At 45.1% G+C, this 52905-nt stretch carries 70 protein-coding genes and 3 pseudogenes; 43 read left to right on the forward strand and 30 right to left on the reverse strand.

Translation table 11 applies throughout. From position 1 onward, the window contains the following. From MBEAL2_RS17510 to spoVAC, 5 genes and pseudogenes are all read right to left on the reverse strand, one after another. A partial coding sequence (locus MBEAL2_RS17510) for a membrane protein (RefSeq protein WP_047153572.1) occupies positions 1-270 on the reverse strand: 270 nt, incomplete at its 3' end. Positions 271-333: 63 nt separating this feature from the next. Next, the gene (locus MBEAL2_RS17515; RefSeq protein ID WP_047153573.1) at positions 334-540 is read right to left on the reverse strand and encodes a DUF1657 domain-containing protein; all 207 of its coding nucleotides are present in this window, start codon (positions 538-540) and stop codon (positions 334-336) included. A 30-nt stretch (positions 541-570) separates the two neighbouring features. Then, positions 571-663, reverse strand: a pseudogene (locus tag MBEAL2_RS32435) (stage V sporulation protein AE); the annotation flags it as partial. A 20-nt stretch (positions 664-683) separates the two neighbouring features. After that, a complete protein-coding gene (spoVAD, locus tag MBEAL2_RS17520; RefSeq protein ID WP_047153574.1) occupies positions 684-1691 on the reverse strand; it encodes a stage V sporulation protein AD in 1008 nt (335 codons plus the stop codon). Between the two features lie 2 nt (positions 1692-1693). Then, positions 1694-2176, reverse strand: coding sequence for a stage V sporulation protein AC (spoVAC, locus tag MBEAL2_RS17525; RefSeq protein ID WP_047153644.1), 483 nt, complete (start codon positions 2174-2176; stop codon positions 1694-1696). Between the two features lie 258 nt (positions 2177-2434). Between spoVAC and MBEAL2_RS31840 the strand changes: the two genes are divergently transcribed. Beyond that, positions 2435-2578, forward strand: coding sequence for a hypothetical protein (locus tag MBEAL2_RS31840; protein ID WP_161798228.1), 144 nt, complete (start codon positions 2435-2437; stop codon positions 2576-2578). A gap of 65 nt (positions 2579-2643) precedes the next feature. On the opposite strand, the gene MBEAL2_RS17530 is transcribed toward MBEAL2_RS31840, so the two are convergent. Further along, entirely contained in the window at positions 2644-2919 is a 276-nt protein-coding gene (locus tag MBEAL2_RS17530) for a DUF2642 domain-containing protein (protein ID WP_047153575.1), read from the reverse strand. A gap of 162 nt (positions 2920-3081) precedes the next feature. Beyond that, positions 3082-3348, reverse strand: a complete 267-nt coding sequence (locus MBEAL2_RS17535; RefSeq protein WP_047153576.1) for a hypothetical protein — start codon at positions 3346-3348, stop codon at positions 3082-3084. A 495-nt stretch (positions 3349-3843) separates the two neighbouring features. Between MBEAL2_RS17535 and lysA the strand changes: the two genes are divergently transcribed. After that, positions 3844-5202, forward strand: coding sequence for a diaminopimelate decarboxylase (gene lysA, locus MBEAL2_RS17540; protein WP_047153577.1), 1359 nt, complete (start codon positions 3844-3846; stop codon positions 5200-5202). A gap of 155 nt (positions 5203-5357) precedes the next feature. On the opposite strand, the gene MBEAL2_RS17545 is transcribed toward lysA, so the two are convergent. Continuing rightward, on the reverse strand, positions 5358-6326 hold the full coding sequence (locus MBEAL2_RS17545) for a hypothetical protein (RefSeq protein ID WP_047153578.1): 969 nt from the start codon (positions 6324-6326) through the stop codon (positions 5358-5360). Between the two features lie 209 nt (positions 6327-6535). Continuing rightward, positions 6536-7276, reverse strand: a complete 741-nt coding sequence (locus MBEAL2_RS17550) for a polysaccharide deacetylase family protein (protein ID WP_047153579.1) — start codon at positions 7274-7276, stop codon at positions 6536-6538. A gap of 419 nt (positions 7277-7695) precedes the next feature. On the opposite strand from MBEAL2_RS17550, the gene MBEAL2_RS17555 reads away from it, so the two are divergent. The 3 genes from MBEAL2_RS17555 to MBEAL2_RS17565 all read left to right on the forward strand — a co-directional run bounded on the left by MBEAL2_RS17555 (position 7696) and on the right by MBEAL2_RS17565 (position 9349). Next, positions 7696-8328, forward strand: coding sequence for a YhcN/YlaJ family sporulation lipoprotein (locus MBEAL2_RS17555; RefSeq protein WP_082130004.1), 633 nt, complete (start codon positions 7696-7698; stop codon positions 8326-8328). Between the two features lie 167 nt (positions 8329-8495). After that, entirely contained in the window at positions 8496-9077 is a 582-nt protein-coding gene (locus tag MBEAL2_RS17560) for an LOG family protein (protein WP_047153581.1), read from the forward strand. Positions 9078-9151: 74 nt separating this feature from the next. After that, positions 9152-9349, forward strand: coding sequence for a beta-eliminating lyase-related protein (locus MBEAL2_RS17565; RefSeq protein ID WP_236692928.1), 198 nt, complete (start codon positions 9152-9154; stop codon positions 9347-9349). A 46-nt stretch (positions 9350-9395) separates the two neighbouring features. On the opposite strand, the gene MBEAL2_RS17570 is transcribed toward MBEAL2_RS17565, so the two are convergent. Then, entirely contained in the window at positions 9396-10007 is a 612-nt protein-coding gene (locus tag MBEAL2_RS17570; RefSeq protein ID WP_047153583.1) for a GNAT family N-acetyltransferase, read from the reverse strand. 141 nt (positions 10008-10148) lie between these two features. On the opposite strand from MBEAL2_RS17570, the pseudogene MBEAL2_RS17575 reads away from it, so the two are divergent. Further along, a pseudogene (locus MBEAL2_RS17575) lies at positions 10149-10349 on the forward strand (GntR family transcriptional regulator); the annotation flags it as partial. A 520-nt stretch (positions 10350-10869) separates the two neighbouring features. Continuing rightward, complete coding sequence (locus MBEAL2_RS34375; RefSeq protein WP_236692930.1) at positions 10870-11301, forward strand: methyl-accepting chemotaxis protein; 432 nt, start codon at positions 10870-10872, stop codon at positions 11299-11301. 79 nt (positions 11302-11380) lie between these two features. Here the strand turns inward: MBEAL2_RS34375 and MBEAL2_RS17585 are convergent. Continuing rightward, positions 11381-11770, reverse strand: a pseudogene (locus tag MBEAL2_RS17585) (aminotransferase class V-fold PLP-dependent enzyme); the annotation flags it as partial. Positions 11771-11906: 136 nt separating this feature from the next. Here MBEAL2_RS17585 and MBEAL2_RS17590 point away from each other — a divergent pair. Next, on the forward strand, positions 11907-13268 hold the full coding sequence (locus MBEAL2_RS17590; RefSeq protein ID WP_047153587.1) for an amino acid permease: 1362 nt from the start codon (positions 11907-11909) through the stop codon (positions 13266-13268). Here the strand turns inward: MBEAL2_RS17590 and MBEAL2_RS17595 are convergent. The 3 genes from MBEAL2_RS17595 to MBEAL2_RS17605 all read right to left on the reverse strand — a co-directional run bounded on the left by MBEAL2_RS17595 (position 13254) and on the right by MBEAL2_RS17605 (position 15068). Next, positions 13254-13880 (reverse strand): LysE family transporter, encoded by a 627-nt coding sequence (locus MBEAL2_RS17595; protein ID WP_047153588.1) that lies wholly within the window; start codon positions 13878-13880, stop codon positions 13254-13256. The two genes, MBEAL2_RS17590 and MBEAL2_RS17595, sit on opposite strands and share 15 nt — an antisense overlap. Positions 13881-14037: 157 nt before the next feature. After that, a complete protein-coding gene (locus MBEAL2_RS17600) occupies positions 14038-14235 on the reverse strand; it encodes a DUF378 domain-containing protein (RefSeq protein ID WP_047153589.1) in 198 nt (65 codons plus the stop codon). 44 nt (positions 14236-14279) lie between these two features. Continuing rightward, positions 14280-15068, reverse strand: a complete 789-nt coding sequence (locus MBEAL2_RS17605; protein ID WP_052947795.1) for an SDR family NAD(P)-dependent oxidoreductase — start codon at positions 15066-15068, stop codon at positions 14280-14282. A gap of 162 nt (positions 15069-15230) precedes the next feature. Between MBEAL2_RS17605 and fabG the strand changes: the two genes are divergently transcribed. The 4 genes from fabG to MBEAL2_RS17625 all read left to right on the forward strand — a co-directional run bounded on the left by fabG (position 15231) and on the right by MBEAL2_RS17625 (position 18059). After that, positions 15231-15971, forward strand: coding sequence for a 3-oxoacyl-ACP reductase FabG (gene fabG / locus MBEAL2_RS17610; RefSeq protein ID WP_047153591.1), 741 nt, complete (start codon positions 15231-15233; stop codon positions 15969-15971). 64 nt (positions 15972-16035) lie between these two features. Beyond that, complete coding sequence (locus tag MBEAL2_RS17615) at positions 16036-17247, forward strand: M20 metallopeptidase family protein (protein ID WP_047153592.1); 1212 nt, start codon at positions 16036-16038, stop codon at positions 17245-17247. A 125-nt stretch (positions 17248-17372) separates the two neighbouring features. Continuing rightward, positions 17373-17594: a DUF1540 domain-containing protein gene (locus MBEAL2_RS17620; RefSeq protein WP_047153593.1), complete on the forward strand. Its 222-nt coding sequence runs from the start codon at positions 17373-17375 to the stop codon at positions 17592-17594. A 126-nt stretch (positions 17595-17720) separates the two neighbouring features. Further along, positions 17721-18059, forward strand: a complete 339-nt coding sequence (locus MBEAL2_RS17625; protein WP_047153594.1) for a hypothetical protein — start codon at positions 17721-17723, stop codon at positions 18057-18059. Positions 18060-18097: 38 nt separating this feature from the next. Here the strand turns inward: MBEAL2_RS17625 and MBEAL2_RS17630 are convergent, their stop codons facing one another. Further along, positions 18098-18661 (reverse strand): helix-turn-helix domain-containing protein, encoded by a 564-nt coding sequence (locus tag MBEAL2_RS17630; protein ID WP_047153595.1) that lies wholly within the window; start codon positions 18659-18661, stop codon positions 18098-18100. An 81-nt stretch (positions 18662-18742) separates the two neighbouring features. Here MBEAL2_RS17630 and MBEAL2_RS17635 point away from each other — a divergent pair, with 81 nt between their 5' ends. The 3 genes from MBEAL2_RS17635 to MBEAL2_RS17645 all read left to right on the forward strand — a co-directional run bounded on the left by MBEAL2_RS17635 (position 18743) and on the right by MBEAL2_RS17645 (position 20982). After that, positions 18743-19495, forward strand: coding sequence for an AzlC family ABC transporter permease (locus MBEAL2_RS17635; protein ID WP_047153596.1), 753 nt, complete (start codon positions 18743-18745; stop codon positions 19493-19495). After that, positions 19492-19806 carry an AzlD domain-containing protein gene (locus tag MBEAL2_RS17640; RefSeq protein ID WP_047153597.1) on the forward strand — a complete coding sequence of 105 codons (315 nt, stop codon included), beginning with the start codon at positions 19492-19494 and terminating at the stop codon, positions 19804-19806. The genes MBEAL2_RS17635 and MBEAL2_RS17640 overlap by 4 nt, the downstream gene beginning before the upstream one ends. Before the next feature lie 66 nt (positions 19807-19872). Continuing rightward, the gene (locus MBEAL2_RS17645) at positions 19873-20982 is read left to right on the forward strand and encodes a site-2 protease family protein (protein WP_047153598.1); all 1110 of its coding nucleotides are present in this window, start codon (positions 19873-19875) and stop codon (positions 20980-20982) included. A 70-nt stretch (positions 20983-21052) separates the two neighbouring features. Here MBEAL2_RS17645 and MBEAL2_RS31845 read toward each other — a convergent pair whose 3' ends face one another. Continuing rightward, positions 21053-21205: a hypothetical protein gene (locus MBEAL2_RS31845; RefSeq protein WP_161798229.1), complete on the reverse strand. Its 153-nt coding sequence runs from the start codon at positions 21203-21205 to the stop codon at positions 21053-21055. Positions 21206-21558: 353 nt separating this feature from the next. Here MBEAL2_RS31845 and MBEAL2_RS17650 point away from each other — a divergent pair, with 353 nt between their 5' ends. Both MBEAL2_RS17650 and thiI read left to right on the forward strand, forming a co-directional pair. Further along, the gene (locus MBEAL2_RS17650) at positions 21559-22713 is read left to right on the forward strand and encodes a cysteine desulfurase family protein (protein ID WP_047153599.1); all 1155 of its coding nucleotides are present in this window, start codon (positions 21559-21561) and stop codon (positions 22711-22713) included. A gap of 4 nt (positions 22714-22717) precedes the next feature. Next, positions 22718-23920 carry a tRNA uracil 4-sulfurtransferase ThiI gene (gene thiI, locus MBEAL2_RS17655; protein WP_047153600.1) on the forward strand — a complete coding sequence of 401 codons (1203 nt, stop codon included), beginning with the start codon at positions 22718-22720 and terminating at the stop codon, positions 23918-23920. Positions 23921-24086: 166 nt separating this feature from the next. Here thiI and phaC read toward each other — a convergent pair whose 3' ends face one another. From phaC to phaR, 3 genes are all read right to left on the reverse strand, one after another. Continuing rightward, positions 24087-25139: a class III poly(R)-hydroxyalkanoic acid synthase subunit PhaC gene (gene phaC, locus MBEAL2_RS17660; protein ID WP_439644886.1), complete on the reverse strand. Its 1053-nt coding sequence runs from the start codon at positions 25137-25139 to the stop codon at positions 24087-24089. A gap of 111 nt (positions 25140-25250) precedes the next feature. Further along, on the reverse strand, positions 25251-25994 hold the full coding sequence (locus tag MBEAL2_RS17665; protein WP_047153602.1) for a 3-oxoacyl-ACP reductase: 744 nt from the start codon (positions 25992-25994) through the stop codon (positions 25251-25253). Positions 25995-26075: 81 nt separating this feature from the next. After that, the gene (gene phaR, locus MBEAL2_RS17670) at positions 26076-26564 is read right to left on the reverse strand and encodes a polyhydroxyalkanoic acid synthase subunit PhaR (protein ID WP_052947796.1); all 489 of its coding nucleotides are present in this window, start codon (positions 26562-26564) and stop codon (positions 26076-26078) included. A 350-nt stretch (positions 26565-26914) separates the two neighbouring features. On the opposite strand from phaR, the gene phaQ reads away from it, so the two are divergent. From phaQ to MBEAL2_RS17685, 3 genes are all read left to right on the forward strand, one after another. Beyond that, entirely contained in the window at positions 26915-27340 is a 426-nt protein-coding gene (gene phaQ, locus MBEAL2_RS17675) for a poly-beta-hydroxybutyrate-responsive repressor (protein WP_082130005.1), read from the forward strand. A gap of 72 nt (positions 27341-27412) precedes the next feature. Next, complete coding sequence (phaP, locus tag MBEAL2_RS17680) at positions 27413-27979, forward strand: polyhydroxyalkanoic acid inclusion protein PhaP (protein ID WP_047153604.1); 567 nt, start codon at positions 27413-27415, stop codon at positions 27977-27979. A gap of 99 nt (positions 27980-28078) precedes the next feature. After that, complete coding sequence (locus tag MBEAL2_RS17685; protein WP_047153605.1) at positions 28079-28522, forward strand: MaoC family dehydratase; 444 nt, start codon at positions 28079-28081, stop codon at positions 28520-28522. A 21-nt stretch (positions 28523-28543) separates the two neighbouring features. Here the strand turns inward: MBEAL2_RS17685 and MBEAL2_RS17690 are convergent, their stop codons facing one another. After that, on the reverse strand, positions 28544-29083 hold the full coding sequence (locus MBEAL2_RS17690; protein ID WP_047153606.1) for a YtxH domain-containing protein: 540 nt from the start codon (positions 29081-29083) through the stop codon (positions 28544-28546). A 228-nt stretch (positions 29084-29311) separates the two neighbouring features. Here MBEAL2_RS17690 and MBEAL2_RS32290 point away from each other — a divergent pair, with 228 nt between their 5' ends. The 3 genes from MBEAL2_RS32290 to mtnA all read left to right on the forward strand — a co-directional run bounded on the left by MBEAL2_RS32290 (position 29312) and on the right by mtnA (position 31047). Next, on the forward strand, positions 29312-29458 hold the full coding sequence (locus MBEAL2_RS32290; RefSeq protein WP_173427726.1) for a hypothetical protein: 147 nt from the start codon (positions 29312-29314) through the stop codon (positions 29456-29458). 300 nt (positions 29459-29758) lie between these two features. Next, a complete protein-coding gene (locus MBEAL2_RS17695; protein WP_047153607.1) occupies positions 29759-29965 on the forward strand; it encodes a class II aldolase/adducin family protein in 207 nt (68 codons plus the stop codon). A 20-nt stretch (positions 29966-29985) separates the two neighbouring features. Further along, complete coding sequence (gene mtnA, locus MBEAL2_RS17700; RefSeq protein ID WP_047153608.1) at positions 29986-31047, forward strand: S-methyl-5-thioribose-1-phosphate isomerase; 1062 nt, start codon at positions 29986-29988, stop codon at positions 31045-31047. A gap of 62 nt (positions 31048-31109) precedes the next feature. On the opposite strand, the gene MBEAL2_RS17705 is transcribed toward mtnA, so the two are convergent. Then, a complete protein-coding gene (locus MBEAL2_RS17705; protein WP_047153609.1) occupies positions 31110-32348 on the reverse strand; it encodes a hypothetical protein in 1239 nt (412 codons plus the stop codon). 163 nt (positions 32349-32511) lie between these two features. Here MBEAL2_RS17705 and MBEAL2_RS17710 point away from each other — a divergent pair, with 163 nt between their 5' ends. The 10 genes from MBEAL2_RS17710 to MBEAL2_RS31850 all read left to right on the forward strand — a co-directional run bounded on the left by MBEAL2_RS17710 (position 32512) and on the right by MBEAL2_RS31850 (position 40051). Continuing rightward, positions 32512-32880 (forward strand): group I truncated hemoglobin, encoded by a 369-nt coding sequence (locus tag MBEAL2_RS17710; RefSeq protein WP_047153610.1) that lies wholly within the window; start codon positions 32512-32514, stop codon positions 32878-32880. A gap of 189 nt (positions 32881-33069) precedes the next feature. After that, on the forward strand, positions 33070-33522 hold the full coding sequence (locus MBEAL2_RS17715) for a c-type cytochrome (protein WP_047153611.1): 453 nt from the start codon (positions 33070-33072) through the stop codon (positions 33520-33522). A gap of 28 nt (positions 33523-33550) precedes the next feature. Next, positions 33551-35419, forward strand: coding sequence for a Sec-dependent nitrous-oxide reductase (gene nosZ, locus MBEAL2_RS17720; protein ID WP_047153612.1), 1869 nt, complete (start codon positions 33551-33553; stop codon positions 35417-35419). Positions 35420-35488: 69 nt separating this feature from the next. Next, complete coding sequence (locus tag MBEAL2_RS17725) at positions 35489-36052, forward strand: hypothetical protein (protein WP_047153613.1); 564 nt, start codon at positions 35489-35491, stop codon at positions 36050-36052. Continuing rightward, a complete protein-coding gene (gene nosD, locus MBEAL2_RS17730; protein WP_052947797.1) occupies positions 36049-37359 on the forward strand; it encodes a nitrous oxide reductase family maturation protein NosD in 1311 nt (436 codons plus the stop codon). The genes MBEAL2_RS17725 and nosD overlap by 4 nt, the downstream gene beginning before the upstream one ends. Further along, entirely contained in the window at positions 37356-38153 is a 798-nt protein-coding gene (locus tag MBEAL2_RS17735) for an ABC transporter permease (RefSeq protein WP_047153614.1), read from the forward strand. Before nosD ends, MBEAL2_RS17735 begins: the two co-directional genes overlap by 4 nt. Then, positions 38150-38821: an ABC transporter ATP-binding protein gene (locus MBEAL2_RS17740; protein WP_047153615.1), complete on the forward strand. Its 672-nt coding sequence runs from the start codon at positions 38150-38152 to the stop codon at positions 38819-38821. Before MBEAL2_RS17735 ends, MBEAL2_RS17740 begins: the two co-directional genes overlap by 4 nt. Continuing rightward, a complete protein-coding gene (locus tag MBEAL2_RS17745; RefSeq protein WP_047153616.1) occupies positions 38818-39177 on the forward strand; it encodes a FixH family protein in 360 nt (119 codons plus the stop codon). Before MBEAL2_RS17740 ends, MBEAL2_RS17745 begins: the two co-directional genes overlap by 4 nt. An 11-nt stretch (positions 39178-39188) precedes the next feature. After that, positions 39189-39782 carry a hypothetical protein gene (locus tag MBEAL2_RS17750; RefSeq protein WP_052947798.1) on the forward strand — a complete coding sequence of 198 codons (594 nt, stop codon included), beginning with the start codon at positions 39189-39191 and terminating at the stop codon, positions 39780-39782. A 104-nt stretch (positions 39783-39886) separates the two neighbouring features. Beyond that, positions 39887-40051, forward strand: a complete 165-nt coding sequence (locus MBEAL2_RS31850) for a hypothetical protein (protein ID WP_161798230.1) — start codon at positions 39887-39889, stop codon at positions 40049-40051. A 60-nt stretch (positions 40052-40111) separates the two neighbouring features. Here the strand turns inward: MBEAL2_RS31850 and MBEAL2_RS17755 are convergent, their stop codons facing one another. Next, a complete protein-coding gene (locus MBEAL2_RS17755; RefSeq protein WP_047153617.1) occupies positions 40112-40417 on the reverse strand; it encodes a hypothetical protein in 306 nt (101 codons plus the stop codon). 266 nt (positions 40418-40683) lie between these two features. Between MBEAL2_RS17755 and MBEAL2_RS17760 the strand changes: the two genes are divergently transcribed. After that, complete coding sequence (locus MBEAL2_RS17760; RefSeq protein WP_047153618.1) at positions 40684-40884, forward strand: cold-shock protein; 201 nt, start codon at positions 40684-40686, stop codon at positions 40882-40884. Between the two features lie 213 nt (positions 40885-41097). On the opposite strand, the gene MBEAL2_RS33665 is transcribed toward MBEAL2_RS17760, so the two are convergent. Next, entirely contained in the window at positions 41098-41226 is a 129-nt protein-coding gene (locus MBEAL2_RS33665; protein WP_269082487.1) for a hypothetical protein, read from the reverse strand. 58 nt (positions 41227-41284) lie between these two features. After that, positions 41285-41779 carry a CarD family transcriptional regulator gene (locus MBEAL2_RS17765; RefSeq protein ID WP_047153619.1) on the reverse strand — a complete coding sequence of 165 codons (495 nt, stop codon included), beginning with the start codon at positions 41777-41779 and terminating at the stop codon, positions 41285-41287. Between the two features lie 527 nt (positions 41780-42306). Here MBEAL2_RS17765 and MBEAL2_RS17770 point away from each other — a divergent pair. Together MBEAL2_RS17770 and MBEAL2_RS17775 are read left to right on the forward strand one after the other, a co-directional pair. Further along, on the forward strand, positions 42307-43980 hold the full coding sequence (locus MBEAL2_RS17770) for an ABC1 kinase family protein (RefSeq protein ID WP_052947799.1): 1674 nt from the start codon (positions 42307-42309) through the stop codon (positions 43978-43980). Then, entirely contained in the window at positions 43977-44225 is a 249-nt protein-coding gene (locus MBEAL2_RS17775) for a hypothetical protein (RefSeq protein WP_047153620.1), read from the forward strand. Before MBEAL2_RS17770 ends, MBEAL2_RS17775 begins: the two co-directional genes overlap by 4 nt. Positions 44226-44281: 56 nt before the next feature. Here MBEAL2_RS17775 and MBEAL2_RS17780 read toward each other — a convergent pair whose 3' ends face one another. The 3 genes from MBEAL2_RS17780 to MBEAL2_RS17790 form a co-directional block, all read right to left on the reverse strand. Further along, complete coding sequence (locus MBEAL2_RS17780) at positions 44282-44527, reverse strand: YkuS family protein (RefSeq protein ID WP_047153621.1); 246 nt, start codon at positions 44525-44527, stop codon at positions 44282-44284. Positions 44528-44567: 40 nt separating this feature from the next. Continuing rightward, complete coding sequence (locus MBEAL2_RS17785; RefSeq protein WP_047153622.1) at positions 44568-46331, reverse strand: UbiD family decarboxylase; 1764 nt, start codon at positions 46329-46331, stop codon at positions 44568-44570. A gap of 80 nt (positions 46332-46411) precedes the next feature. Beyond that, positions 46412-47278: an aldo/keto reductase gene (locus MBEAL2_RS17790; protein WP_047153623.1), complete on the reverse strand. Its 867-nt coding sequence runs from the start codon at positions 47276-47278 to the stop codon at positions 46412-46414. Positions 47279-47418: 140 nt separating this feature from the next. Between MBEAL2_RS17790 and MBEAL2_RS17795 the strand changes: the two genes are divergently transcribed. Together MBEAL2_RS17795 and MBEAL2_RS17800 are read left to right on the forward strand one after the other, a co-directional pair. Further along, on the forward strand, positions 47419-48228 hold the full coding sequence (locus tag MBEAL2_RS17795; protein ID WP_047153624.1) for a Cof-type HAD-IIB family hydrolase: 810 nt from the start codon (positions 47419-47421) through the stop codon (positions 48226-48228). Positions 48229-48264: 36 nt separating this feature from the next. After that, complete coding sequence (locus tag MBEAL2_RS17800; protein WP_047153625.1) at positions 48265-48678, forward strand: FixH family protein; 414 nt, start codon at positions 48265-48267, stop codon at positions 48676-48678. Positions 48679-48755: 77 nt separating this feature from the next. Here the strand turns inward: MBEAL2_RS17800 and MBEAL2_RS17805 are convergent, their stop codons facing one another. Then, on the reverse strand, positions 48756-48974 hold the full coding sequence (locus MBEAL2_RS17805; RefSeq protein WP_047153626.1) for a hypothetical protein: 219 nt from the start codon (positions 48972-48974) through the stop codon (positions 48756-48758). Positions 48975-49280: 306 nt separating this feature from the next. On the opposite strand from MBEAL2_RS17805, the gene folE reads away from it, so the two are divergent. After that, positions 49281-49874, forward strand: coding sequence for a GTP cyclohydrolase I FolE (gene folE, locus MBEAL2_RS17815; protein WP_047153628.1), 594 nt, complete (start codon positions 49281-49283; stop codon positions 49872-49874). 100 nt (positions 49875-49974) lie between these two features. Here the strand turns inward: folE and MBEAL2_RS31855 are convergent, their stop codons facing one another. Both MBEAL2_RS31855 and thpR read right to left on the reverse strand, forming a co-directional pair. Then, positions 49975-50124 carry a hypothetical protein gene (locus tag MBEAL2_RS31855; protein ID WP_161798231.1) on the reverse strand — a complete coding sequence of 50 codons (150 nt, stop codon included), beginning with the start codon at positions 50122-50124 and terminating at the stop codon, positions 49975-49977. A 117-nt stretch (positions 50125-50241) separates the two neighbouring features. Next, a complete protein-coding gene (thpR, locus tag MBEAL2_RS17820) occupies positions 50242-50793 on the reverse strand; it encodes an RNA 2',3'-cyclic phosphodiesterase (protein ID WP_047153629.1) in 552 nt (183 codons plus the stop codon). Positions 50794-50917: 124 nt separating this feature from the next. Here thpR and MBEAL2_RS17825 point away from each other — a divergent pair, with 124 nt between their 5' ends. From MBEAL2_RS17825 to MBEAL2_RS30360, 4 genes are all read left to right on the forward strand, one after another. Next, the gene (locus MBEAL2_RS17825) at positions 50918-51577 is read left to right on the forward strand and encodes a Crp/Fnr family transcriptional regulator (protein ID WP_047153630.1); all 660 of its coding nucleotides are present in this window, start codon (positions 50918-50920) and stop codon (positions 51575-51577) included. Between the two features lie 136 nt (positions 51578-51713). Continuing rightward, on the forward strand, positions 51714-51932 hold the full coding sequence (locus tag MBEAL2_RS17830) for a hypothetical protein (RefSeq protein ID WP_047153631.1): 219 nt from the start codon (positions 51714-51716) through the stop codon (positions 51930-51932). A gap of 77 nt (positions 51933-52009) precedes the next feature. Then, entirely contained in the window at positions 52010-52684 is a 675-nt protein-coding gene (locus MBEAL2_RS17835) for a TerC family protein (RefSeq protein ID WP_047153632.1), read from the forward strand. 53 nt (positions 52685-52737) lie between these two features. Beyond that, positions 52738-52887: an alpha/beta-type small acid-soluble spore protein gene (locus MBEAL2_RS30360; RefSeq protein ID WP_082130007.1), complete on the forward strand. Its 150-nt coding sequence runs from the start codon at positions 52738-52740 to the stop codon at positions 52885-52887. Positions 52888-52905: the final 18 nt, after the last annotated feature.

Genomic DNA, 52905 nt, shown 5'->3' on the forward strand with positions numbered 1-52905 from the left:
GGAAATCCCGCGGGCGGTCCTGCTTTTTACGGATACATAATCAATCAAGAGAGGGATCACTGCCCAGACAAGCAGGCTGGCGTACCCGTGGACAAGGTTGCCCTCCAGGTCTGTTGAGATGAAAGCGACAATGCTTCCTACGGTAATCCCTGTTATGTATTCAAAAAACGTCAGCTGAGCCAGCTGTTTTTTTCCCATTAACCTGGTGATAACAAAGAGGGTTATAAGGGCAAAAAATGCACGCAGCATAATTACAAATGTATCGGCCATTTTATTCACCTCATCTCATAAGAAGTAAGGTGAGCACGACCACTCACCTTACAAATGGAAAACTTAGAAGCCTTTGTACTGTGGCTCTTCCTGCTCCAACTGTTGAACACGCGGCTCTAGGGCATCAATAATCGATTGTGTTTGTTGCGCCTGTTGCGTGAACAGTTGTTTTGCTTGTTTATCTTGCGTACCAAGCGCAAATGTCTCTAAACTCGCCTGTGCGCCTTTTAAGCTGGCAACCACTGTCTTTACCTGTGTAGACACTGTCATGAATCTCACCTCCACAAAGAGTAGTATGCGCTAGGATCGCGGTTTAAACACAAGGGAGCCCAAAAAACCAAAAATAATCGCAGCGGAAATACCGGCACTTGTTACCTCAAAAATACCGGTAATATACTCATTGTTTTTACCTCCTATAAGCTACTTTCGATGGCAACGGCATGAGCGATACAAGGAATGCTCTCTTTTTGCTGAAAGGTGAGCGGAGAAAGAAGAGCGCCGGTAGCAATCACAAGGATTCGTTTCCATTCACCCTTATGCAGCCGGTTGAGCAAATGTCCATATGTTACGGTTGCACAGCACGCACAGCCGCTTCCGCCCGCAAACAGCTTCTGCTCTTTGCTGTAAATAAGCAGGCCGCAATCGGTAAAGGATTTTTCCGCGATGGCGAAACCGTGCTTCTTTAATAGGTCAGCCGCAATCGGATGGCCGACCCTGCCAAGATCACCGGTCACAATCAGATCGTAATGGTCGGGCTGAATCTGTAAATCCCGGCAGTGCGCCTCAATGGTATCTACAGCGGCCGGTGCCATGGCCGATCCCATATTAAAGGGGTCAGAAATCCCCATATCAACAATCCGTCCAATTGTCGCTGCGGTTACCCGAGGGCCATTTCCACTTGCGCCTACAATTGCAGCGCCCGCACCGGTTACAGTCCAGTTGGCCGTAGGCGGCTTCTGAGCTCCGTATTCATTTGGATACCGGAACTGCTTTTCGGCAGTAAGATTGTGGCTGGAAGTTCCTGTAAGGACATACTTGGCTGCTTTGCAATCGACGAGCAGTGCGGCGAGGGCAAGCCCTTCCATGGAAGTTGAGCAGGCGCCGAAAATCCCGAGATAAGGAACCCCTACGGTACGCGCGGAAAAACTGCTGGGTGTAATCTGGTTAATTAAATCGCCGGCCAGCATAAAATTAATGCTGCCTTTTTGGATGTTCGCTTTTTCAATGGCTTTATCACAGGCTTCTTCGAGCATGACTTTCTCAGCCTTCTCCAAACTATCTTGTCCTAGCCAGAGATCTTCATGAAGAATATCAAAGTCTTCAGCTAAGGGTCCTTTCGCCTCATGTGATCCCCCGACTGCGGCGGAGGATAAAATAACAGGCTGGGTGGGGAATACCCACGTTTGATGTCCCTGAAGCAAGCCTATACACCTCCAAGGGCTGAAATCGCCCATTTTATAAGCGCGACAAAGAAGGCGGATACGACGCCGAAAACAATAACCGAGCCGGCAAGCTTGAACATATTCCCGCCTACGCCGAGCACATAGCCTTCCGTTTTGTGTTCAATGGCGGCTGAAGCAATGGAATTGGCAAACCCGGTAACAGGTACAGCCGTGCCGCCTCCCGCAAACTGGGCAATTTTATCGTATACGCCAAGTCCGGTAAGAAGAACGGAAGTGAAGATAAGGACCGCCACGGTTGGGTTTCCGGCTGCTTTCTGTGAGAAATGGAAAACATTCATAAAAAACATCTGAATAAACTGGCCCAATAAGCATATGAATCCGCCGACAAAAAAGGCGCGAATTGCGTTCTTAAAAATCGGTCTTGTAGGTTCACGCTGTTTGGCGAAACTTTGATATTCGATCTGGGTGGGGGTTAGTTTTTTTCTTTTTGCTTTACTTGGCATCGCTTTCTCCTTTACGTAAGTAGAATCATCTCTTATATTTTGCTGAAAAAAAGTCGTTTCATACGAAGGGAGAGGGGCACAAAAAAAGACAGCGGATTCGTTTTCCGCTGTCTCCAGGCTACCGATAAAGTTTTGACAGCTTGCAGCTCTGTTAATAGGAGCTTTTTTATTAACATCCGATATCATTCACTATGTAAACCCATGTAGCGAATCAAGTTCCGTATATGCTGACGGTCGGAAACATTTAGGGAAGGTTGAGTGAGTGAAATAATCATGGACGAACCGTACATCATCCTATGTCAGGGAGGGATAAACATTGTGGTTCCCCCTGGAATAAATCCAGAGGGAAAAGGAGCCTTTGATAATAATCAGGCAAATGTTGATTTATTTCCCATAAAATAAGGATAGAGGGAGGCTCATGATGAAGAACCTCTATTTGTGTTGTCTAACAATAGGCTAAACAGTTACTAATTAATATAGATGATCCCCTCAAGCCTAATTTGATAATGTTCTCCTTCATTGGAGACTAAAATATGATCGGGGTAAACCTCCTCTAATGTTCCTTTAATGATTTCAACCGACGTCGCAACGGATATTTGTCTTCCCCTCCGTTGTTGTAAACTATTCAGAAGTTGTTTCGTGAATGTCACAGTGTTCCTAGAAGTAGATTCTCTTTTCTCAGGTACGTATTCAATCTGCTCTGATACAGGATAAACATAACGGTGATAAAACGGATAATTCATGTTTACCTCCTTAATTTTTAGCCGTAATAGGAGTATATGCGGAATACAGGAAGATGACATGAGGCAAATACCCAAAGTGCTGATTGATCCTTTTATTTTCAACTACAAGACCCTGTAATTTGTTTTTCTTTGGCCCATAGTAAAGAAACCAGTAAGCGATGATCAGAAGGGAACCGCTCTTCCGAAAAAGGGAAGTAAAAACAAGGAAGCAAGCACAGATATGGGAAGCGTTAAATGTCTACTAAAGGGACCCAAGCCAAATTCATGGGAGTCGGCTCCCTCTATTTCATGCGTAGGAATGCCAAGGATAACATTTTCAAGATTAACGTCGACAATAAATCCATCGTAAATTTTACCTTCTGTCGTTGTTACCCGTACATAACGATGAAGGTGATGTCGACACAATGTATACGAGTGTTCAGTATCCAACTATTTATCTCCTCTCTTTGTAAATACTGATACATAAATAAGGGTGAGTAAAGCAGATGGTATAAAGTACACAAAGATAAGTGAACAAGTGTATGGGTGAATGCCCCTTTTAATGCAATGTCCGCTAATCTGGGTTACGTAAAACCAAAAAGGGGATTTAGACTTGGATTGCCTTTTTAAGCACTCTTTCTTTTCACAAGATGTAAAGTTGGATTGAGCGTCAATTATATTGATTATCGACGACCCGAAGCCAAAAAGAGAAACGTCTTTAGGCCAGGGATTGTTGGACTAATAACCTGGAAGTAAAAATAGTTGTTTGTGGAGGGACATTAGCCCAGGCAATTATTAGGTTGATGTCTTAGTATATTGGGTGGGAGTAATAAGAATTAAAGCCAGTGGGTTGGGCTAAACTTGTTATTTTTCAAGAAGATTCACCAATAATCATTTTACCCAATCCTTTTAATTAAAACCTTGAGTAGAAAGGGGGAATCGTGTTTGTTTTTACACGGAACATCTACGGTTAACAAGCAAGGCCATTTAGAAATAGGTGGTTGTGATACCCTTGATTTAGTTGAAAAGTTCGGCACTCCTTTATTTGTCTACGATGAGGAATTAATTCGGCAAAAGTGTCGAAATTACATTCAAGCTTTCAAAGAGACGGGGCACCGGTTTCGTGTAGCTTATGCCAGTAAAGCATTTTGTACTATGAAGTTATGTAAGGTTATTGAAGAGGAAAATTTGTGTTTGGATGTTGTTTCTGCAGGGGAATTATTTACAGCCTTAGCTGCAGGATTTCCTGCTGAGCGCATCCATTTTCATGGTAATAATAAAACGAGACAAGAAATTCAAATGGCACTAGAGGAAAATATAGGTTGTTTCGTCGTAGACAATTTCTATGAGTTAACTATGTTAGCCGATTTAGCCCGGAAATACGGAGAAACGGCCCATATTCTTTTACGGGTTACTCCAGGAGTAGAATGCCATACCCACCAATACATGGTCACAGGACAACAGGATTCTAAATTTGGATTTGATATAAAAAGCGGTCAAGCTTATAAGGCAGTGAGTGAAGCCTTACAGCTTTCCTCTCTTCATCTTCTTGGTTTGCATTCCCATATCGGTTCACAAATCTTTGAAACTAGAGGATTTGAAGCTGCAATCGAATGTCTTGCTGAATTTCTGGAGCAGCTCCAAGATAAATTGTCGTTCACAGCCCAAGTTTTAAATGTTGGTGGGGGATTTGGCATACGTTATCATGCTGAGGATATACCGCCAACAGAAGAAGCATATATAAAAGTGATTACTGATTCTGTCCATCGTTCATTTACGAAAAGAGCGTACCCATTTCCCGAAATTTGGATTGAGCCAGGACGTACTATTGTTGGAGAAGCTGGAATGACGCTTTATACCGTCGGCTCTATCAAAGAAGTAGAGGGTATCCGAAAATATGTGTCGGTAGATGGAGGAATGACAGATAATCTTCGTCCGGCATTATATCAAGCGAAGTACGAGGCTATACTAGCCAACCGAATAAATGAAAAGCCGGAGGAAATTGTCTCAATAGCAGGAAAGTGTTGTGAAAGTGGAGATATGCTCATCTGGAATATCGAGTTGCCTAAAGTAAACTATGGAGATATTTTAGCTGTTTCATGTACAGGTGCATACGGGTACGCCATGGCTAGTAATTATAATCGTATTCCAAGACCTGCTGTTGTATTTGTAAAGAATGGGGAAGCGGAAATCGTCGTGAAACGCGAAACCTACAAAGATCTAATAGCTAATGAGTATATTCCTGAAATAGTCAATACACTAAAAAATCATAGCTACATGATTGAAAGAATATCGGATATTTAAATCGGACGTAGTCAATTGAATTTTACAGGACCCATTTATTGCATTCATTAACTTTCGATTTAATGCATGTAAATATGCTCCTCTAATTTGGTAAAGGACCGCATAAATTTCCTCAAGGAAATGCATGTGGTCCTCATATGTAACGAGCTTCTTTATTATCTTTTGTAATTACACTGACAATTTATAAGTAATGGGATAGTAGATATGAGGAAATAAAGATTTAAGAGGTCACCACATGAGCAACCTCTATTCATTTTGTTGTTCTTTGGAATCTTTCGATTGTATGTTAGTTTTTCCTTCAGGTTCTTGATTATCTGATGAACTTTTTCGATTTTTCTTTTTTCCATTTGTTGTTGTTCCATTTGTTGTTTCATTTGTTGTTGCATCTGTACCTGCATTTTTTGTGTCGCTTGTGCAACCGCCATCTTAATCATTTTTTCCAATTCATCTGCAATTTTAGGGTCTTTTAGGAGGGGTATCATAGCATCTGCCATTTGAGAACGCAAGGAAGGTGTTGTACTAATGTCTTTGAACCCTTGAATATCTTGCGTGAGTTTTCTTGGCTTAAAATCTTTATCATTATGGATTGCATCAGTTGTCTTTAACGATAGTTCTTTTACACTTCGTGAAGTAGTGGGGTTATTCAGGGCTAAGAACCGTTCATTCACTCCTTGTTGTAGAATTTTGCTTTGTAAATGGATGTCCTTCAATGCTTTCTTTCGAGATTCATTTTGAATTTGAACTAAATGATGATGCTTCCTTCTATCATCATTTATCCCATTCATTACATTTAAGGTGGATACCATTAACTGTTCTTTTCCTGTTGGATCATTGGTCATTAATTGATTCATTTTGGCATTGAATCCAATAACTCTCTGTCGTAAGTCAGGGTCAGTCATCATCATCTCTTGTTCTTTTATTGTATTTTGGAGAATTGAACGCTTCGTTTGTTCATCTTGTTGCATGACTTGTATTCTGCCATCAGAAAAGGCTCTTTGAACGGATTGGTTCTTTGCCATACTTTGTGTTGCGTTTTGGATACTCTGCGATTTTTGCCCTTGTTGGGTACATCCTGTTATTAAAATTGTACTGCAAACCAAAACAGATAGTAATTCATTCTTCATTAATAACCCCCCGACCATGAATTTCATTAAGAAGCCATTATCTGATGCTTATTAGCACACTTACAACAGAAATCCGCACATCGTTGACAGTGAACATCTTGGAATTTTGTGTATAAAAAACATACATATAGAGTTTGCAAAAGGGACCTTTTTATTCAATTTACCAATCAGTTTCTTATCTAAAGACAATACATGCCGCAATGTATTGTCTACTTTTTGTGGGAAACGTCCTTCTCTTTTTGCGAAAGCAGTTGTGAGACGGTAACAAACGTATAGCCCTCCTTCGTTAGTTTATCCAGGATGCCTTCTACTGCCTGTACCGTCTGTGTCCGGTTTCCACCTGCATCGTGGAATAGAACAATGTTCCCGGGACGAGCATTTTTGCACACCTTATCGATAATCTTCTGTGTACCTGGATTTCTCCAGTCTTTTGTATCCTGCTTCCATGACCACATTACGACAATCTGATTTCCAAACTTTGCAGCTTCTACTACCTTTTCATCATAAACGCCGCCTGGCGGGCGGAATAGGGATGGGTATATCCCTGTAATGGCATGAATGATATCATCCGCATCCCTGATTTCTCTTTGAAGCTGGAATAGAGAAATCGTATGTACTTTAGGATGGCGGTATGTATGGTTGCCAATCTCATGTCCGTTCTGAATCATTTCATTAATAAGGGTAGAATTTCTTTCTGCTTTGCTGCCGATGACAAAGAATGTCCCTTTTGCTTGGTACTTTTCCAATAACTTGAGAATAGGCTGTGTATACCTGGGATCAGGACCGTCATCAAATGTGAGGGCAATCATTTTTTCTTTTGTGTTTACCTCCCATACGATACTTCCTCTTGATTCAAAATAAGCACGGTTTTTCTTGCTGGCATGTACGGCTTCGCCGTCAAAAAAAAAGAGTGAAAGAAAAAGAAAAAATAGAGAAAATTGTTTTACCACTTCATTTACCGCCTTTATGCTTTCTATATTCAATTGCTGTTTGATTCAACAACAGTAGTACGGAACCCATCTCCTAAATTATCTCTGTCTACCGGGAAGGAATGGTCATCCATTTCTGGTCCACATAATTACTGATGAATCTTATTTCTAAGAACCCTGGGGCAAATGGAGTGATTGAGCAGGTACAGTTTCTTTCTCTGCTGTGGTAATCCCGAAGTCTTGAATAGGTTGTTCAAGGAGCGTTCATCCTTTTAAATAGAAGCAAATCCCATTTATAGCTTGCGCATTTTGTTTTATTTCTATATGTGGATACTTTTGGAGATGAAATGAGGATTGTAAAAACAAATTGTTTTGCCCTTTACAGTAGTAGTGGCTAGTAAGTATTTGTAAAATAACTTCCTGTAATCACCCATGTTAGGATGGGACGAACTGTACAAACTAACAATGGAGGTGAAGAGATGAAGAAAAACATAAAAGGGATAACTGTTGTTTCACTTGTAGCTGTATTGGCGAGCTCCATGGTTGCTTGCAACCCAGGCGCGACTCCAAATAATACAAATCGAACGCAGGGATATCAGGCAAATGGGAACCGAGCCAATAATGTGGCTCCTTATCATGATGGTGTTCGTCCGTATGGGGTGCGCAATGACGGCGTAAGGCCCTATGGAACCCCTTCTCCGGTTAATAATGACGGTCATAATACGACCACCGATAATCATGCTGTTGCAGCACGGATAGCGCAAGTGGCTGGAACTGTTCCAGGAGTTGCGCATGTGACTACAGTTGTAGTGGGTAACGATGCTATTGTGGGGCTTGATCTTACCAACACTGCAAAAGATAACCGACAAAGGATTGAACAACAGGTGCGCCGGACTGTGCAAGCAGCAGATCCAGGGTATAATGTTCATGTAACAGCCGATGGAGCATTGCGCCAACGAATTCGTACCCTGAGTACACAACTAGGGAATGGACATCCAATTCGCACACTGGCCAATGATGTTGGAACACTTATCCGTGATATTGGCCGTACCGTTACAGCGCCCTTTCGTTAAATAACGGTTACAAAAGGAGACTTCTTCCCGGGAAGTCTTCTTTTTACTTGAGTAAAAATATTTTGTACTTGGGAACAAAGATTTAATGATTGCTGAAGCATATCGCGGACAGGTTTCAGCCCGATAATCTCGAATACATTAAATACAATTGGATGGAGGGAAATCTATTGAAACGATTAGCTGTTTTTTGTGGCTCAAGTAACGGCGCTTCTAACAAGTACAAAGAAGGAGCAATCCAACTCGGTAAAGAATTAGCCAGACGAGAAATCACGCTTGTATATGGTGGGGCAAGTGTCGGCATTATGGGTGGAATCGCGGATGCCGTTCTCGGAGAAGGAGGAGAAGTAATCGGTGTTATTCCAAAGATGCTGGAGGAGCGTGAAATTTCACATCCGAACTTAACAGAACTTTTTATCGTTCATTCCATGCATGAGAGAAAAGCGAAAATGGCTGATTTAGCAGACGGGTTTATCGCTTTACCAGGGGGGCCTGGGACATTGGAAGAGTTTTTTGAAATATTCACCTGGGCGCAGTTAGGGCTGCACCAAAAACCTTTTGGCCTTTTAAACATTAATCATTATTACGACCCTCTTGTTTCCCTTTTTGACCATATGACAGAACAGCAATTCATGCAACAAAAATACCGCTCAATGGCTATCGTTGAATCGGATCCGGAAAGATTAATTGAAAAATTTTCTGCATACGAACCACCAGCAGTGAAAACGTGGATTCAAAAACATCAGACATAATACATTTATTATCCTTGAGGTGAACCATGTACATTGATTATCGAACCGACGCCGGAACGCGGCCGACAACTGAAATGCGTGCAGCAATCAGGCTCCCTGATGAGTCGCTGCACACGAGTCTTCTTTGCATAGAAAACACACAGAACCGGGCTGGTGGCACCATTGTGCCTTTAGAGAATATGAAGGCGTTCTCGTATCTGAATTTGGCCTGGGCGTATTCCGGTTCGTTACGCACAAAGATATTTCAGCGAACGATATCGATAAAACATTAACACGTTTCGCGCGCATTCTTTGATAGTAAAGAGTGCGTATCATTTTTTAATTTTCATAGATAATTTCTGTATGTACATCGACCTGTAGAAAATCTTCCAGACGCTGCTTTACAGAGTGCCATTCCTCTTTAATAATGCTGTACATCGCTGAATCCCGTACGTACCCATCCTGTAAAACGCGCTCTTTTCTAATAATTCCTTCTTGTAAAGCGCCCAACCGCAGAATCGCGTTCCGGGAACGCTCGTTTCTTACATCGGTTTTAAATTGAACCCGGTTCAATTGCAGTTCTTCAAAGCAATAACGCAGCAATAGATATTTGCATTCTGTATTTACCCTTGTGCGCCAAACAGAAGGGGAATACCATGTCCATCCAATCTCTGTGCTTTTATTTGGCAGAGAGATATTTAGAAGCCGAGTGCTGCCAATAATACAGTTTGTATCTAAATCATAAACAGTAAAAGGCAGCTCCGTTCCATTCTCCCTGGCTTTGAGAGCACTTTCTACTATGTTCCGTATATCTTCAAGACTTTTCCCCTTTGTAGGCATATAGGTCCAAATCTCAGATGGTCTGGCTGCCTCGAATAGATCGTTCGTATGTCCTTTTTCTAACGGAATAAGTTTCACTCGTTTTCCAACCAATTGAACTCGTTTCAGCATGGTAACCCTCCACTCTCCTTCGTTCGTTATGTTTTTTACTCAAGGCTTACTGTATTCTTAGTATAGTGAAGGTGCTGGCACCGTAAGAAGAGCCAGTTCTAATATTTCTCACAAGGCCAGATTGCATAGAAGGTGAAGATGATGCTGGAAATTACTCCTGGATTGGATAATGATAAGGAAGAAGCGCTGTACATACAGTTATATGATTATATTAGAAGTGAAATAGAAAGTGGAAAGATACCACCAGAAAGCAAGTTACCCTCCCAACGGAAGTTAGCCGGGCATTTGGAAGTGAGCCGAAATACGGTTGATGCTGCTTACCAGCAGCTTTTGGCTGAAGGATAGATTTAACTCATTTCCCTTACGAGGTATGGCGTAAATTGTAAAACAGGTTTATGACTAAATATAATAAACAATATTTCCGATATAATCTTTACGGCAGCAACACTTATAGAATGGAGCGTTTACTTCAATGATAAACCATATTGATTCACTGGAAAGCCTTATTGCTATTATACCTATTCTTAAAGTATCTGTTCCCGCTGATCTATCGATCGCTATTTGTGACGTAGAGAAATTTATTGCCTATTTCCCGGGTGAAACAATAAACTTAAACATTAAAATCGGTCAAGCTTTAAACCCTGAAGAACCGCTCGCCCTTGCGCTGGTTCAGAACAAGCGGCTCCAGGCAGAGGTGCCTGCCGATTTTTATGGATATGAGTTTACAGGGACAGCAGTTCCTCTCCATGACAAAAATAATAAAGTCATTGGCGGGATCGCTATCCAAATGCGCAGGCAAAGTGAATTAAGAGCGATTGCAGATCAAATTTCAACATCATTATCACAAGCTAATGAACGAATTATGAATGTCGCGAATGCATCTGCTTCACTGGCTGACTTCACCCAAAAGCTCCTGCTTCAATCCCATCAGGCTGGGGAAGATGTTAAGAATACAGGCGAAGTATTGTCTATTATTAAAAGAGTTGCAGACCAAACGAATTTGCTGGGGCTAAACGCAGCAATAGAGGCAGCGCGTGCTGGGGAAAAAGGGAAAGGATTTGAAGTGGTTGCCAGTGAAATTCGAAAGTTTTCTAAAGAAACAGTCACATCAACCCAAAAGATACGTGAAACACTAGTTCAGATCCAAGAAATTACGGAACAAATCGGAAGTTCAATTGAGCAAATAGCTGCCATTGGTCAAGAGCAAGCAGCTTCCACTCAACAAATTTCAACGTTTATTGAAGAAATTCAAGATATGTCTAACAAGCTTAACCAATTTGCTAAAAAACTATAAAAAATTGAACCTGAAGTGGACTGCCACTTAGATTTCTAGGTGAGCAGTCCTTCCACAGTTTAACGGGAAATCTTCCCGTTTATTTAAGAGAGTACACAGCATCCAGGGCCTGCGATATTTTAGCAATCGGGGATTTAAGCCCTGTACTGGAATGCACCCAGGTAGTCCCGACAACACGTGTCTGATCTGTTATTTCTTTAATAATATTTTCAACCATTTCTTCCTGGGTTATTTCATGAATGTTATCGTAGGAATGAACTTCCCGGAAGGTTGCTCCGGTTCGTTCTGTTGCCCGCTTCACGGCCTCCTGCTGGGAATAATAATTGTGCTCCGTTGTTAAGATTTCCTGTCCTTTTTGAATATTAAGCCCTGTGTAAATGGTGCCGAGGCCCATGGTGGTGCTGTCAGTTAATGCGATTTGGTTCGGATCGTCCATGCCGAGATATTTGGCAGCCGCAATCCGCCCTTTCTGCGCATACTGTTGCTCCTTCGCTTTTTCTCCTAGGTAGAATCTCTATTTGGAACGGCATTTATTCTTTGCGGATACATAATTCACCGCAGGTTTTCTAAGGATAAGCTAGAGGAATGGAGGAGGAGATTACCCCATGAGTAAGGAATCTGCACACAAAGGGAGCCTGAGCTGGTGGCAGCTTGCTCTGTTAGGGTTCGGATGCATAACGGGGACAGGCTTCTTTCTGGGCTCTGGCATCGCCATTGAAAGAAGTGGCTTTTCGGTTCTGCTTGTTTTTTTGCTTGCGGCGATTGGTACTTATTTTGTATTTGACGCTTTGGCTAACATGATTGCACAGGATACTCAAAAGGGCTCCTTTTGTACATACTCAAAGAAAGCTTTTGGCCATTGGGCGGGATTTAGCCATGGGTGGATATATTGGACAGCCGAAATGCTCATTTTAGGCAGTCAGCTGACCGCGCTCGGTCTTTTTACGAGGTTTTGGCTTCCACATACCCCGCTCTGGGTATTCACTGCTGCGTATGCTGCTCTGGGGATTGGCGTTGTATTGCTTGGAACGAAGGGATTCGAGAAAGCGGAAAACATCCTGGCTGTCGTGAAGATCGCAGCCATTGTCATGTTCATTATTTTAGCTTTTTTGGTGTTCACGGGTGTACTCGGGGAACATAACGCCCACATGCATAAGCCTACGCAGATGAATCATTTCCTTTCGCATGGAATCACTGGCTTATGGTCAGGCCTTATCTACGTGTTCTTTGCTTTTGCAGGCATTGAAGTGATGGGGCTTATGGCTGCTAAACTGCACGATCCGAAAGAAGCGCCAAAAATCGGAAAGGTTGTACTTTCAGTCATAACGGCTCTTTTTATTCTTTCCATTGGATTGGCTTTGCTTCTGGCTCCTCTTGAAGATTTTACTTCAGAAGAAAGCCCGTTTGTTATCGCTTTAAGGGACCTTAATTTCACTGTCATCGTCCATATTTTTAATGGAGTACTTATTATCGCAGGGTTCTCAAGCCTGGTTGCTTCCTTATATTCGGTTACACAGATGATGTATATGATTGCCAAAGACGGTGACGCACCGAAGATTTTTACAAAGATAAGCAAGCGTAAAATCCCGTATGGCTCTCTCGGTTTAACGATCTGCGGGATGATCGTCTCCATCGTGATTGCCTTACTGCTCCCTAAAGAGGTATACGAGTACATCACAACAGCCGGGGGGTTAATGCTTCTCTATGCGTGGTTGTTTATGGTGTCCGCCTCACGAAAACTCCTGAAGCTTTCCGCATGGGGGCACCTCAAAACAATCACTGCGATGATTCTCGTTCTTCTCGCTGCGTCGGGAACTCTTTTTGACAAAACAAGCAGGCTTGGTTTCTACGTCAGCCTGCTGTTCCTTGTTATTATTGGAGTTGTCACACTTATCATGAAGAGGAAATGGAAGAAAGCGGAGACGGATCAGGATCAAGGGTTATGGCGGCCCTTAAAAAAACAATAGCCTAATAACTTGCAACCCGAAATAAAGACCAAAGCCGATAAGAGCAATACCGGCCATGCGAGAAATAAAAATGAGCGCACGTGCCCTTATGTACTTATGGAACATGCTTGCTGTTGCGGCCATGCCGATATCCCAGAGCAGCAGTCCAACAAAAATTCCCGAACTGTAGAAGAGAAGGTCCAATGTTCCATAGGTTTCGGCTGTTTTAGCAAGGATGGATCCATAAACCCCCAACCAGAAAAGAATGCTCACGGGATTAGAGAGTGTCATAAAAAAACCGGAAGAAAAGGATTTCATAGCTAATTCTGCCTTTCTTTCCGGCTTAGCCACAAGAGCGCCAGCGCTTTTTATGCTTTCCACACCGGTGTAGATGAGAACAAAACAGCCGAACACCCAGAGAAACGTTTTCATCAGGGGGGTATTGAGAAAGTGCACCGCTCCAAAGTAGATGAGCAGCATGAATAGAGCGTCTGCGACCATCGCGCCCAATCCGACTAACCATGCGTGCAGAAAACCGTACTTAATGCCTTTGTGCAATTGTGCGGCGTTAATGGGACCAATAGGGGCGGCTAAAGAAAGCCCAAGCAGTACATAGCTGATAAATATCTGCATCTACAAGAACACACCCTCATTGTAAGAGTACCTACTTGTACACATTATATTTAGGAAGGGTGCATTGTAGAACGCCCGGGAATAAGATGTTGTGTATGTCAAATCAGCAAGCACTCAGGCAATAAGAATGGACGACCTGGGGCCGCCCATCAGCAAGCTATGAAACTTTACTGCGTTCACGAAACAAGAAACTAATACAGTAGAGTCCGGCGAGGCCAACCAGTGTATAAACAGTCCGGCTCAGGAAAGACGATTCACCGTTAAATAAGGCAGCAACGAGATCCCACCGGAAAAGGCCAACAAGCAGCCAGTTAAGAGCGCCGATAATAACCAGGATAAGAGCTATTCGATCCACCTGTATCAACTCCTTTCCGCCAATATACCGTTAGTATGCCCGATTTACTTTTTATTAAGACGGGAAGAGATGAAACGATCAAACATTCCAGGGAGGAGATGGGAGAGAACAATTCCCGCATTCATATAGCGGGGAATCGTTGTTTCAGCTTTTCCTGTTTCTACGGTTTTCAGGATTGCTTGCGCTACGGCTTCGGGTGTAACCATAAAGCTTTCGATATTGCGGCGGTAGGTCCCCGCTTTATCGGCCCGGTCAAAGAAAGGGGTACGGACAGGCCCCGGGTTTACAGCGGAGATAGTAATTCCTGTTCCTTTTAATTCCTGGCGCACACTCGCTGTCAGGCCGATAACAGCGAACTTGCTTGCCGAATAGGCGCTTGACTTCGCTGTAGCCATCTTTCCGGCGACGGAAGCTACATTAATGATGTGACCGCTCTTTCTTTTAAGCATGTGGGGCAGCACTGCTTTCATGCAGCGAACCGTGCCCATGTAGTTAACATCCATCATCCCCTGAACATCTTCCAGCGTGGATTCAGTAAAGGGAGAGAAAATCCCGTATCCGGCATTGTTAACCCAAATGTCAATCTGGCCATACCGGGCAATAATATCGTTTACAACGGTATTTACCTGTTCCTCATTCGTAACATCCAGCTCATAATGACGGGTGGCTGGTGCGTTTGCAGTAAGTTCATCTTTAAGTTCCTGCAGTGCCCCGGTTGAGCGGGCAAGCAAAATCGGAGTGGCGCCCATACGGACGGCAAGCTTTGCGCAGGCGTGGCCAATTCCGCTTGAGGCTCCGGTAATTGCGATAATTTTTCCATTTATTGTTTTCATACATTCAACCTCCACACCATTAAAGTTTGACACTTTACCGCTCATTCCTCCTTACACCCATTGGGTGACAAATGTCAGTAGGGTACTTTATACAATATGTGTCACTTTCTTTGAGGTAGGCGAATAGACTATAAGAAAGTACCGTAAAGGGGGAAAAGCCTGGTGGAATTTAAAGGTCAAGTCACGCTAATTACGGGCGGAGCCAGTGGTCTTGGGAGAGAAGCGGCGAAACTATTTTGTCAGCGGGGCGCAGTGGTCATTATTGCTGATATTAACCCTGCTGAAGGTGAGAGGGCGGCAGCGGAAATCGCCGGGAGGGATGGAACGGTACATTTTATTCACGCGAACGTAGCGGATGAGGATTCCGTACGGGCGTTAATCGACCAGGTTAAACAAATCACCGGCAGGTTGGACATTCTGGTTAACAATGCAGGGATTACCCGTGATGGAATGCTGCATAAAACATCGAAAGAAAGCTGGGAGCAGGTTATTGCCATTAATCTCACAGGCGTGTACTTGTGTACCAAAGCAGCCGTTCCCCTAATGCTGGAGAACGGGTACGGCAGGATTATTAATACGTCTTCTGTTGTGGGGCTATACGGCAATATCGGGCAGACGAATTACGCTGCGACGAAAGCAGGGGTAATCGGGCTGACGAAGACGTGGGCAAAAGAACTTGGCGGCAAAGGAATTACGGTAAACGCGGTAGCGCCGGGCTTCATTAAAACACCAATGACAGAAGCGGTGCCGGGTAAAATTTTGGAAATGATGCGGCTTAAGGTGCCGGTCCAGCGTTTAGGGGAACCGGAAGACATCGCGCGGGCCTATGTGTTCCTCGCGTCACCGTTCTCTTCCTATATTAATGGATCTGTTCTTTCGGTGGATGGGGGATTAACATTATAAATTTGTGCTTTTCATTTGCACCTCCATCCTCTACTATAAATAAAAAAGGGATGGAGGTTTTCTAATGAGTGGAGAAGCGGTAGGTAATCCGCAGTGCTATGCCAGTAAGCAGAAACAGATAAACCGGCTTGTCGATGAGAATGCCGCCTGGTCCATTGCCGTTCGCCGGCATCTTCATCAATATCCGGAGCTTTCCCACCATGAATCTAAAACCGTTCAATATATCGGACAGCAGCTGGATGAGATGGGGCTTGAAGTTCTTTCCTGCACGGGAAAGGACGCAGTCGCTTATATTGAAGGCAGCCGGCCCGGAAAAACAGTTGCCCTGCGTGCGGATATCGATGCGCTTCCGATACAGGAGGAGACAGGCCTTCCGTTTGCCTCTAAACTTGATGGGGTAATGCATGCGTGCGGGCATGATGGACATACGGCCATTCTGCTTGGTGCGGCCAAAGCGTTATGCGGGATGCCGAATGATTTTGCCGGCCGCATTAAATTAATTTTTCAGCATGCGGAAGAAGTCGTGCCCGGAGGGGCGCGGGAACTTGTAGAAGCAGGTGTCCTTCAGGATGTGGATGCGATCTTTGGGCTTCACCTGTGGCAAAGCCTGGATGCCGAAATAGTTGGGGCATGTCCCGGGCCGATTATGGCAGGGGCTGATTCATTTACGATAAAGATATCCGGGACAGGCGGGCACGGTTCGATGCCCCACTTAACCATTGATCCGATTGTTGTTGCCGCGCATCTGGTGACGCAGCTGCAAACCGTAGTCAGCCGCTCACTGAACCCGTTATACCCCGCTGTCGTCAGCGTCGGGCAAATTCATGCCGGTGATACGTATAATATTATTCCTGATACAGCTCTTATTGAGGGAACTGTTCGCTATTTCCATCCTGAGGTCAGGGAAGCAATACCCGATTTACTGGAAAGACTCGCCAACGGGACATGTTCTTCTTTCGGGGCCTCTTCCTCCTTTACGTATGTAAAGGGAGACCCTTCGGTAGTGAACGACTTCCAAATGAACAAGGTCGTGGAACAGGTTGCCGCTGAAGTTCTCGGTACCGATAAAGTGGTAACGGCGGAGCCAAGCATGGCGGGAGAGGACTTTTCTTATTATTTACAGAAAGTTGCCGGGGCTTATTTCTTTCTCGGCATGAAGGGGGAGGCTGCCCGGTATAGCCACCACCATCCGCGCTTTACGATTGATGAACGGATGCTTGCTCCAGGGAGTAAGCTGCTGGCGGGAATTGCACTTAACTATCTGTCCCATTCATAATTCGGACGGGAGAATGGCAGGATTAGTAACGGATGCTGATGGAGCATATGAGCACCCTATAGGATGGGGAGAAGCATGCCGCTAGCGGTGTAGTGTGCATCCCACTATTTCCAGGGGGGATTATTATGCCAGAAGTTAAGTGCAGTGTTGCCAATTGTACGTACTGGGCGCAGGGAAATAATTGTGCTGCTGAAGCGATTATGGTAGATATTGACCAGCATGCGAACGCCAATTTTAAAGAGGAAATTGGGGAAATTGGATACGAAGTCGATACCGATCATAAAGACAATGCGTCGAATTCAAGCCAAACTTGCTGCCATACGTTTATGCCTAGAAGTAAACGATAAAAAAAGCGGAAGGGAAATCAGCACGGTTGATTTCCCTTCCTTATTTTACATCGTTATTTGCCCTCGTTTTACGGATACTATAACTACCCTGATTGAAAATTATAAGGGAACGAGGGATGCGCGACGATGAAAGAAGAAGAACGCCGCAACAATGTCATCTACTTTCGTGAAGAAACGGCAAGCGAAATCGCACCTGGCACTTCTGTCTCTATGGGTCGTACCCGGCAGGCAAAGCAGCAGCAGAGGCAGCAGCAAAGGGAACGGAGGGAAGGTGCAGGACTGGGGATGCTCGGTCTCATCCTCGCCATCCTCGCGTTTTTCATGATGCCGCTTCTGATGGGGATTTCCGGGTTTATCATCGGCCTTGTAGCCGCCACACGGGGAGCGACAGGTACAGGCGGGTGGGCCATGGGCTTATCGGCCGCAGCTGTCCTTCTAACCCTCTTTTTGCGTCCTTTTTATTAGGGTATATGCAGGCCAGGTCTGGCGGACCTGGCCTTTTTTCAGGTCTTTAATGCGGGATAATAAATAACCACTTGAATACGAGCCTGGGCCTTAGACTCGTTCCTATATTCGTGCGGGGCATCAGAAGGAAAGCGAATGGCATTTCCTTCCTCTACTGTATAGGTTTCTCCTCCGAGCATCAGGTTCAACGTGCCGTGGGAAACGATGACATATTCCTGGACGCCGGGGCTGTGTGCTTCGGAATAATGGATGCAGCCAGGATCCAGGTCAATGGTGTACACTTCAAAACGTTTCTCCTGGTCAAATGGAAATAATGTGTACACCTTATACGCACCCCCTTCTTCAACTACCGGAGGGATTTCGTCCAACCTGACAACGGAAATGGAGGGGGCTTCCTGTTCAACTAAGGAAGAAAAGGAAATCCGCATCCCGTTCGCAATTTTCCAAAGAGTGGTAACCGTAGGGTTGGACTCCCCACGTTCGATTTGCCCTAACATTGCTTTGCTTACACCTGTAATCTCCGCTAATTTGTCCAGGCTAAGCCCCCGGCCCTTTCGGATGCGGTGCAGATTTTTGCCGATTTTAATATGGACCTGTTCCATAGCAGGAACTCACCTCGTTAGTTGTTTACTATAACGCACATATAATATATTATAGTATACAAAAACGGAGGAGGAAAATCCATGAGAACACAAGCCGCATTGACAGACAGAGAAAGGGATGCTTCCCCGAATTCGCTTGGCTTTGGACAGGGGTGCAAGTCCGCGGTTCCAATTGCTGTTGGCTATATACCGATTGCGATTGCGTTTGGCCTGCTCGCCAAATCTTCAGGCGTGCCTAATTATATAAGCGTCATGATGTCATTTTTTATTTTTGCGGGTGCAAGCCAGTTTGTCGGAGCGAATTTGCTTGCGGTGGGGGCTACATATGGAGAAATCATTTTGACTACGTTTATCTTGAATTTGCGCCATTTTCTTATGACAGCTTCCATCGCGCAGAGAGTTGACCAAGGGACGTCAAAGAAATGGATGGCTTTGCTTGCCTTCGGGGTTACAGATGAAACATTTACCGTCGCAGCGCTTAGGAAAGAGAGCAGGTTGCCGAAAGAATTCGTGTTCGGTTTAAATATAACCTCGTTTGCCGCATGGAATGCAGGAACGTGGGTCGGAGTGTTCCTTGCAGCGGGTTTGCCGGCTTCCGTTCAAGAGAGTATGGGAATTGCGCTGTACGCCATGTTCATCGGCTTGCTTGTTCCATCACTGCGAACGTCGCGTCCTGTGCTCATCGTATGTATTCTATCTGTCGCCATCCATTCACTGCTGTATTGGGTTCCCGTTTTTGCCGGATTGTCGACAGGCTGGAGGATTATTATTTCAACGATTCTTGCTGCTGGCGCAGGTGCGGTATTGTTTTCGGAGGAGGGAAATGAATCATGAACCTACAATTGATTTTACTTGTCGCCGCTATGGGGGCGGTTACCTATATTCCCCGTATGGTCCCCATGGTATTGCTGCAGAACGTTCAACTGCCGCCGTTTCTGTACCGTTTTTTTCGTTTTATCCCGTTCGCTGCACTAGGTGCTCTGATTTTCCCCGGTATATTGTTCTCCACAGGGGATAATAACATAGACTCCGGAATTGTGGGGACGATTGTCTGTGCAGCGCTCGCTTTTTTCCGGTTAAACGTCATGCTGGTTGTTCTTGGCGGGATTGCTGCTGTGTTTTTGTGGGAAATGTTCATACAATGAAACCGGAAGCTTTCCCATTACGTATAATATACAAAAGTACGGGACAGCAAAGGGGGCATAAATACATTGGCTGGAAGAAGAAATAAAGGCGGCAGGAATTGGAAAACAGCCGGGGGGATCCTCGGAGTTCTCGCCCTATTTGGAAGTAAATTAAAGTTCCTGCTTCCTTTGCTCAAATTCGGTAAGTTTGGTGCGACCATCTGGACGATGGTTCTATCCGTTGGGGCTTATATGCTCATTTATCCATGGAGTTTTGCACTTGGACTTGTCATTATGCTTTTTATACATGAAATGGGGCATGTATGGGCTGCCAAAAGAAAAAAATTACCTGTCTCGGCTCCGGCGTTTATTCCATTTCTGGGCGCTTTGATATCCATGAAAAAACAGCCGCAAAATGCCGAGGTTGAGGCGTATATCGCACTCGGCGGCCCGCTGATAGGCACGCTTGGAGCACTGGCCGCTCTTCTTATCGGGCTCGCAACGGATCATCCTGTGTTTTATGCGGTGGCCATGATTGGCTTTTTTCTTAATTTAATTAACCTGCTTCCGATTCATCCGCTGGATGGGGGAAGGATTGTTACGGCCATCTCGCGCTGGCTATGGGTCGTCGGTTTAATCGGCGGGCTTATCGTGATTCTTTATTTAAAGGCGCTCATCTTTCTCATTTTCTGGGCACTGTTCGCCTGGGAACTTTACAACAAGTATGTAAGGAAGAAGGGAAGAAAAAAGGTGGAGGCTCCCTTCCAGCGGGAGAGGTTTATGCTGAGTGTTCCGGTTCAGCGTTTTGAGGAGAATGGTATGTTTATTCCGGCAGCCGAACACCAGAGGCCTCTGCCATTTGTACAAGTCGGTGACGTACGCGAGAAAGAAGAAAAGCTTGTAATCGGCTATCCCGGCTTTGAGACGCTTGCGCAAATCCCTTTCAACCGGGGACTGGTACAGCAGGTCGCTCTTCAGCAATCCGCAGTGTCTGGTGACGTCGTGCAAATGACGCTCTTGCTCGGATACGAGCCGTACGTGGAATATCAAGGAATGATTAAAGAAGAGCCTTATTACGAAGTTCCACGGCGCACCCGCTGGGCCTATGGTTTCGTTTACTTCGGATTAGCCGCTGTACTTGGCCTGTTAATGTATTATACAAGCATAAGCATACCGACCCCTCCGCTCGCCGGATAGAGAAAAGGGATAGCGCTTCACAGCCTTTGTAATCGCTATCCCTTTTTCTTGTTTTGTAATTGTGTGTGCATTATCCGTTGTATACTTCTGTTAAAAATACATCGGTATCTAAGCGTTCAAACCCGTCGCGCGTTCCTGATTGCATAGCCTTCAATTCACGCTGCAGACGGGCAATTTCCGCCTCCATTTTTTGTAGTTTTTCTACTTTAACTAAAACTGTCATGTTTAATCTCTCCTTGTTATTATAATATTCTGATAAATGATAGCTCAATTCATATCCGACACTATAATTAGTTCCGGATAAAATATATCATTTATTTATAATTTATTGAAAACTATAATAACAGCCCAGAAAACCTTTGTAAATAGGGTTTATTAATGTAAGCGTTTTCAAAGTAAAAGAAATTTTAGAAAATTTAATTTTATGTTACGAACGTATATTTAGACGTCAGGATGGGCTGAGAAGATTCACCAAACAAAAACAAATGTGGTATGATAGAATTTGAACTTTTTAAGGATTGTACGGGTAATACTATAATAGACATGGAAATTAAAAGAAGGTAAGAAGGGAAAAAAATGATTTATTTTGATAATAGCGCAACGACAGTTCCATACCCCGATGTAGTGAAAGCATTCAGTGATGTGTCGGTGAAGTATTTCGGCAACCCCTCCTCTCTCCATGACCTCGGCTCGAAGGCTGCCGGCCTGCTGGAGCAGTCAAGGAAGGTGGCAGCTGATTGCCTGGGGGCAGCACCGGGTGAAATTATTTTTACGTCCGGAGGAACCGAAAGCAATAACACGGCTTTGAAAGGAATCGCCTGGCAGCACCGCGGCAGGGGCAAGCATATTATTACAAGCAGCATTGAGCATGCCTCGGTTTATGAAACGTGCAAACAACTGGAAGAGATGGGCTATGAGGTTACCTACCTGCCAACAGACGAGCGGGGGAGAGTAAACCCTGCAGATGTCCAAAGTGCGCTGCGTGATGATACAATTCTTGTTTCGATTATGTTTGTCAACAGTGAGCTGGGAACTGTGCAGCCTATTGCGGAAATCGGAGAAATTCTTTCCCGCCACCCGAAGGTTTTCTTTCATGTAGATGCCGTGCAGGGATACGGTAAGCTTCCGGTAACGCCTGCTGTATGGCATGTGGATTTGCTTTCCCTATCCGCCCATAAATTCCACGGAATAAGAGGGTGCGGGTTATTGTATATACGCCGGGGTGTTTCGATTGCTCCGCTCATTGTCGGGGGTGGACAGGAAAGCGGCCTCAGGTCCGGGACGGAAAACCTCCCGGGCATTGTTGCCATGGCAAAAGCGATGCGTATGCAGCAACAACAGCTCTCCGAGAACAGCACCCAGATGGCAAAACTCAGAAAGCGTCTTATTAAGAAACTCGCTGACCTTCCCTATTGCCATTTTAATGGTCCTGGAAAAGAGGATGAGTTTGCTGCTCCGCATATTGTTAACTTTTCCTTCCCGGGGATTAAGGCAGAGGTTGTGCTGCATACGCTTGAAAAAGAAGGGATTTATATATCGACCCGTTCCGCCTGTTCGTCGAAAAGCGGGAAGCCTTCCAGGGTGCTCCTTGCGGCAGGCCTCGATACAGAGAAGGCGGTTGCCGCCCTTCGCGTTAGCTTCTCGGCGGCTAACACCGAAGCAGAAGTTGATCGTTTCGCGCAGATTATAAGCGAAACGGTGCCAAATCTAGCAAAGATAATGAGGGTGTAACTACATGCAATATGAACATATTCTAATCCGTTATGGAGAGCTTGCACTAAAGAAACGAAACCGGGGCGAGTTTGAAACACAGCTCATCCGGAATATAAAAAAAAGCATTAAGGGTTACCCGAAAGTCCAGGTCATAAGAACATACGGCAGGCTTTATCTCGCATTAAACGGTGAACCCTACGAACAAATCGAGCAAAAATTAAAGAAGGTTTTTGGGATTCATTCATTCAGCCCGACCCGGTTCCTCCATTCCTTTGAGCTGGAGGATATTGAAGCTGCGGCGCTGGAAGTACTGCGGGATGTCCAGCCGATTCCGCGAACCTTCAAAGTTATCGTAAAGCGGCCAAATAAGCAGTTCCCCCACCGGTCCCAGGAGATGAACCGCATGCTGGGGGGCCATATTCTGAGAAATATAGAAAACCTGTCCGTAGACGTACACGAACCGGACGTAGAGCTTCGCGTTGAGATACGAGTCGAAGGGATTTTTGTTTCCTGCCGGACCATTCCGGGCATGGGCGGGCTTCCGACAGGAAGCAGCGGAAAAGCGATGCTTATGCTCTCCGGGGGAATCGACAGCCCGGTCGCGGGCTGGATGACGATGAAGCGTGGTGTTCGAATTGAAGGAGTCCACTTTCACAGCTACCCGTTCACTTCAGAACGGGCAAAACAGAAAGTAATCGACCTTGCGCGCATTCTTACCGAATATAGCGGGGGCATGAAGCTTCATATCGTACCTTTTACAGAAATCCAAACAAAAATTAGAGAGAAATGCCCGGAGCATTATACAATCACGATTATGCGCCGGTTTATGATGAGAATTACGGAGCGGCTAGCCCAAAAACACGGCGCTCTTGCTATTGCAACAGGAGAAAGCCTTGGCCAGGTAGCCTCGCAGACGATGGAGAGCATGCGTACGATTAACGATGTTGTGAATATACCGGTAATTAGGCCGCTTGTTGCGATCGATAAGGAAGAGACGATCATAATCTCACGGCGGATTGAGACGTACGAAACGTCGATTCTCCCGTTCGAGGACTGTTGTACCGTTTTTGTGCCAAAATCGCCGGTAACGAAGCCGAAGCCTGAGCTTGCCGAGAAATATGAACGGGAACTTGATATTGAACAATTAGTTGAAGACGCCGTTAACGGTGTTGAAAGTTTGTGGATTGACCCATCCGCACCTGAAGAAAACCACGAGTTTTTTTAACATTGAACTGCACGAAGGAATTGATTTTTGATGTTCCGACTCTCATGTTTTCCGTTAGTCGTGTAATGACGCTCCTGCCCGGTTATCCGTTCAGATGCATAAAAAAGAGAGCCGCTTATGCGGCTCTTTTGCAATAACGAAAGGGTCTTATTTTCCAATAAAAAGCTTATTGAGAACGCTGGGCCAACCAATCACCGACAGTTGGATATGTCTTGCTGATGGCCTGGCGTCCGAAACAAACGGATACATGGCCGGTCGGCATGAGAGCAAATGTCTTATCTTCGCTGGAGATAGCAGGCATTAACGCTTCTACTTGATGAGGAATCGCGATATGATCCCGCTCGGCAGCGATATTGAGTACATTTGCTTTGATCTTGCTTAGATCAACATTACGTCCCCGTACAACGAGCTCACCTTTTAACAACTTGTTGTGCTGATAGAATTCACGGATCCACTGGCGGAATGCTTCGCCAGGAAAAGGAATTCCATCATTAACCCACTTCTGCATCAACTGCCAGCCGTTAACAAAGTTTTCGTTTTCCGCCCTGTCGACGAGGCTAACGTAAGGTCCGTAGAAGTTAACGATTGGCTTGAGCATTTTGTTGCCGAAATCAATCATCTCAGGTGGAATAACACCGAGCGTATCAACCATCTTGTCAAGATTGAAATATTTCTCGTCCAGCCAATTCGTAAACAATCCGGCATCGGAAAAATCAAACGGGCTGGTCATAAAGATAATATTACGAATCGGAAGCTGCGGGTGGAGAGCAGCGAAAATCGATGTCATCGTTCCGCCCATGCAATAACCGAGAAGAGAGATTTCATCTGCGCCGGATTTCTTCAAAACCTTGCGTATAGCACGAGGGATATAATCCATAATATAATCGTCAAGTTTCATGTTGCGGTCTTCAAGCGCCGGTGTGCCCCAATCAAGCAGGTATACATCGAACCCTCGATTTACAAGATATTCAATCAGACTGTTACCGGGGGATAAGTCAAGGATGTAAGGTTTATTAATAAGCGCATATATCATTAGAAGCGGGATGCGTTGTGTTTTCGGCTGATCCGGTGCATAACGGTACAGCTTCGTTTTGTTTTTTGTCCAGATCGTTTCCTTTGGCGTAAGGCCCACCTGTGGCTCGGCTTCTGTCGTTAGAATTTCAGTAGCCCGCTTAAAGCGGCGATAAGTGCGCTTTACCTCCTGGGGCATAGACTCCATTACGTCTTCCCAATCCTTTATAACTGGAGCTGACATTATCTTCCCTCCAACTTTCATAATGAACTCTCTCTATAATATACCAAATAATCTCAATAAATGTAATAATTTTGATTACATATACAAACCGCCGTTAATATTTAACTGCTGTCCTGTTATGTATTCACCGTCCTGGCAAAGGAAGAGAACGCCGCGTGCAATTTCTTCCGGAGCGCCAAACCGCCGTGCTGGGATTTTGGCTACGATTTGCTGGCGGATTTCATCAGGGATCGCCTGAACCATTTCCGTATCGATAAATCCTGGGCAGATCGCGTTTACGGTTGTGCCTGATTTAGCAAGCTCAAGCGCTAATGATTTTGTAAAGCCGATCATTCCAGCTTTCGCCGCCGCATAGTTTGCCTGGCCGAATCCACCCGCCTGGCCGATGATAGAGGAAATACTAATAATTCGTCCGGCATCTGATTGCTGGATATGGGCTAATGCTGCCGACGTTGTATTATATACGCTGTTTAAGTTCACCTGAATCACCTGGTTCCAGTCTTCTTCGCTGATTTTCCGGAACGTGCGATCCCGTGTAATTCCAGCATTGTTGACCAGAATATCAAGCTGGCCGTACCGGTTTATCGTTTCTTCTACAAGGACGCGGGCCTGTGCGGCATCGGACACATCAGCCTGGGAAGCAAAGGCTGTTCCGCCGGCTTCTTCGATTTCACTTACGACCTGATTCGCTGCGTCACTGTTACTATTATAATTAATGACCACCTTAATTCCATGTGCGGCCAGTGTTTTCGCAATAGCGGCGCCTATTCCCCTTGAACCTCCTGTTACAATTGCCACTCTATTATCTAGCTTTACCATAATTCCAACACCCCTTAGTTGACATTAGATTTAAGAGAAACAATAAAACCCGGTACTATCTGGATGAATTAAAACTTTCATCTATGATTTGCTTTCTTTCGCCCGTGCTTGCTTTTCATTGGAAGCGGCCACTTCTCTCTCGGATGATTGCTTCGCTTCCGCCTGATCTTTTACTAGTGTTAAAATTTGTTCAAGTTTCTTGTCAAGATTTCGAATGTCTGTTTTCAAGCGGTTGACTTCACGGCTTGCTTCAAGCGTCTTCATCTGCTGGGAAAGACTTTCTTCAACAATTTCTTCAAGATCATCTACCTTAGCTTCCAGGTTGACCATAAGGGAGGCCAGATTGGAAATATCGGCACGAGAAGGCATGTTTGCCTGATGAAGGTATTTTTCGGTGGACTGCTTAATCATGTTCTCATACTGCAAATACATGTTAAGGAACTGCCCCATCCACTCTGAGAAATCCTCCTTGTGCATTGTTTCATCAACTACTTTACTCCACTGTGATTCACTCTTGTCGTACAGGTCTTTCCATAAGGAAAATGGATCAAATGGTGTTTGCTGGCTCACTATTCCCTCTCCTTCCAAGAATTTCCCACCCTATCAACATTATGAAGATAAGGGGGAAATATGTCTAAAAATCTTTCATATAGAATTATATTGAACCTCTCTGGCAAACTCAAATAAAACAATTCGGCAAATTACGATAAATTTTTCAACATTTCACCATTCCGTTAAAAAACTTTAACAATTTATTAATATTAAAAATACATACTTTACAATTGTTCGGATTTAAAAATTTATACTATAAATAGCGGGCGGAAAGATTGTGTAAAAATGAGGGAGGAAATGTTTGACAAAGAACAACGATAGGTGTAAATTACACATAAGAGATATTTACAGATTTGTAGGTGATACACATGTCAGCGAGTGAAGATAAGACAGGAAAAGAAGAACAACAGAAAGAAGAGAAAGCGATTGGCGGGGCACCAAAGAATCTTATGGTTCCTTTTTTGCTCCTGAGTTTGCGGGGATGGAATATTCACGGGTATGAGCTTATTCAGCAGCTTGTTAAATTCGGTTTTCCTTCGATTGATCAGGGAAATGTTTATCGTACGCTGCGCCAGTTAGAGAAGGAAAATATGGTGAAGTCTGAGTGGGACACCTCCTCAGGAGGGCCGGCGAAACGTATTTATTCCCTCACAGATACCGGAGAGCAGTACCTGCAGTCCTGGGCGAATTCTCTGGAGCAATATCAATCGATGCTGGACCGGTTCTTTACGATGTACACTGGATTTTTTATGCCTTCACAAGCCGGGCCAACGCCGAAGAAGGAAGATAGCTAGCCCCATAGGGATACTGCAGCCTGCTGCAATCACCATATAACTACGTTTTTTATTAATAAGGAGGGTATAACAATGGCAATTAAGAAAGAAGCAACTGTAGGGCAGGTAGCTGAACAGAATAGCTCCAATTCCAACGTTGTAGATTCGATGTGGGATGGATGGATGAGTGGCGTGAAGACAGTATATGCGTACCAGCGGGAGATGGAAAACCTGGCGCTGGAAACGATTGAACGCCAGAAGGAAATCTGGACGAAAACGACTGAGAACATGAATAAAATGGAACAAGAAATGAAGAAGTTTATGGAGGACGTTAAGGTCAACTACCATAACAATGTGAGAAACGCAGGAGGAGAGCAGGCCGGCAAGACGTTCGAAGAGTGGACGGAGCGCCTTGACGAGATCTCTAACCGTATCCAGCAGCTTACATGGACACCTGGAAAAGCGAGCTTAAATGTAATAAACAAGTCCCAGGAGCAGATGGAAACTTCGTTTAAGAATGTAATCGAGCAGCAGCAAAGAACGCGCGAAGAGGTACAAGCGCTTATCGAAAACTTGCTTGGCCAGGTAAAGTCAACGCAAAAGGGGCTTTTGGAATCCTTTGAAGCAAACAAAAACAACACGATAAATTTGTTCAAGTAAGTAAAGCCGGCCCCCTGTTTGACAGGGGGATTTTTTTCCGGTATATTGTCGAATATTGTAGGAAAAAGCAGAAAGAAAAGTTGTAAAGAGGAGAGTACTATGAATATACATGAACAGGCAAAACACGTAATAGAGAAAGCGTACGATGAATTACATATTGGAGACAAAGCGCAAATTGTTAAAACGATTACCGACGAGGATATCGTTACATTTGCCAAGCTTACTGGAGATGTTAATCCGATTCACCTGGATGACGAGTTTGCGCAGAAAACATTTTTCAAAGGCAGGATTGCGCATGGAATGCTGACAGCAAGCTTTATCTCGACCATTCTTGGCACGCAGCTTCCGGGGACCAATACGATTTACCTTTCGCAAAACTTAAAATTCAAGGCTCCCGTTAAGATTGGGGATACGGTCACAGTCGTAGCCGAAGTGGTTGGAAAGAGGGATGATAAAAAAATCATCACATTACAGACGAATGTTTTTAATCAGCACCAAAAAATGGTAGTAGAAGGAGAAGCGATGGTAATGAAAATGGAGTAGCGGGGAGCTACTCCATTTTCATTACATTGTACGGTTGTTTGAAGCTCCTCCGGACGTTACTTCTTTGCCAGCCTCCATAAGCTTACCTCCCGCATTCTGCACTTCCGTTTTCGCTTCCTGCATAATTCCCAGCGCTTCACTTGATGTGTCTTTTAATTCATTGACCTTCGATTTTGCATTTTTCATGTTATCTGCCGCTTCCGCCATAATTTGGGAAACGTGTGTAGATGTTTCTTCCACCTGATCGACAAATGAATTCGGGTCGGAAACAGCTGAAGACACAAGGCTTACCGTCTTATCCTTTACTTTTACTGTTCCCTTCCATACATCCTCTCTCGTTGCTCTATCTGCAATGAGGACGGCAGTCGCCCCGAGCAGTCCGCCGGCCACACTTCCCCAGAGCAATTTGCTAATTGATTTTTTACTTCTCATTCGTTCGGCATTATCCCAATTTGTGTTGCTGGCATCCTGCACTGTGGATGTACTATACGTAGAATCGCCAGACCAGTCATAGCTATTTGCTTTCATTTCATTCATATTGTTATTCGTATTGTTTTCCATATTTACTCCTCCAATCTATGTCGTTACTTATGAAATACCACAATTCGCTGTCGAAAAAACGACAAAGATTCCGAAAGGGGAACAACTTCAAGCGGCGAAGCTACTAAGTATGGGTGAATGGATCTAGGAAGAGGGATGGGCCATATAGATGAACTTCGCGCTCTGGCAGATGCCATCGTGAAGCAGGGAGAGAGGTTCTCTCTTTAAAAAGTAAGATAGGAGGAGACGATGATGAAAGAATATGTCGGAACGTGCAGCTCCTGCGGGGCAGATATTTATTGCCATGACGGTTTTATCGGCGGTGTTGTTGTTAAGCCCGGTACACTCGTTTGCTTTCCATGCATGGAAGAAGCAGAAAAGGAAAAGCCTCAGTAGAGAGCTTTTCCTTTTCTGCTATTTTGCTTCTTTGAATTCAGCGATAATTTTTGTTATTTCGTAGACACTGGGGTAGACCCACTCTTTCCAATCCTGCTCATTCAATTGGCATTCTCCTTTCTTGCAGTCTTTACTATGCCGACGTATACTCAATGAGTAAATACAGAGAAGTTTTTACTAAAGATTATTTTCAGATAGGTGTAAAATTCACCTATGCTTTATTATTTTACCCAAAATTCTGTTTTTTATTCCTCGTTTTATACTGTGCGGGAGGAAGACTTGCCTGCGGGGAGGGACTGAATGGATAAGAGGAAACTGGCCGAAGAGATTGCGGAAGTTGGCCGCAGAATATACCGGAGCGGGTTTGTGGCAGCAAATGACGGAAATATAAGTGCCCGGATAAACGATGCCCATGTTATAATTACGCCAAGCGGTGTAAGCGAATTATCCATTCCCGTTCCTTTATGGATTAAAAGGAGCGCATCCGGGGAGAAACATTATAAGTAGAAGAAACAGGGGGAAAAACCGTGACACAAAAATATGAGCCTCTACAGTCAGTAAGCTGGCAAAACGATAAACTTATCCTGCTTGACCAAACCAAGCTGCCAGAAGCGACGGACTATCTAACGCTCGAAACCGTACAGGATGTGTGGACTGCTATTGAACGCCTTCAGGTACGAGGTGCACCTGCAATCGGCATTACAGCTGCATACGGCCTATATGTAGCCATTCAAAATAGTGCTGCCGAAACGCCTGAGGCATTCATGGATGAGATAAAAGAGCAGGCAGCATACCTTGCGACCTCCCGTCCAACCGCGGTAAACCTTTTCTGGGCGCTTAACCGTATGATGGAAGCGGCAAGAAAAGCGGTGGAAGAAGGCAAATCCGTCGTGGAAACAAAGCAGGCAGTCTTGCTGGAAGCGAAGAAAATACAGCAGGAGGACGAAGAAGTATGCCGGGCGATTGGTGAGCACGCGTTAACGCTGTTCCATGATGGAATTGGTGTGCTTACGCATTGCAATGCAGGCGGCCTGGCGACGGCGAAATATGGAACGGCGACTTCCCCTATGTATTTAGCACACGAAAAAGGCTGGAACATCAAGGTGTTTGCTGACGAAACGCGTCCGGTGCTGCAGGGAGCCAGACTTACCGCATATGAACTTCAACAGGCAGGAATTGATGTGACGCTTATTTGCGACAATATGGCAGCGAAAGTCATGTCCAACGGCTGGGTGCAAGCCGTTATTGTTGGTACGGACCGCGTTGCAGCAAACGGTGATGTAGCGAATAAAATCGGGACATACGGCCTTGCTGTCCTTGCACGCGCCCATAATATTCCGTTTTATGTAGCTGCTCCGCTCTCTTCCATTGATCTTGAAACACCTACAGGAGAGCAAATTCCAATTGAGGAGAGAGAAGCGAAAGAAATTACGCACGGCCTTGGCCGCCAGGTTGCTCCTGCGAACATTAACGTGTACAATCCCGCTTTTGATGTGACGCCAAACGAATATGTAACCGCGATCATTACAGAGAAGGGAATTGTGCGTGCCTCTTATGAAGAAGGGCTGCGGCAGCTCTTCAATAAGTAGGAAAAAAGGGAGTTCATTCCTATTATGCTCTACTAAAAAAGGAACCCCTCCGGGCCCGTGAACTACAGGGTCGGAGGGGTTTTTTGTGTAAAGGAATAAAACAGCAGACCGATGATAGACATGAGAATCCATAGGGCTGATAGTACCAGGATAATCAAAATAAGAGAAACGGGAAGAGAAAGAGAAGCCCACTGGCCCAATCCAAGTAAAAACAGCAGAAAAACCATGCCGAAGGTTCCGATTGCATAAAGAACAAGGTGCTGGCTGATGGCTTTTCTTGGGTTGTCCGCCGACATGCTGTAGTTATGGTACAGCAGGGCGAGCAGGAAGCTCGTCACAAATCCCAGCAGTGTCAGATGGAGATACCCAATAATGACTTCATGATTACTATAAATAGAAGCGGCAATTCCGGGAATCTCTCCGCTCGCTTCCATTAAAGCTTTCGCGAGCAGGCTCAGGGAGGAAAATGCGAAAAGAAAACGGACACCCGGGAGCAGCGTTTTATTCGCAAGTAAAGGGTAAAAGATTCGAACATACAATAGAACGCTTGCCAGGTAGAGCACGCCGCCGATAATTCCGATAACATCAAGCAGGCGGCCATGCGGGAACCAGAGAACGGAGCCTATATAGGTTGGAAGGACGGCGAGCACAGCCAGACTCGCCTGCCACCGGGCAAGAGCGGGGTTGACAGAAACACGGTATTTTTCCAGCAGCCAGTAGCCGATTGCCATAATAGCGAGTGTAAACCAGCCATTATACTGGAAGTGGAGATAAAAATAGATAAACAAATCCGGTATTTTTGTCTGCTTGTACCCCATTGCCATAGAGGCGGCCACTCCCCACGGGCCAAAGGAAGAAAGAAACATATAAAAAACAGCGCTATGAAATAACAGAGTCTGGGCAGGCGGCTGATCGGCCGCTTTTGCCCGGTACCTCCAGTACTGCAGGGCGAACACATAAGAAAGAAGGCCATGAATGGTAGAGAAAATAATAGAATAGAGTGCGTATCCCTGCAGAGAGAAAGCGATAAACATTCCAATAACACTGATGTGGAGTAAAACATAAAGCAGGCGCGTTACTTTGCTTTGTTTACACTTCTCATCCATAAGGTATTCGTAAAAGAAAGCAATGAGAATAAAATAGACCCAGCCGAGAAATGCTACATGAGAGTGAGCATGCAACAGGGGGGTGAATTCAATACCCGGAAAAATCGGAGTAATCAGCTTCCAGCGAAGAAGAACTCCGGCTCCGCAGATGAGTACAAGGTACAGCATAGAGGAGGCAATCAATTTTTTAACCAAAACATTCACCTGATTTCGTCTTTAAATAATGGGTAATCATAAGGGCAGGAAAAATAATTGTCAATGATATCTATCATATCGCGTCTTGTTTGAGAAAGCTACAATCATAATTAGCAAGAAAATATCATTTGCATAGTGAAAATAGTGAAGGAGCGATGAACAGATGAATGCAGGCGAAATAAGCCTATATGAAAGGCTTGGCGGACAGGAAGGAATTCAGAAGGTTGTGGATGTATTTTATGATCGAATTCTTGCAGATGATTCGGTAAATTACTTCTTTAAAAATACGGATATGGCAAGGCAGCGCCGCCACCAGGCGCTTTTCATATCTTTTGCTACAGGCGGCCCGAACAATTACACAGGCGGGACAATGGAAAAGGTACATACAGGCATGAACATCCAGCATGAACACTTCGATGCGATTGTAAATCACCTGGTTGCAGCGTTAAAGCAGTTTGATGTAGCGGATGTGGATATTCAGGGAGTAATAGCGAAGATTGCACCGCTTGAGGACGACATTGTCGGAAAGTAAACCTAACCCATTTTCTTAACCCCCGGCTTTTTAAACGCCTGGGGTTTTTTTGTGCGGGTAAAATATATCTTCATAAATTCGACACAGAGTCATCGAAAATTTGTGATTTAAATCACATTTTATACTTTCCTGCTCCTCTATTATTTGGAGTGTAAACAAACCAATCAAGTTATTGGGGAGGCTCATCATATGGGAAAGAACGCAATGATTTTTCTGCTCGGTTTTCTTGTCGCATTTGGAGGAGGGTATCTTTTCTACCATTCAAAAGCACCAACGGAAAACCCGGGCAGTAACCAGACGGCAGCTGTGGAAAGCAATGGAGCGGCCAAATCAGAAGCACCCGCCAAATCAGAAGCGCCGGCAACGCAAACAACTGCTTCTAAGGAAGGAGCAATTTTTACCCAGCGCGGCTGCATTTCCTGTCACTCGGTATCAGCGCTTAATGTGCAAGGAGGAGCTGTCGGTCCGGATCTCTCAAAGGCTTATGAGAATGTTCCGGGAAAACACGGGGTACCGCTTGAACAGTTTCTGAAAAAACCAACATCAGCAGTTATGTCAGGTGTGCTGGGGAGCAAACCGTTGACAGATGAAGAACGGAAAGGTGTTATCGCGGCCTTAAAGGCGGCATCAGAAAAAAAATAAACAGATAAGCTCTTAGGGGGAGTTTGAAATGAAGAAAATCGTGCCGGCCATTTCAGGTTTGGTAGCGGGGTTTGTAGCAGCCAGTGTTTTCTTCGCAGATTTTACAACGATAGGTTCGAAAACAACAGCGGGGGACGTCAAAGCAAAAAGCAACGCAGAAAAGGTATACGTACCATTTGGCAAGAAAGATGATTATTATTTGTTCGCTTCAGGCGGGCACTCCGGGCAAATGTTTATATACGGTGTGCCCTCCATGAGAAAGATTCGTACGATCCCGGTTTTCTCACCGGATGCAGCAACCGGCTACGGATGGGATAAAGAATCGAAAGCAATGCTCGGAGGCTATACCTGGGGGGATCTTCACCATCCGGCCTTCTCAGAAACAAAAGGCGAGTATGACGGCAAGTACATGTTTGCTACTGATGTAGCCAACAACCGGGCTGCCGTTATGGATTTAAAAACCTTTGCGGTTAAAGATATTTTGAAAGTGCCGAACACAAGCGGCCCGCATTGTGCAGCTTTTGTAACGGAGAATACGGAGCATATGTTCCTGCCGACCCGCTTTGCGGTACCGTTCGGACACAAGTATGCTTCGCTGGATGATTACAGCAAAACGTATAAAGGCGTAATGTCAGTCGTTTCATTCAATGAAGGAAATAAAAAGTTAAAGCTTGATTACCAGGTAGCCCTTCCACCGTGGTCCTTTGACCTGTCGGATGCAGGGAAAAAGACTTCCAGCGATTGGGCTGTACTGACTACGTATAACACAGAAGAAGCAACAACCAACATGGAAATCAACGCGTCACAAAAAGACCGCGATTATATTGTTCTTTTCAACTGGAAAGAGCTCGACAAAATGGTGAAAGACGGTAAATACGACACGGTGAGCGGCGTGAAAGTGATTGACCCGGCCAAACAGAAAGGCGCAATTTATCTTATTCCGGTAGCGAAGTCGCCGCATGGGGTTGACGTAACACCGGATGGAAAAAGATTTATTGCCTCCGGAAAACTAGCCCCCACAATGACCGTTTTCTCTTTCGAAAAAGCATTCGATGCCGTAAAAAATAAGAAGTTTCAAGGTGAACAGGATGGCATTCCTGTCCTTGATTATAAATCAGTAATGGAACGTGAAGTGAATCCGGAAAACGCGCTTGGACCGCTCCATACGCAGTTCGATGATAAAGGATTTGCTTACACAACGATGTTCATTTCTTCTGAAATTGTCAAATGGAACGTGAATACAGGAGAAACCGTAGATCGCGTGCCGGTACAGTATTCACCGGGACATTCCGTTTCAACGGAAGGCGACAGTGCCAGCCCGGACGGAAAATGGATTATTGCCCTTAATAAGCTTGCCAAAGACAGCTACCTATCGGTGGGTCCTTCCCACCCTGAATCAATGCAGTTGATTGATATATCAGACAAGATGGAAGTCATTCAATCGGCACCGGTTGATCCGGAGCCTCACTATGCACAGATGATTAAAGCGGATAAATTAAATCCGATTGTCGTATATCCGAAAGACGAGAAACGTCCGGACTCTGTTTGGTCTCAGGAAAAAGCGCACATCGAGCGCAAGGGAAATGAAGTTCATGTTTACGGTATTGCCATGCGTTCGAAATTCGTCTTTGACGCAAAAGCGAAGCGGAGAGACGCGGTTACCGTTAAGCAGGGAGACAAGGTAGTATTCCATATCACAAATATTGACCTTGACCAGGATATTACCCACGGTTTTGCAATCAACTCATACAATCAGAACATGGAAATCCAGCCTGGGGAAACAAAGACAATGGAATTTGTCGCAGACAAAGCAGGTTCGTATCCGCTCTACTGCACAAACTTCTGTTCGGCTCTTCATCAGGAAATGAGCGGATACCTATTAGTTGAACCCAAATAGTGTACAGTCATCAAAAATGGTAAAGGGGTATCAGGCAGATACCCCTTTCTGTATCAGGAGATGAGAAGTATGTCGACTAAAATCTCAGGAGTTTCTGCCATCGGATTAGGAGCTGCAGCTGTCTTTCTTGCCGCTTCGATCTTTTTTCCGTGGTGGGGCATGATCTTTATCGCTCCGCAGTACCCTGAAGGACTTGATATTATCGTCTATCCTTATAAATTGGCTGGTCGGATCGATATTATTAACGGATTGAATCATTATATCGGAATGAAAGGATTCAGTGAGGAGAGTTTCCCTGAGCTTGCCTATTTGCGGTATGTTATCGGCGGGATGGCTGCTTTAACACTTGTAACGGCTTTGTTAAGAAAAAAAGGGCTGCTGTACGTATTAATTGGGTTGTTTATCATTGGTGGGGCGCTTGGATTGTATGATATACATCGCTGGCTGACGAGCTTCGGTACGGAGCTGGATCCGATGGCCCCCATCAAAATGAAGCCGTTTGTGCCGCCTATGCTCGGCGAAAATCGAGTGGCAAACTTTATCACACACAGTTATTTCACCTATGGTTCCTTTATGATCGGAATCGCCTTTCTGCTTATGATTATCCCCTTGTGGAGGGAGCGAAGAAAATGAAAACCCTGGCTGCTTTGTGGATGGGGCTGGTCGTTTGGCTGGTTGGTACTACGCTCGTTTCCGCTGAAACTTCCATACAAACACTGATTGATAACACGCCCGAAAATGGAGTCCTTACTCTGGCGAGTCAAGTCTATAACGGAAACGTGGTCATCACAAAGCCGCTTACGATAAAAGGAACCGGGCAGACAACCATTCGGGGAGATGGAGGAGGGAATGTCATTACGGTTAAGGCGCCAAACGTTCGTCTGGAGAATATTGCGGTCGAGAACAGCAGTTTCAGCCGAAGTTCTGCGGAAGAGTATGCGGCCATTAAGCTTATGGCAGATCATACGACAGTGAAAAACGTACGCACCTCCCATTCCTATCATGGTATCTCGATGAAAAGCTCAAGCAACAATGTGATTGATAGCGTAAAGATTACGGGAATAGGAGATGGCGAGATTGCCGGGCAGGGAAACGGCATCCAGCTCATCCATTCCCAGGGGAATTTGCTTATAAACAATGTCATTAGCCAGACAAGGGACGGCATTTATTTTTACTATGCCGATCAGAATAAGGTAGAAAACAATCAAATCAGCGGCACAAGGTATGGCCTTCACTATATGTATTCTAACGACAATACGTTTTCGCATAACCGGTTTACGAAAAACACGGGCGGGGCTGCGCTCATGGTTTCGAAAAGGATCCGATTAGTCGGGAATGAAATTTCGTTCCACCAGGGAACACAAGCATTCGGCTTACTACTGCAGGAATGTGAAGAAGTGCAGGTGGAAAACAACCGGTTTATTCAGAACCAGCGGGGGCTTTATATAGACAATGCCCAGCATAACCGGATTGCCGGAAACCGGTTTGAACACAACCAGGTCGGCATTGAACTATGGGCCAGCGCCAGTGAACAGGTGTTTACCGAAAACCACTTTTTTAAAAATACAGCACCTGTCATCGCTACAGGAGTCCAGGCCAGCAATAAGTGGAGCGAAAATAGAAAAGGAAATGATTGGGGAAGCGACATGCCGCTGCTTGACCTGAACCAGGATGGCATAGGCGACAATCCGATTGAGTATAAGTCTTCGCTCTATAAACTGATTAAGGAAAATGAGCTTATCTACCTGTTTTTAAAAAGCCCGGCTGTTTCCCTTTACGAGAAAGTGAATGAGCTGATGAACAGGCAAGGGGTTATGCTGGAGGATCACTATCCACTGGTGGAGAAATCAGGGGATTTCCCATTAAAATGGCTCGTGTTATTTCTTCTGCCGGCAGCGGGTGCAGTGTGGTATTGGCAGCGAAGGGGGAACAGAGGATGATGTATGCATGGAAAGAATGGAACGAACTTTCGCGGGGCAAAGGAATGTGGATAGCCTTAAGCATGATTGCGCTTATCTCCGTGTTTATCCTGCTCCAGTCACGCTCATTTCCAGCCGATCAGGGATTTGAAGTATTTCTGCTCTCTTTATATGAAATGAATGTGTATATTATCCCTCTGCTCGGCATGTTCCTGTCCTCCTTTTCCCTTATGCAGGAAAAAGAGCAAAAAACACTCATGATTCTGCTAACCAAAAGGGAGTCGTACTTTTCTTTTCTTGTGAAAAAAACGTTCGCTATCCAGGGAATTATTTTGCTTACTCTCGTTGCATGGTATTTTATTTTAGCTCTGCCGGCGAAATTCCTTCTTTCTTTTTCCCCCGGCGGTTTCTTCTCTTTTCTTGGTGCTGTTATACTATTGACCGCCATTTTTAATCAACTTGGACTCTTCCTTGGCAGTGTTTGCAGCACACGTATTCAACTGGTCGGGGCGAACATTTTCGTGTGGTTTTTCTTTTTATTTCTCATTGATTTACTGTTTCTGGGATACTTGCCCTCCGTGACAAAAGAAAATATTTTCCTCTTCTCTATCTTTTATTTTCTCGATCCGCTTCATACGATTCACCTGTATCTTGAAAGCTCACTCGGACTTTTTCCGTTAAACCATTTATCGCGTCTCATGGAGAAAATGATTTGGGCCTCTCCAGCGGTTTTTCTGCTTGCTGATGCTGTTATCTGGATTGGCGCAGTATTCCTGCTGTCGATCTGGCTTCACCGAAAGGGAGAGAAATCATGATTGAAATTACAGGACTGACCCAATCCTACCGGCATAAAGAAGTTTTGCGAAATGTTGACCTTGTTGTAAGAAAGCATGAGATCTGCGCGCTTGTAGGGCGCAATGGAGCCGGGAAATCTACCCTTATTCAATCCCTGCTGGGGCTGCTGCAGGTAAAAACAGGGATGATTACCCTTGGAGGGTTCTCTCACCGCGAAGAGGGCTGGAAGCGGATTGTTTCTTATTTGCCTGAGAAGTTTCAACTATATCCGCATCTGACCGGGGAAGAAAATATGAAGTTTTTTGCCTCGCTTGGAGAGAAGCCAATCGATGAAGCGAAAATCGAGGAATGCCTTCGTATGGTGCAGCTCTTGGACCACGGGAATGAGCAGGTAAAAAAGTATTCAAAAGGGATGCTTCAGCGCCTTGGCCTGGGCATTATGCTCTATTATGAAACAGAAATTCTTATTCTTGATGAGCCGACAAGCGGCCTGGATCCAATGGGCCGAAGGGAAATTCTATCGATTCTCCAATCGCTGCAGAACATTACCATTCTTCTCTCCTCCCACCATATGGATGAAATTCGAAAGGTATGCACGCATGTGGCGTATCTTCACGATGGAGTGATTACGAAGTTTGCAGCACAGGAATTTTGCGAGCAATATGAGACAGGAGGAATACTGCTATGAGAATGTTTCTTTTATTCATGACAATCGCCGGGCTGTTCACCCTTACTGCGTGCGGTTCTGTGGGGAACTGGAAAGTAGACGTCCTCACCTCTTCTCCATTCCATGAAGGCAAACCTACTACCCTTACAATGCAAATAAAAGCAGGGAACACACCGGTGAGCGGCCTTCAGGTGCAGGCTGATCTGGAGATGAAGAACATGGATCATGGCACAATTGATGTGTCTTTTCATGAGAAAGAAAAAGGAACGTACACCGGTGAGGCGCTGCTTCCAATGAACGGAGATTGGGTTGGCCTGATTACAGTGAATGACGGAAAGAACAAGCAAGAAAAAGAAATTGATGTAAAGGTAGAATGAGGTGAGATGCGGTGAACGGCAAACTTACCCATTCCATTTCTGCCTTCTTAGCGATTGTTTTCCTGCTGGCGGGGTGTGCAGCCGCGGGAAAAAACGACCCCATTGCTTCTATAAACGGGGAGAACATTACGGCAAGGGATGTTGCTTTCTACCAATCTCTCTATCGGATTGAGCTGGCAGTAAACCATAAGCAAGAAGGGAAAGCGCAGGCGGAGAAGGTGCCCGATAACAATGCGGCTCTCACGCAGCTTATCCGGCTGCGCTCCATGGCCCTTCTCGCCAGGGAAAAGGGGTATGAGGAGGACCAGAAGGCAGGGAGTAAACTAAACGAGGAGAAAAAACAGTACCGCGTAAATCAGGCAGTTCTTCAAATAATAAAAGCGTACGGCGAAGAGGAATTCTGGAAGAAGGAACAGATTCACCAGAAAGAACTTTTGCTGGCCGCCCAGGTGAAGGAAGATATAGTAAAGCAGGCGATAAAAGAAAAGCCGGGGGCAGGACAGCAGGAAATTGCCTACCTGGCCAATCAAAACTATGAAGAACTGCTCGTCTCGCAGGTATCCAGCCTGAAGATTACATTTTTTAATAAAGAGAAGAGTAAGTAGATAAAAAAAGACGGTGTGCCAAAGTTCACACCGTTTTTTTTATATTTGTTTTATACTTTCTGTAACAAGAGTAATCATGAGCAGGACAAAGGGGAGAAGAAGAAATGAGAAGAGCAATCGGCGGCTTGAAGAATAGAAAGAATTTTTTAAATGCGCTATTTGTGCTTGGTTTTCTTGGACTTATTTTAACATCTGTTACCGTTCAGCCAATGATAGGGGTCGTCGTTGCTTTAGCATTATTTGTATCCTCTGTCTTTGCTTGGACATGATAAAGAAAAGGCCGGGCCGGAGTTGTTGGCCCGGTCTTTCTTGTAAACCGGATTATCGCTTTATACTTGTTGCTGTTGCAGCTGACGGGCTAGCTGCTCGATTTGGCGCAGCTGCTGAGCTGCCGTTCGCTCTGCCTGGTAGAAGTTTTGCAGTTCGCTGCTCAGTCCCGCTGGCGCGATATTTTCTCCCAGCATCTGATGAACCCCTGGAATAAAGTTTTGTCCCTGGCCATTGCTCTGTCCGAGTATCTGTGCAACAAGTTCAGCATTTCTTTGTTCTTGCTCGTACATCTGCTGAGCCATTTGTTGAATTTGTTGAAGTGCTTGCTGAGCTTGTTCGGTTGCTTGTTGAATACGCTGTGGCATGTCCGTTCCTCCCTAACCATTTATTATAAATAACCAATCGGTAGAGTGTGCAAATGTAACGTTTTTTATACAAATACTTATTTGTTGTTATTTGGAAATGAACATGCTATAATCAATCTAACACTTAATTATGTATGGATGTTTATCATTCACATCTTATCAGAGGTTACATTTTCAGTGTGTATGTGACCCGTGATAATATGTGAATTTTTATTTTCTACGGTAAATATAAGCAGCATATTAAAATAAATTTTTGGAGGTTCTTCATGAACACAGGTACAGTAAAATGGTTTAATGCAGACAAAGGATTTGGCTTTATTGAGGTTGAAGGTGGGGAAGATGTATTCGTTCATTTCTCTGCGATCACTGGAGATGGATTCAAGTCTCTTGAAGAAGGCCAACGGGTAAGCTTTGATATTACGCAAGGAAATCGTGGCGCCCAAGCTGCAAATGTTTCTAAGTTATAAGATAACAAAAACTTATATGATAAGAGTATGAGTTTACGGCTGCTGACAACATCATGTTAGCAGCCTTTTTTAGTACTAAAATATAAACCGGACAGCGACGCCAATTGATTGCAAAAAGCTCGGATACATAAACTCCGAGCTTTTTGCAATGCAATTAATTAATATAAAACATCCGTAAAGGTGTATAAAAATTTGTAAACATCTGCTTTTCTATTATGCTGATAACTTATAGTTAGATACAGGTTTTTTACCAGGGGTAGGCTTCCAATCTTTTAATTTGTTTTTCAAGTAATCCTTTAAAAAGTTACGTTTCTTTTTTTGCCTTTTATCACGATTTTTCATGGAAAGCCACCATCCTTAAGTTACTGAATAAAACCACTTTACCTTTAGCCTGTCATCTCTAGTTATAAACCTCTTCATTTAAGAAATCAATGGCCTGATTTTGAGTGAATCCTTTGATTAACGCCAATTCACTAATTAAGATTTGCCGTGCATTGTCCAGCATTCTCTTTTCACTTGTATTAAGGACTTTTTCTTCATTCATACGCATTAAATCACAGACGACTTCAGCACCTTCTTGTATATCACCTGTTCTTATTTTATCCATGTTTATGCGATACCTTTGGTTCCATGGGAGTAATTGTTTTAACTCCCTGTCATGAAAAACAAGCAATGTATTTTCTAATGTAAGCATATCCACAACGAGACGTATCCCTACATTAGATGCTTTCTCCATAGGAACCAGGACTTGCATATTGCCAATGGGCATTTTTATGACATAATACTGCTGTTTCTCTCCCAGGATTTCCTTTTCCTCTATGGCCTCGACTACACCCGCACCATGCATTGGATAAACAATCTTGTCGCCGACTTGGAACAAAAAATCCACCTCCAGTAAGTATCTCCTTTAAGAATACCATACATGAGTTGTAATAGCAAAATTAATATAATATCACAAATAAATATTTGAAGTCAAGATGTTTTTGCGAATAAATAGCGTTCTATGTGTAAAACCGTTTTCTTTCACCATTTTTCAAGAGTAAAAGAACCCATCGGTATTGGCTGGTGGGTTCTCCTCTTACTATATTTACCCCTTAATTGGATTTAAGCTCATCTTCATAGCATTCCATACAACGAGAGCCCTTTTCCTGGATTTCATATTCTGAAAGCTTAATTCCGCATTCCTGGCATCTAATTTCCGTTAAAATAATGTTCATTGTTTTTACCCCAATTCATTACGTTTGTTAAAATTATAAACTATTTTGTTTATTTTGATTTGGCGAAAATGTTAAGAATTGATGAATTTTGTCGAAAAAACGGTTTGGAATTTTATGCAGAAGGGTATAGGCGGATAGGGAATTATTGTGCACAATAGATACAGTGACATAAATTAATCACATAACCGCTACGGGAGAGTATGGTATGATTCGCAATCGCTATTATCGCATATTTGTTATTGTGGCAATGACCATTCGTTTTTTTGTCGAAGTATGGTGGTTTCATCGCACACATAGAAATGAAAGCAGGGAATCCCTTCATGAGCAGTGGGAGGCGCTTGTGGCAAAACAGGCGCGCGACTACAAGACGACCGCGCTCCGGCTCGGCGGGCTGCTTATTAAAATGGGACAGTTTTTAAGTACGCGAGCGGACGTGATGCCAAGGGCCTTTACAAGTGAGCTTTCAGATTTAACGGATCGGGTGCCGTCCGTTCCATGGGAAATAAGCAAAAAAATCATTGAACAGGAGTTAAACCAGCCAATAGAAAATGTGTTTACAAATCTCTCAACTGCACCGGTTGCCTCCGCCTCGATTGGCGAAGTATACAAAGGCTATTTAAAGACCGGACAGGAAGTAGCGCTAAAAGTACAGCGGGAGGGCATTGAAGCCATTATTGATGCCGACTTCGCAGCCACAAGGGTTGTCATTCGTCTGGCCAAACGCTTCACGCGATGGGGAAAAACACTCGATTTGGATGCTCTCTATCGTGAACTCGAACGGACGGTATCGAAAGAACTGGATTTTCGGAAAGAATACGCCCATGCGAAACGGTTCATGGAGATGTATGAGGACAATCCATCCGTTCAAATTCCTCGCTATTACGAAGAATGGATGACAAGGCGAATCCTTGTTATGGAATGGATAGAAGGGGCAAAAGTCACAAACCACGCCTTTTTAGAAGCAAACCAAATTGACAAGGGTGAGCTTGTACAGCGGCTCATCCGCCTGTTTTTACAACAGGTGCTCATTAAAGGGTTCTTTCACGCCGACCTGCACCCCGGAAATATTTTTATTCGTTCGGACGCTGCAATTGTGCTGCTTGATTTCGGCATGGTAGGCGAAATCAAGCAGGAGGCGAGAAAGCACATTCAAACCCTCATCCAGGCGGTTGTACTAAAGGATTATGATTTACTCGTCCAGGCGCTTGACCACCTGCGTTTTCTAACGCCACAGGCTGATAGAGAGCAGGTAAAGGTGGCTCTTCAGCTCGGGCTGGAAATGTATTTAAACCGGGCTTTTGATAATCTGGATGATGAAACGCTGGAAGAAATTCAACTGCAAATTCAACAATTCGTCCAGGTACAGCCGATTCAGCTGCCTGCCGAATATGCCTTTCTCGGGCGTGCCTTTAGTACGGTTGTTGGCGTTGTTACAACGATTAAACCCGACGTTGACTTTCTGGAAGCAGGGCGCCCGATTGTAACAGAGTGGCTTAACCAGGAAGGGACGAAGAAGGACAACCGGCATCTCGCCCTGCAGCTGCTAAAAGACGTTGCCCGGGAAATTAGCGTTCTTCCCAAGCAGCTCAATCGCTTTATTGATGCTTCTCTCGAAAGAGACTATCATAGAAAGAAAAGCGAGGAACTTAACCGCTGGCTTGAGCATCACCGGGGGAAACAGCGGGCGGGGCTCCTTTTCCTCGTATTGGGCTGGGGAAGTGCGCTGGCGTTCCGGCTGTTTCACTACCCAATGGAAACCTATATTTGCCTTGGGGTTAGCGGAATCGCCTTTGTACAGTGGCTGTATTCTCAAAATAGAGCGGCTGCTCTTCTAAAGGAAAGCGGCTATACAGGAAATGAAAGAGGTGAAAGGAAATGAACCAGGAAAACAATGAAGAGAAAGTGTATAAACAGGCAACCGAAAAATGCGGCGGTGTTGAGTTTAAAGTAGAAGGCTTAAAAGACGGCTACCGTGTTACGGTACGGGGAGATGAGGAGAGGATAAAGGAACAGCGCAGGGTTGCCTCTTCCTTTATGAACTTTACCCGGCAGGCTGATAAAGCCGGATGGTGGCTTCCGTGGCCGTTCCGCGTCCTGCTTCAATTATGGAGCCGGTATAAATAAGAAAGAAAAAGTACAGGAGCATGATAGGTTCACACTCCTGTAAAAGAATCGTTTGATTACTGATTTGCGATTTGGTGGTTTACTGCCTCCAGTACTTCTTCCGCCGTAAGCCCCTGTGCGTTAATAACGGGAGCTTTCGTAAGGGTGTTGGCAATCCCCATCATATTGTTGTCCTCTCCGGATATAACGCAGCATTCGCAATTTGCGATGCTTGTGTTGTCCATTGGTACGACCTGGAACCCGTTGTTTTGCAGGTGCTGTTTCACGTTGCCGAGCGTATTTTCAACAGCGATACGTGCCATGTGTTGTTCACCCCCTTTTTTTATTCGATGTTATTTTGAATCAATTAATAGAAAAGTATTCCTTCCAGCGTTTGTCGACAAGCTGAACAATGTCTTCCCGTGGAATAAGCTCGTCAGGATAAAAAGGCTTCATCCGGGCATCAATAATAATTGGGCCCGCAAACTCCACCTTGTTGTGGCGTAGAGAGCTTTTTGCATGAACGTCATGCGCCGGATCAAACCGGGTAAATGTCGTCCATAAGAAGGTAGTCTGATCAACGATTTGATCGACATCGTCCACAAGGAAAACGAGCGGCCAGTCCGCCAGCTGGTGCTGGGCAGATTGTACGAGCTTTTCAGCCAGCTGTTCGTCCGCAGCGTAATCGGCACCGGAGATGACAAGGCATCCTCCGCAATACACTTTTACCTTATCGATTTCCGGAATGGCACCGTTACTATATTCGCGCCGAAGCTCGCGAATCGGTTCGCCAATGCCCAGCATAATGGCTTTGCTGCCGTGGTTGAACTTGCGCCCGGTATAATCGAGCGTATCCATCGACGTATCATGGATGATGAGCAAATCCCGCTGCGGGTTAAACCGCTCAAGCACCGTTTCAAGGAAGCGCGCGAAGTTTTGCAAATTACACGGCACGTCGGTAAGCATTAAAAATTTCGTCAGCGTTAATTGGCCTTCCCCCATAATCCGGAAGGCGTTGGCAATCGCTTCCCTGTAATAGCTTTCACGAACGACAGCGCCCGTCAGTGAGTGGAAACCGGTCTCACCGTATGTCCACAAAGCTTTCACACCTGGCATAACGACCGGGAAAAGAGGAGAGAGCAAACGCTGCAAATATTCGCCGATAAAGTAGTCCTCCTGCCTCGGCTTGCCCACAACGGTAGCAGGGAAAATCGCGTCCTTGCGCCGATACATCTTCTTAATATTAAAAACAGGAAAGTCGTGGACCCATGAATAATAGCCATAATGGTCCCCGAACGGCCCTTCCGGATGGCGGATGTGCGGCGGTACCTCGCCGCAGAAGGCAAACTCCGCCTTGGCGACGAGAGCATGGGCATGATCCGGAATGCGGGCCATGTCCAGTTTTTCTCCCATTAAGAAGGAAGTGAAAAGAAGCTCCGGCAGCATTTCAGGGAGCGGGGCGATGGCTGAAGTAATGAGAGCGGGCGGCCCGCCGAGAAATACGGTTACAGGCAATGGCTGGTTTCGCTGCTCCGCCTCGTAGTGGTGGAAGCCGCCGCCCTTTTGTATCTGCCAGTGAATGCCGGTGCGGTTTTTTTCCTGCACCTGCATGCGGTACATCCCGAGGTTATGCTCCTTCGTTTCCGGATGTTCCGTGTAAACGAGAGGAAGGGTAAAGAAAGGACCGCCATCCAGCTGCCAGCCCGTAAGGACAGGGAGCTTGTGTAAATCGACGTCTTCTTCCCTTACCTGAAGCACGGGCGCCTTCGATGGGGAGACGGTTGTGAGCCCTGTTTTCGCTACATCGAGAAGCGGTGCCCGGTTCTCCCACAAAGCTTTCAATTTTGGAGGCATAAGCTTGTCCATCGATCCGATTAAATGCTTGACAAGGTTCTCCGGCCGGGGTCCGAAGGCCATGCTCACCCGGCGTTCGGAGCCAAAAAGGTTCGTTACAACCGGGAAAGAACTCCCTTTTACATTCGTAAATAGGAGAGCAGGGCCTTCTTCGTCGATGACCCGCCGGTGAATTTCGGGAATTTCAAGATTTGGATCAACCTGAGCGCTGATTTCAACGATATCTTCCTCTTTTCTCAGGGTATCCAGAAAGCTGCGTAAATCGCTGTGCATATGATTATTTCTCCTTGCATCGTGATTCTTTCTCTAGATTAAGTGTACATTACTTACACGCCTGTTGTATACGAAATGTGTTACCGTTCATACCATTTATCTGCCGGATCCCAGTCGGCTGCTTTCCAGCGCAGCACATCCGGTCTGGCCAGATGGATCGTTTCTTTCATAACCTCAAGCTGTTCACTCTCGGTTAACGGAGTGAAGGATTTGGCGATCGCTATGTTTTTCTCAAACTGCTCCATCGATTCCATTCCAAGAATCGAGCACGTAATCGGCAGTCCAAAGCTGTACCGCAGCGCCTGCTCATACCATGGCGCAAGCTTGCCGAGGGCCATCACCTTCATGCCAATGATGGCGGTGCCTTTCTCATTGGCTGTGGGGATAAATTCATGTACGAAGCTGTGGAAATGATGATCGACAATCGAAGTTGGGACCAGGGCGCTGTCAAATGGAAAACGGCGAATTCCTTCCAGCTGTACCTGGGGATTCGTATGGCCGCTAATGCTGATGTACTCAATGACTCCCTGCTCCTTTGCTTCCTGTGCCGCCTTCATTGCTCCGTCTTTGTCAAAGATTAGATCAAGCTCATCAAAGCCTATGATATTGTGCATTCGCCATTCCTGCACACGATCGGTCTGCAGGCGCTTGAGGCTTTCTTCAAGCAGGCGCCAGGCCCCGTCATATGTTCTTTCGTGCGTTTTTGTCGCAAGCCATACTTCATTTCTGCGGTTTGTGCCGGCGAGTGCCTTCCCTACTCTTTCCTCTGATTGGCCGTCAGAGTAGCTGGGCGCTGTGTCAAAATAGGTAATTCCTTCATCGATGGCGCGGTTGACGATTTGGATTGCTTCCTCTTCTGTGCAGTTATGTTCATCTACAATTCGTTGGGCTCCGAAGCCAAGGATAGGCAATTCATGCTCTGTTCTGCCAAATTTGTTTTTCTTCATCCCGAATCACTCCTTTATGTAGTAGTAGGCTGCCGCAAAACTCGATTGTGCAGCCACATGGGTCCTTGCTACATGGGTTATGTTATGATAATACTATACACAAATTAACAGGGAAGACAACGAAGGAGAGATATGCAGCCGTGGAATATAAGCTAGTTGCAATCGACATAGATGGAACGTTATTGAACGACCAGTACGAACTGACGGAGACGACTAAAGAAGCGCTGCGCAGAACGGAGGAAGAAGGAGTCAAGATTGTTCTATGCTCCGGCCGCGCTCCGCTGAGCGTGATCCCCATACTCGAAGAGGCGGGGATTGAAGGGTATTTCATTTCACACAATGGTGCCGTGACAACGCATTCCAAAACAAAGGAAATACTGTACGAAGCAGGCTTTTTTGCAGATTCACTTAAGGACATCATTCAGTATTGCCGTACATCGAATATCCATACGGACTTTTGTACCGCGTTCGACATGTATACAGAAAAGCTGGATGATGAAGAAGTGGTTAAAATGTATCAACAATACCATGCTGAGCCTAAGCTGGTTGAAGATGTGCTTGCGATGCAGGACAGGCTGGTGAAATTTACGCTTTTCGCGCCCGATGAGGTTCTCACGAAAGCGCATGCTGATTTTCAGGGAATGAACCTGCCTGTGCAGACGATTCGCAGCGGTCCTTACTATATTGATATTATTGAGAAAGCGACATCAAAAGGAACTGCACTAAGCAACCTGGCGAAACACCTCCAAATTCCGATGTCTCAAACGCTTGCAATTGGCAACTACTATAATGATCTTGAAATGATTAAGATGGCGGGAACAGGGGTGGCGGTCGCAAATGCACCGGATGATGTGAAGCAGCAGGCGGATTTAGTAGTCGCATCGAATAATGATAACGGTGTAGCCGAAGCGCTTGAACAGCTTGTTCTAAAGCAGAAAATAAAACAGTAGACTTAAAACCATATATTACTTGGAAGGGTGTAAAAAATGGTGGAGAGAAGCCGGTTGTTTTCTTTATCTTGCATTGCTCTTTTTCTGCTTCTGCTCTTTTTTGCAACAAGCTGTAGCAGCAGCGAAACATCCGAGACGCTGCGAAAACCTGTCCCGCTGAACGTATCATTTGTGGTAAGTCCTTCCGCTCCAAAAGCGGAGCAGCCTTCAACTATTTCTGTGCGGGTAGAGCAGGAGGGGAAGCCTGTAAACGACGCAGATGAGGTGAAATTTGAAGTCTGGAAAAAAGGAAGCGAGGACCATAGGATGGTACAGGCTGTTAAAACAACGGATGGAACGTATACAGCGCAGGAAACATTCAAAGCATCGGGTACTTACTGTATTATGTACCATGTTACTGCCCGCGATTTGCACAAGATGATAAAATATGAAGTCAGTGTTCAGAAATAAGTAAAAGGGGACACAAATAACGAGAAAGCGGGAAAGGCACATGCCTTTCCCACTGTTGTTCATAAGCACCGCGCATGTTAAACCTCTTCAATGGAAGCAAGGATTCTCATATGGGTCGCCATATACTGACTGTTAGTATACAACCGGAACCCCTGGTTTTCTATAAAGTCGAGGGTAAACGTTTCGGGATATAAATCCAGGATTTCCTTGTCGATACAATAGGTGTATCCATCCTCTTCTGTACATGTGCATGGACAAGACGCGTCGCCCTGGACCAGGGCGAATCTCATGGTCATGCTTCAGCCGCCTTCCATAATGCCGAGAATGAGCAAGCGCCGGCTGGCTACGGTCCTCTTAACTTCTTTTTTTGCGTTTTCTGTTATTCGAAGCAATCGATTCTCCTCTTTTCCAACTGATGCATTATTTTTATTGTTGTACCCATTATAAAAGAGGGGAATGTCCAAAAGCAAAAATGTGTTTTCATAGTGAATAACCAATTATCGTCTTGCGGTTCAAGGATAAATGATATACGATGCATATGATACAGAACAGAAACTGGCGCTGCGAATGTCTGTTCTATATATAAATAAGGAGATGACGTTATGCGTACAGAAGCAGTTAAGTCCAGTCCTACTTTCACTGACCCGATGGAAAAGCACTTCTATGAAATTATAAACATGATTGGGGAGAACCCTGAGCGAGAAGGATTACAGGATACTCCAAAGCGAATCGCCAAAATGTACCGCGAGATTTTCAGCGGGCTGCAGGAGGATCCGGCAGAAGTGCTCGGAAAAACATTTCCTGCTGAAGGCGCGAATGATATTGTCATCGTACAGGATATTCCTTTCTATAGCGTGTGTGAGCACCATTTTGTCCCCTTCTTTGGCAAAGTGCATATCGGGTATATTCCGGACGGGCGGATTGTTGGGTTGAGCAAATTTGCCCGCCTGGTTGATATTCTATCAAAGCGCCCTCAGGTGCAAGAGCGGATTACAAGTCAAATTGTCGATACTCTCGAAGAAGTTATCCGGCCTATTGGAGCCATTGCTATCGTGGAGGCCGAACATATGTGCATGACAATGCGGGGCATTAAAAAACCTGGAAGCAAGACAAGGACGATTGCCCGCCGCGGTGTGTTCGATGCGGACAACGGTGTGCAGGAAGAAAGATTTTTCCGTCTACTGGACAAGCAATAAGATTGATAATAGGAAAGACAGTCCCCCGCTTCAATTCCGCAGGGGGGCTGTCTTTTTTCTCACTCTATTTAATTGCGCATACAGGCTGTATATTTACTGCCTATGCGCGATGCTCAGCAGCTTCTAAATCAGCGGGAGTGGATGTTGAAGTATGATGCAGGCTTGATTGGCAGAATGGGCATTTATACTCCTTATCTAATTCTCCGCTGAAGAAGTGGTCATTGCAGTTGTTGCACACAAGATGGATCATTGTCTAGTCACCTCTGGAATATATTTACCTATTAAACTGTTGTATGTATAACTTATTACCCGACAACCTGGCAGGGTAAACATAGCAAGCAGCTTTTCAGGCAGTTATAACCTTCTATTACGTTTTAAGAGGGCAGGTGCCTATCTTTTCGTAAATGGCACCTGAGGGTGTCAGGGTAGAGCTGAAAAGGAAGACTTCATGCGCCGTCCATCCTATATTTTTTACATGCAAAGTATCAAGAATAGCCGTGTAGTTTTTCCCTTTTTCAGCTTCCCGACCGAGCGTGATGTGCGGGGAGTACGCCCGATCTTCTTTGTATAAACCTTGCTCCTCGAATGGCTCGGCAAGCTTCTTCTGTAAATTCAACAAGCCTCCTGATACATCCCCAATCCCTATCCAGATTACCCGGGGGGATTTTCTGTTTGGAAAAGCACCAAGTCCGTTAAGCTGAAGGGGAAAGGAGTGCAGCGAAGAACATACATCCTGCATGATTCCCTTTATAGCATCGACTTCAATTTCATTTTTTTCTCCCAGAAAGTGGAGTGTCAAATGCATGTTTTTTAACGATTGCCATTTCCGGCATTCTATTTGTTTTCGCAGTTCGGTCTGTATTCTTTGTACCTCTTCCAGTGCTTCAACAGGGAGTTCCAGTCCGGTAAAAATCCTCATGTAAGTACTCCTTCCGGTGATTGTATATGAGACGGATCATTTGTTCATTATGTTATACCAGCACAACGATTTCTATAATATGCTACACTGTTCTTAAATGTTTCAGACAGGGAGGGATCCATAGGTGACAGAAAAAATTGTACTGTTCCTGGGCGAGGTGGCTTTATTTACCCAGCTAACGGAAGAGGAACGGACAAAAATAGCGAGTGTTATGTCCTATCGGAAAGTAAAGAAAAAGGACATTTTGTTTTATGAAGGATTTCCCTGTACAGCGATTTATTTGCTCCAACACGGACGGGTAAAAGTATATAAAACGACGGAAGAAGGGAGGGAGCAAATTGTAAACATTCTGGTGGACAGTGATATGTTTCCCCATGTAGGCATGTTCGGCGGAAGCCCTTACCCTGCTACGGCAGAGGCGCTTGAGGATTCGTCCCTGTATTACATCAAGGTTCAAGAATTAACGGGAATGCTGGAAGGAAACCCGGCTCTCTGCATTCGCCTTCTGCAAATTCTGGAAGGAAAAATAAGGGGGCTGCAATCCCGGCTTACCGATGTGCTGAGTAAAGACATGAGAGAGAAAATTATAAATACGCTGCTTTCGCTGGCCCGTTCCAATGGCTCTAAGATACCTGAGGGCTACCGGATTGAGATGGAACTTACCCACCAGGATTTGGCCAGCATGGTGGGGACAACGAGGGAAACCGTAAGCAGAGTCATCAGCCAGTTGAAAAGAGAGGGAAAAGTTGAATTTGATTCCCATCAGGTTGTTATTCGGGACTAGGGCATAAAGGCACTAACAACATTCGACACGGTTCATCAAAACTGTCGAAAGAATAGTGTGTCCTCTGTATTTATTTTTATCCCCTTCTTTGAGATAATACAAATACTTTCTTACATAAAAAGGGGGCCAAGCTATTATGAAGGGAACAGAGAAGAAAACCGTTAAGAAGTGGTGGGTACTTCCTTTGATTTTCCTTATCTGGTGTGCTGTTTATACAGCGCTTACACTTTTGAAGCATCAAGATCCCCCGGATGATACCGTATCCGTTAACGAAACACGCATGGAAGTGAATGCCCCCTCCTCGCCCGTATACATATCTGATAATAAAGGAAAAAGCCTTCCAGCCCGCTGGTAGGTTTTTTCCTTTATTATCGAGTTATAGCCTGTCTTATTTCCGAATATACTCTATTCAGAGGGTGGTGGAAAGGACAAATGAATGCGTCTTTCTGGATAGGATTTCTAAATATTGTCATCATCGATATTGTACTAAGCGGGGATAATGCCGTTGTTATCGGAATGGCGAGCCGTAAATTGCCGCCGGAGCAGCGAAGAAAAGCTGTAATCTGGGGGACGGCAGGCGCAGTCGGACTTCGTGTGCTGCTTACCGGCCTTGCCACATGGGTACTGCTTATCCCTTATTTAAAGGCGGTCGGCGGCATGGTACTGGCCTGGATTGCCTTTAAACTGCTGGTTGGAGAAGGAGAAGCAGCCTCCGATATCAAAGCTGAAAATACCCTTTTATCTGCTGTGAAGACAATTATTGTTGCAGACTTTATCATGAGCCTTGATAATGTACTGGCCGTAGGAGGCGCAGCCCATGGGGACTTTGTTTTGCTGCTCTTTGGGCTTGGATTAAGCGTTCCACTTCTCATGGTAGGCAGCAGCTTTGTAGCCAGCCTTATGGATCGCTTGCCTGTCCTTGTTTATATAGGTGCCGGTATTCTTGCTTACACCGCCGGTTCCATGGTTATTTCAGAGGAGCCGGTACAACAGCATATTGCTCCCATTTATTATTTTCTGGATTGGCTTGTTCCCCTGGCTTTCACTGTTCTTGTTTTGCTGGCGGGGATGTGGTGGCGTAAAAGAACGTATGAATCGTACATTTAATCCTTCCAGCATTTACATGATGAAGCGCCGCATGGGATCCTCCAAATCGTGACATGATAAAGGTACACCAGGCGCTGGATGAACTGAAATATGAAATGGCTACTGAATTCGACGTCAATCTTGGAGCTGACCAGACTTTCCGGGCTAACGGTTCTGTAGGTGGAGAAGTGGTAAAACGTATGATTCAACTTGCCGAGCGTTAGCTTGGCGGCGGAAGTTTC

Origin of the sequence: Aneurinibacillus tyrosinisolvens (assembly GCF_001015055.1) — a bacterium.
GTDB classification, from domain to species: Bacteria; Bacillota; Bacilli; order Aneurinibacillales; family Aneurinibacillaceae; genus Aneurinibacillus_A; species Aneurinibacillus_A tyrosinisolvens.

Excerpts from the sequence above, each read along its gene's own strand:
- MBEAL2_RS17515 (WP_047153573.1), bottom strand. The coding sequence starts at position 540 with ATGACAGTGTCTACACAGGTAAAGACAGTGGTTGCCAGCTTAAAAGGC.
- spoVAC (WP_047153644.1), bottom strand. The coding sequence starts at position 2,176 with ATGCCAAGTAAAGCAAAAAGAAAAAAACTAACCCCCACCCAGATCGAA.
- MBEAL2_RS17530 (WP_047153575.1), bottom strand. The coding sequence starts at position 2,919 with ATGAATTATCCGTTTTATCACCGTTATGTTTATCCTGTATCAGAGCAG.
- MBEAL2_RS17545 (WP_047153578.1), bottom strand. The coding sequence starts at position 6,326 with ATGAAGAATGAATTACTATCTGTTTTGGTTTGCAGTACAATTTTAATA.
- MBEAL2_RS17555 (WP_082130004.1), top strand. The coding sequence starts at position 7,696 with ATGGGACGAACTGTACAAACTAACAATGGAGGTGAAGAGATGAAGAAA.
- MBEAL2_RS17565 (WP_236692928.1), top strand. The coding sequence starts at position 9,152 with ATGCGTGCAGCAATCAGGCTCCCTGATGAGTCGCTGCACACGAGTCTT.
- MBEAL2_RS17570 (WP_047153583.1), bottom strand. The coding sequence starts at position 10,007 with ATGCTGAAACGAGTTCAATTGGTTGGAAAACGAGTGAAACTTATTCCG.
- MBEAL2_RS34375 (WP_236692930.1), top strand. The coding sequence starts at position 10,870 with ATGAATGTCGCGAATGCATCTGCTTCACTGGCTGACTTCACCCAAAAG.
- MBEAL2_RS17590 (WP_047153587.1), top strand. The coding sequence starts at position 11,907 with ATGAGTAAGGAATCTGCACACAAAGGGAGCCTGAGCTGGTGGCAGCTT.
- MBEAL2_RS17595 (WP_047153588.1), bottom strand. The coding sequence starts at position 13,880 with ATGCAGATATTTATCAGCTATGTACTGCTTGGGCTTTCTTTAGCCGCC.
- MBEAL2_RS17605 (WP_052947795.1), bottom strand. The coding sequence starts at position 15,068 with ATGAAAACAATAAATGGAAAAATTATCGCAATTACCGGAGCCTCAAGC.
- MBEAL2_RS17615 (WP_047153592.1), top strand. The coding sequence starts at position 16,036 with ATGAGTGGAGAAGCGGTAGGTAATCCGCAGTGCTATGCCAGTAAGCAG.
- MBEAL2_RS17620 (WP_047153593.1), top strand. The coding sequence starts at position 17,373 with ATGCCAGAAGTTAAGTGCAGTGTTGCCAATTGTACGTACTGGGCGCAG.
- MBEAL2_RS17625 (WP_047153594.1), top strand. The coding sequence starts at position 17,721 with ATGAAAGAAGAAGAACGCCGCAACAATGTCATCTACTTTCGTGAAGAA.
- MBEAL2_RS17630 (WP_047153595.1), bottom strand. The coding sequence starts at position 18,661 with ATGGAACAGGTCCATATTAAAATCGGCAAAAATCTGCACCGCATCCGA.
- MBEAL2_RS17635 (WP_047153596.1), top strand. The coding sequence starts at position 18,743 with ATGAGAACACAAGCCGCATTGACAGACAGAGAAAGGGATGCTTCCCCG.
- MBEAL2_RS17640 (WP_047153597.1), top strand. The coding sequence starts at position 19,492 with ATGAACCTACAATTGATTTTACTTGTCGCCGCTATGGGGGCGGTTACC.
- MBEAL2_RS31845 (WP_161798229.1), bottom strand. The coding sequence starts at position 21,205 with ATGACAGTTTTAGTTAAAGTAGAAAAACTACAAAAAATGGAGGCGGAA.
- MBEAL2_RS17650 (WP_047153599.1), top strand. The coding sequence starts at position 21,559 with ATGATTTATTTTGATAATAGCGCAACGACAGTTCCATACCCCGATGTA.
- thiI (WP_047153600.1), top strand. The coding sequence starts at position 22,718 with ATGCAATATGAACATATTCTAATCCGTTATGGAGAGCTTGCACTAAAG.
- phaC (WP_439644886.1), bottom strand. The coding sequence starts at position 25,139 with ATGGAGTCTATGCCCCAGGAGGTAAAGCGCACTTATCGCCGCTTTAAG.
- MBEAL2_RS17665 (WP_047153602.1), bottom strand. The coding sequence starts at position 25,994 with ATGGTAAAGCTAGATAATAGAGTGGCAATTGTAACAGGAGGTTCAAGG.
- phaQ (WP_082130005.1), top strand. The coding sequence starts at position 26,915 with ATGTCAGCGAGTGAAGATAAGACAGGAAAAGAAGAACAACAGAAAGAA.
- phaP (WP_047153604.1), top strand. The coding sequence starts at position 27,413 with ATGGCAATTAAGAAAGAAGCAACTGTAGGGCAGGTAGCTGAACAGAAT.
- MBEAL2_RS17685 (WP_047153605.1), top strand. The coding sequence starts at position 28,079 with ATGAATATACATGAACAGGCAAAACACGTAATAGAGAAAGCGTACGAT.
- MBEAL2_RS17690 (WP_047153606.1), bottom strand. The coding sequence starts at position 29,083 with ATGGAAAACAATACGAATAACAATATGAATGAAATGAAAGCAAATAGC.
- MBEAL2_RS32290 (WP_173427726.1), top strand. The coding sequence starts at position 29,312 with ATGATGAAAGAATATGTCGGAACGTGCAGCTCCTGCGGGGCAGATATT.
- MBEAL2_RS17695 (WP_047153607.1), top strand. The coding sequence starts at position 29,759 with ATGGATAAGAGGAAACTGGCCGAAGAGATTGCGGAAGTTGGCCGCAGA.
- MBEAL2_RS17710 (WP_047153610.1), top strand. The coding sequence starts at position 32,512 with ATGAATGCAGGCGAAATAAGCCTATATGAAAGGCTTGGCGGACAGGAA.
- MBEAL2_RS17715 (WP_047153611.1), top strand. The coding sequence starts at position 33,070 with ATGGGAAAGAACGCAATGATTTTTCTGCTCGGTTTTCTTGTCGCATTT.
- nosZ (WP_047153612.1), top strand. The coding sequence starts at position 33,551 with ATGAAGAAAATCGTGCCGGCCATTTCAGGTTTGGTAGCGGGGTTTGTA.
- MBEAL2_RS17725 (WP_047153613.1), top strand. The coding sequence starts at position 35,489 with ATGTCGACTAAAATCTCAGGAGTTTCTGCCATCGGATTAGGAGCTGCA.
- nosD (WP_052947797.1), top strand. The coding sequence starts at position 36,049 with ATGAAAACCCTGGCTGCTTTGTGGATGGGGCTGGTCGTTTGGCTGGTT.
- MBEAL2_RS17735 (WP_047153614.1), top strand. The coding sequence starts at position 37,356 with ATGATGTATGCATGGAAAGAATGGAACGAACTTTCGCGGGGCAAAGGA.
- MBEAL2_RS17740 (WP_047153615.1), top strand. The coding sequence starts at position 38,150 with ATGATTGAAATTACAGGACTGACCCAATCCTACCGGCATAAAGAAGTT.
- MBEAL2_RS17745 (WP_047153616.1), top strand. The coding sequence starts at position 38,818 with ATGAGAATGTTTCTTTTATTCATGACAATCGCCGGGCTGTTCACCCTT.
- MBEAL2_RS31850 (WP_161798230.1), top strand. The coding sequence starts at position 39,887 with ATGAGAAGAGCAATCGGCGGCTTGAAGAATAGAAAGAATTTTTTAAAT.
- MBEAL2_RS17755 (WP_047153617.1), bottom strand. The coding sequence starts at position 40,417 with ATGCCACAGCGTATTCAACAAGCAACCGAACAAGCTCAGCAAGCACTT.
- MBEAL2_RS17760 (WP_047153618.1), top strand. The coding sequence starts at position 40,684 with ATGAACACAGGTACAGTAAAATGGTTTAATGCAGACAAAGGATTTGGC.
- MBEAL2_RS33665 (WP_269082487.1), bottom strand. The coding sequence starts at position 41,226 with ATGAAAAATCGTGATAAAAGGCAAAAAAAGAAACGTAACTTTTTAAAG.
- MBEAL2_RS17770 (WP_052947799.1), top strand. The coding sequence starts at position 42,307 with ATGATTCGCAATCGCTATTATCGCATATTTGTTATTGTGGCAATGACC.
- MBEAL2_RS17775 (WP_047153620.1), top strand. The coding sequence starts at position 43,977 with ATGAACCAGGAAAACAATGAAGAGAAAGTGTATAAACAGGCAACCGAA.
- MBEAL2_RS17780 (WP_047153621.1), bottom strand. The coding sequence starts at position 44,527 with ATGGCACGTATCGCTGTTGAAAATACGCTCGGCAACGTGAAACAGCAC.
- MBEAL2_RS17785 (WP_047153622.1), bottom strand. The coding sequence starts at position 46,331 with ATGCACAGCGATTTACGCAGCTTTCTGGATACCCTGAGAAAAGAGGAA.
- MBEAL2_RS17790 (WP_047153623.1), bottom strand. The coding sequence starts at position 47,278 with ATGAAGAAAAACAAATTTGGCAGAACAGAGCATGAATTGCCTATCCTT.
- MBEAL2_RS17800 (WP_047153625.1), top strand. The coding sequence starts at position 48,265 with ATGGTGGAGAGAAGCCGGTTGTTTTCTTTATCTTGCATTGCTCTTTTT.
- MBEAL2_RS17805 (WP_047153626.1), bottom strand. The coding sequence starts at position 48,974 with ATGACCATGAGATTCGCCCTGGTCCAGGGCGACGCGTCTTGTCCATGC.
- folE (WP_047153628.1), top strand. The coding sequence starts at position 49,281 with ATGCGTACAGAAGCAGTTAAGTCCAGTCCTACTTTCACTGACCCGATG.
- MBEAL2_RS31855 (WP_161798231.1), bottom strand. The coding sequence starts at position 50,124 with ATGATCCATCTTGTGTGCAACAACTGCAATGACCACTTCTTCAGCGGA.
- thpR (WP_047153629.1), bottom strand. The coding sequence starts at position 50,793 with ATGAGGATTTTTACCGGACTGGAACTCCCTGTTGAAGCACTGGAAGAG.
- MBEAL2_RS17830 (WP_047153631.1), top strand. The coding sequence starts at position 51,714 with ATGAAGGGAACAGAGAAGAAAACCGTTAAGAAGTGGTGGGTACTTCCT.
- MBEAL2_RS17835 (WP_047153632.1), top strand. The coding sequence starts at position 52,010 with ATGAATGCGTCTTTCTGGATAGGATTTCTAAATATTGTCATCATCGAT.
- MBEAL2_RS30360 (WP_082130007.1), top strand. The coding sequence starts at position 52,738 with ATGATAAAGGTACACCAGGCGCTGGATGAACTGAAATATGAAATGGCT.